A 57671-nucleotide genomic window follows, 5' to 3' on the forward strand; every position below is an offset into this window, starting at 1 on the left:
GCGGGTCGCCAGCGCGTACGCGAGCGCCGCCGCGGTCATGACCCCCGCCGCCAGAGGCACGAGCAGACGACGGCGGACGCCCGGGGAGACGGCGCACAGCACGGCGGCCGGTACCCACAGCGCGGGCAGCGGGAGCGCGATGACGGCCCAGGCGAGCGTGGCGGGCCCGGCACCACCGCCACCGCGCCAGACAGCGGCCTCGACGATCTGGTGGACGCCGAGGAGCAGCGGCAGCGCGGCCAGCGGCAGGTCACGGGGCCGCCGCGCCGCCAGAACCACCGACGCGGCCCCCACGGCGGCGATACCGGCGCCCGCGACGAGGTCGGCCGTCGCACTCCAGCACATGGCGGCAACGCTACGGCCGGGCCGGGAACCCCGCCCCCCGAGCTGAAGATCATCGGATGCAGAATGACCCGTATGCCTATATCGAACACGCCGAAAGCGGCCACGCTCGACGACGCTCCGCTGATCGGCCGCACCCTGGCCCGCGCCTTCGACGACGACCCGATGATGCGCTGGTTCTTCCCCGACGAGGCCTCGCGCGAGGCGTCGTTGGGGCGCTACTTCAGCACGATCTTCACCCGGCAGTACGTCCAGCACGGAGTGTGCGAGCGCACCGAGGCGGCCGCCGCGTTCTGGGTGCCCGTGGACGCGCAGGAGAAGGCCGTTCCCGACGCGGACACCATCCAGGAACTGCGGAACATCCTCGGCGACCGGGCGGAACTGTTCGGGAGCGCCGTCGAGTCGGCCGTCCAGCACACGCCCCAGGAACCGCACTGGTCCCTGGCGCTCATCGGCGCCGACCCGGCCGCCCAGGGGCAGGGACAGGGGGCCGCCCTGCTGCGCTCGGGCCTGGCCCAGGCCGACGCGGCGGGGCAGCCCGTCTATCTGGAGTCCTCCAAGAAGTCCAACATCCCCGTCTACGAGCACTTCGGCTTCACCGTGCGCGAAGAGTTCCGGCTGCCGGGGGAGGGGCCGGTGCTCTGGTCGATGTGGCGCGAACCGCGCCGCCCCGCCGACGACTGACATCTGTCCGGCACCCCCCACCGCCCCGCCTCATCACTTCAGGGCGAACGGTCCGTCCGAGCCGAAGGCCGACGCGGCGAAGCGCTCGGCCATGAGGCGGTGGATGGCGGCGTCGGGATGGAGCTGGTCGGGCAGCGGCAGTTCGGCGGCGTCGGCCTGGCCGTACAGGTCGCGGCCGTCGAGGTAGTGGAGGTTCGCGTCGTCGGCGGCGCGCTGGTGCACGATCCGGGCCAGCTCGTCCCGGATGACGTTGAGCGTCAGCTTTCCGGCGGCGCGCTCCGCGGGATCGCCCATGGCCTTGAACCGGAGCCTGCCCTCACCGATGTTCTCGAGGTCCGGGGCACCGGGCCCGGGTGTGTCCTCGTGGATCGGGCACAGGATGGGCGAGACGACCAGCAGCGGGGCCGTGGGGTGCCCCTCGCGGATCGTGTCGAGGAACCCGTGCACCGCGGGCCCGAAGGCGCGCAGCCGCATCAGGTCCAGGTTGACGATATTGAGGCCGATCTTGACGCTGATCAGATCCGCGGGGGTGTCGCGCAGGGCGCGCGCGGTGAACGGGTCGAGGAGGGCGCTGCCGCCCAGACCGAGGTTGATCAGCTCCACGCCGCCGAGGGAGGCGGCCAGCGCCGGCCAGGTCCCGGTGGGGCTTGCCGCTTCGGAGCCGTGGCTGATCGAACTGCCGTGGTGCAGCCACACCTTGCGGCCGTCCCCCGGGGCCGGCTCGACGGGGGCGTCGGTGCGCAGGGCGACCAACTGGGTGATCTCGTTGTGGGGCAGCCAGATCTCCACGTTCTTGACGCGGTCGGGCAGGGAGGGGAAACGGACGGTGCCGACCGGCCCGGGCACGGTTTCCGCCGAACCGGTGGTCATGTCCACCAGCAGGACGTTGCCGCCGGTCACACTGGCCTGGCCGCTGAGGACGCCGTCGACCAGCAGGTCGTACACGCCGTCCGGGCGGGGCGGGGCGCCCTGGTAGGACATCTTGGTACGGAGCGTGTCCAGCTCGACGGTGGTGGCGCGGGTGCGGAACGCCAGCCGCACGCCGGAGGGCTGGGCCTCCGCCATCGCCAGCTGCCCGTCGGCGCACTGGGCGCGGGCCCGGGCGGGCAGCCGGTGCGGCAGCACCCCGTGCTCGGTGCGCTCCAGGTCGAGCGCGCCGCGCAGGAGATCCTCGGCGAGGGAGAGGGTGATCGGGGTGGTGATCAGGTCCGTTGCCCGGGACCGCTCCGGGGTGACGGGGGTGGAGCGGGGGGCGGGGTCGTGCGGAGAGTTCATGATCTCAGCGTGTCAAGCGGAATCGTGATTTACACATGGTTTTCCGGCCCGGCTCACATCGGCTTCGGCTGTGCCGGCCGGCGTGTGACGACGTACGAAGTCCGGTTGTGGAAGCCCGTGACGCGAGCCCCCTCGGCCAGGAGGCCGCCGAGGACCTGGCGCAGGGCGAGGCGCCACGCCTTGGCCGCGCCCGGGTCGGAGCGCCGCAGCGCCTCGATGTCGGGCGGGACGTCCACCAGCAGCGTGGGGGAGTCGACGGTGCCGAGGACCGGCAGACCGTCGCGTACGGACAGCGCGGTCACGGCATCGGCCGGCACACGGACGGGCGGCGGAGCCGACGGCGCCTCGGCCGGATGGGACAGGTCCCAGGCGACGAGGGCGCGGTCGGTGTCGTCACCGCCGTTGATGGCGTCGTCGAGCGAACCGTAGAAGCCGGTGAGGTACTCCACGGGACGCGCGCCGAGCTTGGCCAGGTTGAAGTGCGCGTTGCGCCGCACCAGCGGATCGAAGGTCCAGGTGATCGTGGAGAGTCCCCGGGACAGGGCCCACGCGCGCTGGTGCCATTTGAGGGCCGGGCCCGCCGCGTGCCCGGACAGCGCCCCGGTGACATGGGAATGCAGCGCCTGCCCGACGGGCGCCGCGAAGAAGGCCACGGAAGCGCCGACGAGGCGTCCGTCCGCGAAGGCGCCCGCGACGTAGTTCCCGGCGTGGGAGAGCGCCCGCATCTGCTCGGTCCCCATCGGGGACGCGCCCGGCGCGGAGCCCCAGATCTCCTCGAACAACGCGCTGGCGGCCGCCAGTTCACGCAGCTTGTGCAGCTCGCGGACGGCGAGTTCGCTCACCGGAGGACGTCCTCGACGAGGGCGGCCAGAAGCCGCGCCCGGGGGACCATCTCGGCGACGACCACATGCTCGTGGTCGGCGTGCGCGCCGCCGCCGACGGCCCCCAGACCGTCCAGTGTCGGGCAGCCGAGCCCGCCGGTGAAGTTCCCGTCGGACGCCCCGCCGACCGCCGCCGAGAGCAGCGTTCCCCAGCCCTGCCGCCGGGCGATCGCGCGGGCCCGCGCGAACAGTTCGGCGGACGAAGTCTCCTCCAGGGGCGGCCTGTGGGGGCCACCGCGCACCTCCAGGCGCGCCCCCGGCACGGTCACCTTCAGCGCCCGCATACAGGCGTCCACCCGCTCCTGGGCCCTGAGGGTCGGGGCCCGTACGTCAATGCTGACCGTGGCCTCGGCGGGCACCGTATTGGTCGCCGAACCCGCGCCCACCACCGTGGGGACCACCGTCGTACGCCAGTCGTGCGGCGCGCCCGCGTTGATCTCGTCGGCCAGTCCCTCCAGAGCGAGGATGAGGTGCGCGGCCTCGACAGCCGCGTTGACCCCCTTCTCCGGCTCCAGGCCGGAGTGCGCCGCGGTGCCGTGCACCACCAACTCGTAGGCAGAAGTGCCCTTACGTGCCGTCTTCAGCGCGCCCCCGTCCGCGGAGGCCTCCAGGACGAAGGTCGCCGCGCACTGCCGCGCCGCCTCCTCGATGAGTGCCAGCGAGGTGTCCGAGCCGACCTCCTCGTCCCCGGTCACCAGGACGCACACACCCTCCAGGGAGGGGAGCAGGGCCAAGGCGTGGAACATCTGCACGAGACCGGCCTTCATGTCGAAGATCCCGGGGCCGCGCGCGATGCCGTCGCTCACCGACCACGGATGAGTCGCCAAAGACCCCGTCGGCCACACCGTGTCGTGGTGCCCGAGGAGAAGCACCCGGGGCGTGCCGAACGTCCACCGCAGATGCGTCACCCCGTCGACGACCAGACGCTCGGGTTCGGCGCCGAGAAGGCGGGTCCCCTGCGCGGCCACGGCGTCCGCGCTGCGTGCCACGGCCGCCAGGTCCGAGGAGAAGGACTCGCACACCACCAGCTCCTCGAGGTCCGCGACCATCGCGGCGAGCAGATCCTCGGTCACCTTCGACTCGTGGGTCCCCTTCGGCTCTTCGGTCACCTTCGACTCCTCCCCGAGAACAATCCCGCGATGCTAGTCGATGCGTGAGAGGGCACGGATCAAGCGCAGCGGCTGACGGCGGTCTCCCGTGCCACACGTGACAGCTTCTCCGGGTTGCGGACGTGGTAGGCCCCGGTGACGCAGCCGTCCTCGACCCGCACGGCCACCACGCCGTCGACCTCTCCGTCGACCCGGACGAGCAGCCCCGGGCCGCCGTTGATCTGCACCGGCTCGACGGACCTCTCGGCGTCGCGCCGCCACCAGCCGCCCGCCAGCAGGCGCGCCACCCGGTCCGCGCCCACGATGGGCCGAAGCAGCGCGTGTTTGACTCCGCCGCCGTCGCTCAAAGCCACGACGTCCGGCGCGAGGATGTCGAGCAGGCTCTGCGACTCGCCTGTCTCGACGGCCCGTTGGAAGGCCCGGAGCGCGGCTCGCGTCTGGTCCGGGGAGACGGTGCCGCGCGGTCGGCGCGCGGCGACGTGTGCCCGTGCCCGGTAGGCGAGCTGGCGCACCGCGGCCGGGCTCTTGCCGACGGCCTCGGCGATCTCGTCGTAGTCGAGAGCGAACACCTCGCGCAGCACGAACACCGCCCGTTCGACCGGCGCGAGCGTCTCCAGAACCAGCAGCATCGCCATCGAGATGCTGTCGGCGAGTTCGACGTCGTCGGCCACGTCCGGCGCGGTCAGCAACGGCTCGGGCAGCCACGGCCCGACGTAGGACTCCTTGCGCCGACCGAGCGCACGCATCCGGTCCAGTGCCTGCCGGGTGACGATCCGTACCAGGTAGGCACGCTTCTCCCGCACGGTCGCCTGATCGACGCCCGCCCATCGCAGCCAGGTCTCCTGGAGGACGTCCTCGGCGTCGGCGGCCGAACCGAGCATCTCGTAGGCGACGGTGAACAGCAGATTGCGGTGGGCGACGAACACCTCGGTGGCCCGGTCCAGCGACTCCACCCGCCCGGCGAGGTCAAGCGGCGCGGCCTTGCCCGCCGTACGTTCGTCGCGCTCGCTCATGCCCGGCTCCCGCCTGTTCGTCCCTGTGCTGATCCAGGCACTGGACGCCGGTTCCCGCTGTTCCGTAACACCCCTGACCAGTGGCCTGCGTCACACAGCCGTGACTGTTACGGGCGGCGTGGCACCGACGTCTCGTGTTCGTCCGGAACCCAGGAAGGGCAGGGAACATGAGTGCTGGCAAGTTCGCAGTAGCAGGAGCGACCGGGCGCCTGGGACGCCACGTCGTGGACGTCCTCGCGGGACGCGGGCACCAGGTCGTGCCGATGTCCCGCGCCACCGGCGTGGACATCATCACCGGTGAGGGCCTGGCCGAGGCGCTGACCGGGGTCGACGTCATCATCGACGTCGCGTCCTGGCACGCCTCCGACCAGAAGGCCGCCACGGAGTTCTTCCGCACCGCCACCCAAAACCTGCACGCCGCCGGCCTGCGCGCGGGAGCCGACCGGATCGTCGCCGTGTCCATCATCGGCGCCGACAAGGCCACCGCCGGATTCGTCGCCGCCCAACAGGTGCACGAGGAGGCCAACCTGTCCGGCCCGCTGCCCGCTCGCATCCTGCGGGCCGCGCAGTTCCATGAATTCGTCGGTCAGCTCCTGGAGTGGCAGCAGGGCGACGTCGCCTACATCCCGGCCCTGCCCACCCAGCTCGTGGCATGCCGCACCGTGGCCGAAACGCTGGTCGACCTGGCCGCCGACCCCGACGCGCCCGCGCAGTCGGATCCGGGGGCGCCGATTCCCGAGATCGCCGGGCCCCGCAGGGAAAGCATGGCCGATGCGGCGCGGCTGCTCGGCGCCCGCCGAGGCATCAAGGTCGTCGACGTCGACGGCTCCGGCATGCCCGACGCCGAGATCGCGGCGGCCGGCGGATTCCTGCCAGGACCGCACGCCACGCTCGCAGGCCCCACCTTCCAGGAATGGCTCAACACCCAACCCTGATACGGGCGGACTCGAACCCCAACCGCGTACACCACGGAGCACGACGGAGCATCCCATGCCCTCATCCACCAAGCCACCCTCCCCGGCGCACGCGGGGCGGGCCGCGCCTCCCCGGTTCTTCGGCCTGCTGAAGGCGACCACGGCGTTCCTGGCCCCCACCCTGCTGGTGCAGGGGATCACCGCCGGGCAACTCCTTGTCCGGCGAGGACGGCAGCCGACTGCACCACTCCACAGGCCCCCTCGTCTCGATCGCGCTGGTCCTCCAGACGGTTGCCGCGGGTGCCGTGCTGATGGCGCAGGTGTGGTCGGCCGGTGCGGTCCGCGGCACCGCCTCTCAGGGGCGCCGGTAGAGCGCGGGGTCGGGGTGGTCGACGAAGCCCAGCGCGCGGTAGAGCGGTTCGCCCTCCGGGGATGCGTACAGGTCCACGCGGGAGGCCTCCCGCTCGCGGAACCAGTCGAGCAGCGCCCGCATGATCGCGCGACTGTGGCCGCGCCGCCGGTACGCCGGGTCGGTGACCACGCCGATCACGTGGCCGACCCGGCCGCTGGGGTTGTGCGGGCCGGGAAAATATTGGTCGACGGTGCCGATGCCGCAGGCGGCCAGGCCGTCGTCGCCGTCCACGACGAGGATCCGCGCGGAGGCCCCGGCCGGCCGGTCCTCGGTCAGCCGTTCCTTCAGTACCAGGGAAAGGCGGTGGCGCCAGTCGTCACCGCCCGAAGCGGGGTTGAAGTACTCGCCCCCCAGGTCCTCGAACAGCAACGCACGCAGCCGTACCAGCTCAGGAATGTCATCCTCGACGGCCTGCCGCACGGCGAGGTCAACACCACTGGTGCGGTGGGGTGTTGCGAGGTGTTCCACGGTGTCTCTCATGAGATCACCTTGATGTAATGGCCTTATGCACCTCAACCCTTACGGCACGGACGCCGTGAACCTGGCGGCGGATCTCGCCAACCGGCGTCCGACCGGCGCGGAGGAACTGACAGACCGCTGCCGGGCGGCCGGGCTGGCCCTGGAACGCCCGGCGACGCCACGGGACATGGCCGTCCTCGAAGGCGCCCTCGACGCCTGGGAGAAGGTCGTCGACGCCGCCGACGAGGAGGAGCGCGCCGAGGCGGTCAACGCCATGCTGGCCGCGTCCGCCGCCCACCCCCGGCTGACCGACCACGCGGGCGACGGCTGGCATCTGCACTACCGAGACGACCAACTGCCCCTGGGCTCCCTGCTGTTCTCCCTGATATCGGTCGGCACCGCCCTGCATCTGGTAGGGCGCGGCATGCACCGGTTGCGGCGGTGCGAGGTCACGGAGTGCACCACGATCTTCGCGGACACCTCCCGTACCGGACGGCAGCGCTACTGCTCCCACCCGTGCGCCAACCGCGACGCGGTGCGCCGGCACCGCGCACGCGCCAAGCGGTGACGGCGGGGATCCGCGCGAGCCGTGATCCGCACGAGCAGTGATCTGCGCGAGCCGAGGCCCGCGCGAGCCGAGGCCTGCGCGAAGGGTTGACCGGGCGTTTGAAGACGCCTACGGTCCCGATCGCAAGTTCTTGCAGTTTCAACCTGCAAGATTCTGCAAGCGATTCGCCGCGCATGGAGAGGTTCGCCGCGCGACGGATCGCCGTCCGGGGGCTCCCGCGCCCCGGCGCCCGCGTCCCCCCACCCCTCTGGAGGCCCCGTGAACGGCCCAACGCACATAGCCCGCAGACCAGTCGCCGTGACGCTCGCCCTGGCGGCCGGCGTCCTCGGGAGTCTCGTCGTGCCGGCGCCTCGGGCAGAGGCGTCACCGCCCGGCGGCAAGGACGTCACCGCCGTCCTCTTCGAGTGGCGCTTCGACTCGGTCGCCAAGGCGTGCAAGAACCAACTCGGCCCCGCCGGTTATGGGTTCGTGCAGGTCTCGCCGCCCCAGGAGCACATCCAGGGCGGCCAGTGGTGGACCTCGTACCAGCCGGTCAGCTACAAGATCGCCGGTCGCCTCGGTGACCGGGCGGCCTTCAAGAACATGGTCGCCACCTGTCACGGCGCGGGCGTCAAGGTGGTCGCGGACGCCGTGATCAACCACATGGCGGCCGGCTCGGGAACCGGCACCGGTGGCTCGTCCTACACGAAGTACGACTACCCCGGCATCTACTCCGGCGCCGACATGGACGACTGCCGCTCGGTGATCACGAACTACGGCGACCGCGGGAACGTACAGAACTGCGAACTCGTCGGTCTCGCCGACCTGGACACGGGGGAGGGCTATGTGCGCGGCCGGATCGCCGCCTACCTCAACGACCTCCTCTCGCTCGGCGTCGACGGATTCCGGATCGACGCGGCCAAGCACATGCCGGCGGAGGACCTCGCCGACATCAAGTCACGGCTGAGCGACCCGGGGGTGTACTGGAAGCAGGAGGCCATCTACGGCGCCGGTGAGGCGGTCTCGCCCAGCGAGTACCTCCGCAACGGAGACGTCCAGGAGTTCCGGTACGCCCGCGACCTCAAGCGCGTCTTCACCAATGAGAAGCTCGCCTATCTGAAGAACTACGGTGAGGGCTGGGGGTACATGACCTCCGGGAAGTCCGCCGTCTTCGTCGACAACCACGACACCGAACGCGGCGGTGACACCCTCAGCTACAAGGACGGCGCCAACTACACCCTGGCCAACGTCTTCATGCTCGCCTGGCCGTACGGGGCGCCCGACGTCCACTCCGGCTACGAGTTCTCCGAACGCGACGCGGGGCCGCCCAACGGCGGCTCGGTGAAGGCGTGTTACTCCGACGGCTGGAAGTGTCAGCACGCGTGGCGCGAGATCTCGGGGATGGTCGCCCTCCGCAACACCGCGCGCGGTGAGGACGTCACCCGCTGGTGGGACAACGGCGGCAACCAGATCGCCTTCGGCCGCGGCGACAAGGCGTACGTCGCCATCAACCACGAGGGCTCCTCGCTGAAGCGCACCTTCCAGACCGCGCTGCCCGCGGGATCCTACTGCGACATCCAGTCCGGCAGGCGCGTCACGGTCGACTCCTCCGGGCAGTTCACGGCCACGCTCGGCGCCAACACGGCGGTCGCGCTGCACGTCGGGGCGAGGACGTGCGGAACCTGAAAACCCGCCGCCGCGCCCCCGGTTGCTCACGCGGAAGGAAGCGGGGCAGGAAAACACCATGACTGCTCTCGGCGTCGTGTTCCGGCCCCAGCTTCCTCCCGAGCGACTGCGCGCCATGGTGCGCGCGGCCGACGACGCGGGCCTCGCGGAGCTGTGGCTCTGGGAGGACTGCTTCCTGGAGAGCGGCATCGCCTCCGCGGCCGCGGCACTGGCCTGGTCGGAGCGGCTGCACGTGGGGGTGGGCCTGCTGCCCGTGCCGCTGCGCAACGCCGCGCTCGCCACGATGGAGGCGGCCACGCTGCACCGGCTGTTCCCCGGCCGCGTCACGCTCGGCGTCGGGCACGGTGTGCAGGACTGGATGGGGCAGGTGGGCGCGCGGGCCGAGTCGCCGCTGACCCTGCTGCGCGAACACCTCGGCGCCATGCGGGCGTTGCTGGCCGGTGAGCGCGTGACCACCGAGGGGCGGTACGTCCGGCTCGACGGCGTCGCGCTCGACTGGCCGCCCGCGTCGGCACCCGCCGTCTACGCCGGTGCGCGCGGCCCCCGGTCGGTGCGGCTGACCGGAGAGGCCGCCGACGGCACGATCCTGGACGCGAGCACCACACCGGAAGGCGTAAGGGAGGCGCGCCGGCTCATCGACGAGGGAAGGCGGGTCGCCGGGCGCACCGACACGGCCCACCCGGTGGTGGTCTACCTCCACGCGGCGACCGGACCGGACGCGCAGGCCCGCCTGCGCGCCGAACTCGCACGCGACGGACGGGAGGGAACGCCGGGCCTCGGAGTGGCGGGCGGCGCCGACGACGTGGCGAAGGGCGTCCGCCGCCTCGCCGAGGCGGGAGCCGACACCGTCGTCCTCCAGCCCACCGCCGACGAGCCGGACCCGGAGGGCTTCATCCGCTTCGTCACGGACGAGGTCGGCCCACTGGTGCCGTAGGCCTGCCCGGCGGGGGCCCAGCGCGGGCCCCCGCCGATGCGGAACCGTAGGCTCATCCGTATGGGAAACAGAGAGGCGGCAGCCCCACACGCCAGCACCAGTACCAGCACCAGCACGGGAACCGGTAGCGGCACCGGTACCGGCTCGCTGGATCTCAATCAGCTGCGCACCTTCCTCGCCGTCTACCGCTCGGGCTCCTTCACCGCGGCCGCCCGCCTCCTCGGCCTCTCGCAGCCCACGGTCACCGCGCAGATCCGCTCCCTGGAGCGTCAGCTCGACCGGGAGCTTTTCGAGCGGCTGCCGCGCGGAGCCGCCCCCGCCCCGTTCGCGGACGAACTGGCGTCCCGCATCGTCGAGCCCCTGGACGCCCTCGCCGAGGTCGCGGGCCACGGCGGTGACGGCTCGGCGGAACCGGTCCATCTGGCGGGGCCGGCGGAGTTCCTCTCCCACTGCGTGCTGCCCGGCCTCGCGCCCCTCGTGGAGAAGGGGGTGCGGCTGCGGATCACGACGGGCCTCACCGAGGACCTCCTGGACGGCCTGCGCGCGGGCCGCCACGACCTGGTGGTCGCCACGGTGCGGCCCCGCGGCCGGGCGCTGGCCTCCGTACCCCTCGCGGACGAGGAGTTCGTGCTGGTCGCGGCGGGCGGCTGGGCGGAGCGCATCGGCGGTCCGGAGCGGATCGCCGCGCAGGGGCCCGCGGCGCTGCGCGGCGTGCCCCTGGTGGCGTACGCCGATGACGTGCCGATCGTCCGTCGCTACTGGCGCCATGTCTTCGGCAAGCGCCTCGCGTGCGAGCCCGCTGTGACCATGCCCGACCTGCGCGCGGTCAAGGCGGCGGTGGTGGGCGGCGCCGGATTCAGCGTGCTGCCCCGCTATCTGTGCCTCGACGAACTGGCCTCGGGTGCCCTGGTCCTGCTGAACGACCCGGAGGACCCGCCGATCAACACGGGCTACCTCGTACAGCGCCCCGGTTCCTCGGACAACCCGCACGTCGCCCTGGTCAGGGACCACATGCTGGAGAACGCGCGCGACTGCTAGCCGGCGCCGGAGCCCGTCTCGGGGCCGGGGTCCGTGAGCTGGAGGGCGTTCTCCCAGATCGTGTTGAGCGTCGTGACGAGCCGCTCGTACGGGATGCGCTGGCCCAGTACGAACACCAGGTAGGCCATGCGGCTCACCATCACGGACAAGGCGTGCGCGGTCACCAGGGGATCGAGGCTCGCGTCGGCCTCGCCGTTCTCCTGGAGCGTGCGGATCAGCTTGGCGTTGCGCCGCGCGAACGCGTTGCCGCGCTCGATGCGCAGGGCCATGAACTTCTCGTCGATCTGGGCGACTTGCTCGAACAGTGCCATCAGGCGCGCGTTCTTCTTGTACGCGCGCAGGTACTCGCGGTTCGACGCGTCGATGAGCCGGCGGGTGTCGGTGATGCCGGTACGCTCGCGCAGATGCGGGTGGAGCATCTCCTCCTGTACCTGCTCGACGAGCGCCTGGAAGATCTCTTCCTTGCTGTTGAAGTACGTGTAGAACGACCCGGAGGCGACCTGCGCGGCTTTGGAGATGTCCGTGATCCGGGCGTCCAGATACCCGTCACGTTCGAAGACCTCGCGGGCGGCGGCGATCAGCGCGTTGCGGGTCCTGACACCGCGCGCGGTGCGTGGCGTGATCGGTTGCTTCTGGCCGCCGTCTGCGGCCGGGGCCTGGGCAGCCACTACGATCCATTCACCGTTGTTCGAACCTGTACGTAACCGTGGCAGCGGATGGTATCAGCAAAGGCTTCCGACCCGGACACCATGATCAGCGTGCCCGGGTCGATGTGCCCTCAGCAGATGTCGAGGTGAGTGAAGTCGTACGTCGCGTAGTCCGGGAAGTTGTAGATCTGGCCGTCCGCGGGCGCATAGCGCGAGTACGTGGGACCCCAGAAACGGACCTGGGCTTCGTCAGTCTGGTTGTTGCGAACAGAGAGCGAGTCGATGAAGTTCGAGAGCGACCGCGTATCGCACTTGTACAGGTGGAAGATGCTGTGCTTACCGTCGCCCTGACCAACTGCCACGCAGGCGATTCCAGATTTCAAGGAGCACCAGATCAGCTCATCGCGCCGCTGGTCAGTCGACACATCCCGCTTTACCCACTCGCCTGAGAACAGCGGGTAGATCTGCGGTGTCCATGCGGTCGGTCCGGCCGCAACGTTCGGTGTTGCCTGTGCTGGCGCCTGCGCCGCCAGCGGAACAAGGACTGCGGCGATCATCGTCACGACCATTGCAGCCGCCCGTGCTCTGATTCTCGATCTCATGTGATCTCCTCTACAGTCGCAACCGATGCGCGGGGCGAGGCCGACCCGAAAAGCTTTGCCTAAGGGCACGTGGCTCTCCTCGTGGTGGTGCTTGCCCTCCTTACTCTGCGCGAGGACGTGAAAGAGCCGCCATCTTTTCGAAGTTCGTCGAAAGGTGCTGGCTACGCCCGCGTCGACCCGCCGGACACGTCCTCGTCCCGTCCCGGCACGATGGGTGCTGCGGCCAGCAGGTGAGTCAGGGCGGTGCCTCGCTCGGTCGGGTGGAGTCGCACCTCCCGGCCGTGGCGTACGCGCTGGAGGAGTCCGGTGGCCTCGAGCTGCTGGCAGTGGTACGTCACTGTGCTGACGCCGATGTGCAGTTGGCGGGCGAGATCGCCGACGGCCGGTCGGTGCGGGACATGGCGCAGGATCCGCGCACGGACGGGACCGAGGACCAGCGACAGCGCATTCGTCCCGGTCTTCTGTTCCGCCCCTCCGTGGCGCCCGGCGATGCGGCCGAGGCCGGGCACGGGGTAGGCGATCCAGAGGGCATCGTCGCGGTCCGCGCTGTACATGCGGGCCGTGTAGCCGGACGCCAGCGGCACCAGGACCAGGGGCCGCCCGCCGAGGTCGGCCAGGTGGGTCGGGCACGGATGAGGAAGCTGCAAGGCGCCGGCCCGGTAGCGCACGTCGGCGTCGAGGCCGGCGAGTAGACCGTCGAGCCCGCCGGTCACCGCGGCCACACCCACCCGCTCGGCTTCCCTGCCCATGAGGAGGTCCGCCTCCCGCCACAACGGGGCAAAGGCGTGCCAGGCCGCGCTGGCCACGGACCGGTAGGCGGCCAGGAACGAGACCGGCTGATCCAGCAACGTCCGCCATTCCGGCGGCGTGGAGCCGACGGAATGGAAGGCCGCCACTTCGGCGGCCACGAGCGCCGGATCTATCCCCGCCAGCTCTTCCAAGAGGGCGTTCATGTCGGAGGCATCCAGGTCGTGGACCAACGCGAGGCGGTCGGGGATCCAGCACGCGCGTGAGCGCAATAACGGACCGACGACGGCCGCCGCGTCCGCCGGCAACACCCGCCGGACGGCGTCGCGCCACAACCGGGGCACTCCGTGGGAGTGACCTCCGAAGATGTCCTTGAGGAGCGAGAAAAGGGTGGCTCCGGGATGGCGGCTCACCCGGACGTTGACCCGATCCACTGCTCCGAGCCGTACCGTGTGCCCCGTCAACGCCCGCCCCCCAAAGTCGGTGATGCACGGAGGGTACGCAAGGACAGGGACCGCGAACAGTGTCACCTCGCCTCGCTTGTCGAACTGTTCGAACCGTGCGTGCGCTCCTCCGGTGCCTCGCTCGCCTATCAGCTGTCCGCCCTGACCGTCAGCGGCGGAACCCCGCTGATCATGACCGTGACGAACCCGGTCTCCGTACGGCAGGATCCGCACGCGGTCCCCGGCGCGCGGGCCGATCCCGACAGGCATTGAACCTGAATCCGGATTCAAATACGGTGGCCGGGCCGGCAGGGGCCACAACCGTGGGAGGACTCGTGTTCGACGTCAGCGACAGGGCCAGGGAGTACCAGGAGAAGCTGCTCGCCTTCATGGACGAGCACATCTATCCCGCCGAGGCGGTGTACGAGGCACAGATGGCGGAGTCCGGCGATCCGCACTTCCATCCGCCCGTCCTCGAAGAACTGAAGGCCGAGGCGAGGAAGCGGGGCCTGTGGAACCTCTTCCACCCGCATCCGCAGTGGGGCCCCGGCCTGACCAACCTGGAGTACGCGACGCTCGCCGAGATCATGGGACGCAGCGCGCACCTCGCCCCCGAGGCCACCAACTGCAACGCGCCGGACACCGGCAACATGGAAGTCCTCACCCTCTTCGGCACCGAGGAGCACAAGGAGAAGTGGCTGAAGCCGCTGCTCGCGGGTGAGATCGCCTCCGCGTTCGCGATGACCGAACCCGCCGTCGCCAGCTCCGACGCCCGCAACATCGAGATGCGGATGGTGCGCGACGGCGACGGCTACGTCCTCAACGGCCGCAAGTGGTGGACGTCCAACGCCCTGCACAGGAACTGCCGGGTGCTCATCGTGATGGGCAAGACCGACCCGGACGGGCCGAGCCACCGGCAGCAGAGCATGATGGTCGTCCCGCTCGACACCCCGGGCGTCACGGTCCTGCGCGGCCTGCCCGTCTTCGGCTACCAGGACCGCGAGGGCCACGCGGAGGTGCTCTTCGAGGACGTACGCGTGCCCGGCACCGCCCTGCTCGCGGGCGAGGGCGACGGCTTCATGATCAGCCAGGCCCGCCTCGGCCCCGGCCGCATCCACCACTGCATGCGCTCGATCGGAATGGCCGAGCGCGCCCTCGACCTGATGATCGACCGCGCCCGGTCCCGTACGACGTTCGGCGCGCCCCTGTCCGACCGGGCCAACATCCAGGACTGGATCGCCGAGGCCCGCATCGAGATCGACATGGCGAGGCTCCTGACCCTCAAGGCCGCCCACCTCATGGACACCGTCGGCAACAAACAGGCCCGCACGGAGATCGCCGCCATCAAGGTCGCCGCGCCCGAGGTGGCGCTGAAGGTCGTCGACCGGGCGATCCAGGTCCACGGCGGCGCCGGGGTGTCCGACGACTTCCCGCTCGCGCGCATGTACGCCCAGCTACGCACCCTGCGCCTCGCGGACGGCCCCGACGAGGTGCACAAGCGCACCATCGCCCAGCGGGAACTGCGCCGCCGCGAGAACGAGCGGAGCGCGCGGTGAGCGGCCCGCTCGCCGGCCGGGTCGCCCTCGTGACGGGCGCCTCGCGGGGCATCGGCCTCGCGGCCGCCGCGGCCCTGCGGGAGCGCGGCGCACGCGTCGTGGTCACCTCGCGCAGCGACGAGCGCGCCAAGGAGGCGGCGGCTCGACTGGGCGACGACGTCATCGGATTCGGCGCCCACGCCACCGACGAGGAGGCGGCGCGCGCCTGCGTCGACCTCACCGTCGACACGTACGGCCGGCTCGACATCCTCGTCAACAACGCCGGTACGAACCCCGCGTTCGGCCCCGTCATCGACCAGGACCACGCCCGGTTCGCCAAGACGATGGACGTCAATCTGTGGGCGCCGATCCTGTGGACGTCGCTCGCGGTCAAGGCGTGGATGGGGGAGCACGGCGGCTCGGTCGTCAACACCGCCTCGATCGGCGGCCTCACGGTCGCCCAGGACGTCGGCATCTACCACGTCTCGAAGGCCGCGCTCATCCATCTCACCAAGCAACTCGCCCTGGAACTCGGCCCGAAGGTCCGCGTCAACGCCATCGCCCCCGGCGTCGTACGGACCAGGCTGGCCGAGGCGCTGTGGCAGGAGAACGAGGCACGGGTCGCCGCGGCCACCCCGCTCGGCCGCATCGGGGAGCCCGAGGACCTGGCGGAGGCCGTGGCGTTCCTCGCCGGGGACGGCGCGCGCTGGATCACCGGCGAGACCCTCGTCGTCGACGGAGGGCAACTCCTCGGCTCCGGGCCCTTGTGAGGGCCGTCGGCCGCGCCGGTCCCCGGGGCCCCGGGGACCGGCGCGGGCTCTCAGGCGGGGAGGGCGTCGACGGTCGGCACGACGGTGCCGAACAGGTCGGTGACGGTCGTCAGGGCGGCCGTCTGGAGAGCGGCGGCGGACAGGACCGTGCCGTCCGGGGCGGTGAGAGCGCGGGTGGCCGTCGCCTCGGCGACGACGGTGGGCCGGTAGCCGAGGTTGAAGGCCCCCTGCGCGGTGTAGTTGACGCACATGTGCGTCATGAAGCCGGCCAGCACCAGATCCCTGCCGCTGCCCGCGGCGACGCCCAGGTCGCCGAGCGTCTTCTCCAGCTCGGTGGCGTGGAAGGAGTTGGGGAACTGCTTCACCACGACCGGCTCGCCCTCCACCGGGGCGACCTCGTCACACACGGAGCCGATGTGGGCGCGGATGTCATAAGGGGTGTTCTCGCCGCCGTCGTTGATGATGTGGACGACCGGGACGCCCGCGGCCCTGGCCCGCTCCAGCAGGCGTGCCCCCGCCGCGAGTGCCGCCTCGGCACCTTCCAGGGCCATGACTCCGGTCCGGTAGGTGTTCTGAAAGTCGATCATGATCAGGGCGGACTCGCTCAACCGGGGCGGCTGGTTGTCCAGGCCGATCACGTCGCGCAGGGTCGTGGACGCGTGGTGGGTGGTCATGGTCATCGGATGCCTTTCGATGGGAACAGTGATGGTCAGCCGGTGCTGACACGGAACCGGCGGCGGTAGGCGGCCGGGGTGATGGCGAGTTGGCGCCGGAAGGCGCGGTGCAGGGTCTCCACCGAACCGAGTCCGGCGGCCGCGGCGACCTGCTCCAGGGAACGGTCGGTGCTCTCCAGGAGCCGGCGGGCCGCCTCCACCCGGGCCGCCTCGACGTAGTCGGCGGCGCTGGTGCCCGTCTCCTGTTTGAACACGCGGGCGAAGTGCCGCTCGCTGAGGCACATCCGGGCCGCCAGCGCCGCCGCGGACAGGTCGTCGCCGAGGTGCCCGGCGATCCACAGCCGCAGCTCGTCGATGTCACGGCGGTCGGACGCGGGGCGGCTGAGCGGCACGGAGAACTGGCTCTGCCCGCCCTGCCGCTTCAGGAACATCACCAGCTGCCGGGCGACCGCCAGGGCGATGTCCTCCCCCTGGTCCTCGGCCACCAGCGCCAGTGCGAGATCCAGGCAGGCGCTGATCCCGGCACCCGTCCACAACCGGCCGCGGTCGGTGCGTACGAAGATCGGGTCCGGGTCGACCGTGACGGCGGGGTGGTCGGCGGCGAGCTGTGCGGCGGTCGACCAGTGGGTCGTCGCCGTCCTGCCGTCGAGGAGTCCGGCCGCGGCCAGCAGATGGGCGCCGACACAAACCGACGCCACTCGCCGGGCGCCCGGGGCGGTCTCCCGCAGCCACTGGACGACCTCGCCGTCGATACGGGCGCGGGGGCCGTCGTCGGTCATGTCGACCGCGCCGGGCACCAGCAGGGTGTCCACCCGCCCGCCGACCTCCTCGAAGGACACGTCGGTGAGCAGCCGCACGCCCGCCGACGTGCGCACCGGGCCGACGACCGGCCCGGCGAGGCGGACCTCGTACCCGGCACGGCCCCCGGTCTCGCGGTTGGCCAGCGAGAAGACCTCGGCAGGGCCGGTCACGTCGAGGAGATCGACATCGGGGAAGACCGCGATGACGACGCGGTGTGAAGGGGGCATGCGGCCATCCTCCCGGCCACCGCCCGATGGCGGCAATGACGATTCCCTGTCACATCCGGACACGCCCCCCCACGGTCGTGCCCGTGACGCCCGGGGCACCCGTGACACACGGAAGCGGGCCCGGCGGAACGAATCCGCCGGGCCCGCTTGCGTAGGGGTGTACGTCAGTCCGTGCCGGACTCCATCGCGGCGCGGTCCAGCATCGACTCCTCGTCCGTCGTCTCGCCGCGCGAGGCGATCGCCTGGGCGCCGCCCGCGTCCATGGCGCCGATCAGACCCGTCGAGGCCGCCTGCGCGGCACCGATCGGCGTCGGGTGGACGGTGCCGACCAGGCCCAGCTCCACGTACTGCTCAAGACGGGAACGCGAGTCCGCGATGTCGAGGTTGCGCATGGTGAGCTGGCCGATCCGGTCCACCGGGCCGAACGCCGAGTCCTCGGTCCGCTCCATGGAGAGCTTGTCCGGGTGGTAGCTGAGCGCCGGGCCCCGAGTGTCGAGGATCGAGTAGTCCTCGCCGCGCCGCAGCCGCAGCGTCACCTCGCCGGTGATCGCCGCGCCCACCCAGCGCTGGAGCGACTCGCGCACCATCAGCGCCTGCGGGTCGAGCCAGCGGCCCTCGTAGAGCAGCCGCCCGAGCCGCCTGCCCTCGTTGTGGTACGCGGCCACGGTGTCCTCGTTGTGGATCGCGTTGACCAGGCGCTCGTAGGCGATGTGCAGCAGCGCCATGCCCGGCGCCTCGTAGATGCCGCGGCTCTTGGCCTCGATGACGCGGTTCTCGATCTGGTCGGACATGCCGAGGCCGTGCCGGCCGCCGATCGCGTTGGCCTCCATGACGAGGTCGACCGGGGAGGGGAACTCCTTGCCGTTGACCGTCACGGGACGGCCCTGGTCGAAGCCGATCGTGACGTCCTCGGTGCCGATCTCCACCGACGGGTCCCAGAACCGCACGCCCATGATCGGGTCGACGGTCTCCAGGCCGGTGTCGAGGTGCTCCAGCGTCTTCGCCTCGTGCGTGGCGCCCCAGATGTTGGCGTCCGTGGAGTACGCCTTCTCCGTGGAGTCACGGTAGGGCAGCCCGTGCGCGACCAGCCACTCCGACATCTCCTTGCGGCCGCCCAGCTCGCTCACGAAGTCCGCGTCCAGCCAGGGCTTGTAGATCCGCAGGTGCGGGTTGGCGAGCAGGCCGTAGCGGTAGAACCGCTCGATGTCGTTGCCCTTGAACGTGGAGCCGTCGCCCCAGATCTGCACGCCGTCCTCGAGCATGGCCCGCACGAGGAGCGTGCCGGTCACGGCCCGCCCCAGCGGCGTGGTGTTGAAGTACGGACGTCCGCCCGACTTGATGTGGAACGCACCGCAGGCGAGCGCCGCAAGGCCTTCCTCGACCAGCGCGGCACGGCAGTCGACGAGTCGGGTGATCTCGGCGCCGTACGCGGAGGCTCGGCCGGGCACGGACGCGATATCGGGCTCGTCGTACTGCCCGATGTCGGCGGTGTAGGTGCACGGGACGGCGCCCTTGTCGCGCATCCAGGCGACGGCGACGGAGGTGTCGAGACCGCCGGAGAAGGCGATGCCGACGCGCTCGCCGGTGGGAAGGGAGGTGAGGACCTTGGACATGGCAAGAGTATGCATCAGAATGCATGGCCATGCAAACAGCTCTCGCCCGGCCGGCTCACATGTTCTTCGCGCCCGCCTTGATCGCCTCCCGGATGCGGGTGTACGTGCCGCAGCGGCAGATGTTGCGGATCTCGTCCAGATCGCGCTCCTCGATCTCACGTCCCTCGGCGGCGGCCCGGCGCACCTTGGCGACGGCGGTCATGATCTGCCCCGGCTGGCAGTAGCCGCACTGGGCGACGTCCAGCTCCAGCCAGGCCTCCTGCATCGGGTGCAGCTCCTTGCCGACGGTGGCGGGCAGCCCCTCGATCGTGGTGATCTCGTCATCAGGGGCGATCTTGGAGACGGGGACCGAGCAGGGGTTGAAGGCCTTGCCGTTGATGTGCGACGTACAGGCCTGGCAGACGCCGATGCCGCAGCCGTACTTGGGTCCGGTCACGCCGAGGAGATCACGCAGGACCCACAGGAGACGTACGTCGTCCTCGGCCTCGACGGTGATCCGCTCGCCGTTCAGTGTGAAGGTGTGGCTCGCCATGGCGGGAATCAGGCTCCTCAGAAGGCGCGGTCGAGACCGTCGGTGGGGGACTGGGGGGTGGAGGGCTCGCGGGGGAGCGGGTCGAAGCCGAGCGTGCCGTGGTTGATGGGGAAGCTCGTCGGCAGCGTCCCGGTCGCGCGCGCGTACGCGCAGGCGATGGCGGCGAACGCGGGAGCGACCCCCAACTCGCCCGCACCAGCGGGCTTCTCGCTGTCGCTCGGCATGATCACCACGCGCAGTTCGAGCGGCGTGTTCCACTGCCTCGTATAGAAGTAGTTGTCCCAGCTGCCCTCCAGCGGCAGGCCGTCCTTGATGTGCAGGCTGGACGTGAGGGCCATCGCGAGCGCGTCGTTGAAACCGCCCATCATCTGGGCCTCCAGGCCGCGCGGGTTGATGGCGAACCCCGCGTCGACGACCATCAGCGCCTTGGTGACGCGCGGTCCCGTCACCGCGTCCCGGATCTTCCGGTTGACGGTCTCGGGGCGGCAGTCGATCTCGACGAGCGCGGCGACCGCGCCCCGGTACTCCGCGTGTACGCCGACGCCCTGCGCCATCCCGGCGGGAAGCGGCCTGCCCCAGCCGCCCTCCTCGGCCGCCCGGTCCAGAACGGCCCGCAGCCGCTTGTCCTTGAGGAACGCGCGGCGGAACTCCACCGGGTCCCTGCCCATCCTCGCGGCGAGCTGATCGACGACCAGCTCCCGCGCGCACGCCACGTTCGGGGAGTAGATGTTGCGCATGCTGCCCGTGTTGAACCTCAGCGGCACCTCGTTCAGCAACTGGGTCGTGGCGCCGAAGTGGTACGGCGTGGACTGTGTCAGCTGGAAGATCGTCTCGGCGAACGTCAAGTTGCCCGCGACGGGCAGCTTTGCCGCGGCCGACGTGATCATCTCGCCGAGACCGTGGCCGAAGTCGGTCTGCGAGCCGGTGTGCCGCTGCTCGTAACTGAGGACGTTGCCGAGGGCGTGCGTCGCCCGTACGCGCGAGACGCACATCGGATGCGTACGGCCCTGGCGGAAGTTGTCCGTGCGGGACCACGACAGCTTGACCGGCTTGCCCATCTTCTGGGAGATCTCCGCCGCCTCGGCCGCCACGTCGTGGAAGAGATGCCGGCCGAAGGACCCGCCGCCCTCCACCACATGCACGGTGACCGCCTTTTGGGGCAGCCCCAGCCGGGCGGCGATGTCCTGCTGGGCCACGATCGGGACCTTGAGGCTCGACCAGATCTCGGCGCGGTCGGCCCGCACGTCGGCTATCGCGTTGTCCGGCTCCAGCGGGCTGTTGCTGGCGAACGCGAAGGTGAACTCGGCGTCGAGCTTCTTGGTGAACAGCGGCGGTACGACCATGGGCAGGGCAGCCGCTTTGATCTTGCGCAGGACGGTGTCGTCCGATTCCGTGTCCACCGTGCCGCGCCCCCAGGTCACCTCCAGGGCGCGCAGCGCGTCGACGCACTGGCCGAAGGTCGCGCCCCGCACGGCCACACCGTGCTCGATCACCGCGACATCGGTGATGCCCGGCATCCGCAGGACCGCGTCGGCGTTGTGCACCGCCTTCACCGTGCCGTTGATCGTCGGCGGCCTGCGCACCATGGTGGGCTTGGCGTCCGGGACGTCGTGGTCCATGCCGAACTTCTTGCGGCCGGTGACGATCTCCAGGGCGTCGATACGGTTGCGGGGCGTGCCGAGCACCGTGAAGTCCTCGCGGGGCTTGAGCCGCGCGGTGGCCGCGCGGACCTTCGCGCTCGCGGCCTTCTCGGCCAGTGAGCCGTACGTGGCGCTGCGGGCCCCGCACCGGATCACGCCGTCCTCGACCGTCAGCCGGGAGGCCGCCACGCCCCACTCCTCGGCCGCCGTCGACACGAGCCGCTGCCGGGCGACGGCGGCGGCGGTGCGGACCGGCAGATACATGCTGCGCATCGAGTTCGAGCCGCCGGTGAACTGGTTCATCAGCAACTCGGGCCGCGCGTCGGCGAGCGCGACCCGCACCTTGTCCAGCGGCAGGTCCATCTCCTCGGCGATCATCATGGCGATCGCGGTGGTCATGCCCTGGCCCACCTCCGCGCGGGGCACGGCGAAGGAGGCGGTGCCGTCCGTGTGCACCTGGACGGAGATCAGGCCGGACGTGGGCGCCGCCACCAGGTTCTGCAAGTCGCCGAGATCGAAGAGGTTCTCGGGCTGCGGCGGGGACGGTACGGCTGCCGCGGCCTCCTGCCCCTGGACCGCGTCGGCGCCGAAGCGGACGCCGACGGCGAGGGTCGGGGCGGCGAGCAGGTAGGCGAGCACTCTGCGGCGCTCGGGAGCGTGGGGGGCGTCGGGAGCCGGAGGCTCCGGCTCCGGCGGGGGAGCGGGTTCTGTCATGGGCGTCCTTCCAGAGGAGGGGGGAACGAGTGGTACGAGTCAACGGCGGGACAAGTGTGGCGTGTTGGAGGCGGTGCGGAGCGGTCCGGGGCGGCCCGGCGGCCGGGAATCATCGGTCCACGTGGTGCGCGCCAGGTGGCAGGTGCGAGGTGGCAGCTGCCATGGTCCGTACGGCAGTGCGACGCCCACTGTTCGCTCGGGCGTCATCTGCCGTCACCCGCGATCGACGAGCATCTGGGATTCATCTGAGATCCGTTCGCGGTATCCCGAACCGCGGTATCCCGAGGGGACAACGTTGCGACGCCCACGTCCAGGACGTACGTACCGAGGCAGCGGCACGGCCGCCGCGGGCTCACTGGCGGCCGTGCTGTCACTGGCCCTGGCGGGGTGTGGGTTCGCCGGCCTCGGGGAGGGGGACGGGGACGACCGCGCGTCCGCCGCTCCCGCCGCCGTCGCGGGGATCGACTGCGCGAAGACGGGAAAGGTGCCCGGGACGGGGTCCAGCGCCCAGCAGAGCGCGATGAAGTTCTGGATCAAGGAGTACCAACGCGCCTGCCCCGGCGTGCGGATCGCCTACAACCCGATCGGCTCCGGGGCCGGTAGCGCCCAATTCCTGCGGGGAGCCACCGCTTTCGGCGGCTCCGACAGCGCGTTGAAGCCGGACGAGGTCGCCCTGTCCAAGGACGTCTGCCGGGGCGGCCGCGCGATCGACCTGCCCATGGTCGGCGGGCCCGTCGCGATCGGATACGACCTGCCGGGCGTCGACAGCCTGGTCCTCGACGCCCCGACGCTCGCGAAGATCTTCGACCGGCGGATCACCAGCTGGGACGACCCGCTCATTCAGCGGCTCAATCCCGGTGCCGAACTGCCCTCCATGCCGATCCGCCCCGTTCACCGCTCCGACGACTCGGGCACCACGCAGAACTTCCAGGCGTATCTCGCGGGCGCGGCCCCCGACGCCTGGCGACACCCAGTGGGCAAGGCCTGGCAGGGCAGGGGCGGCGCGTCCGCGAGCGGGTCGAGCGGAGTCGCGGCGGAGGTCACTTCCGGCTTCGGCGCGATCGGCTACTTCGAACTGTCCTTGGCGCGGGCCCGGCACATCAAGACCGTCAGCATCGACACGGGCGCGCCCGCCCCCGTCAGGCCCACGCCTACGACGGCGTCGGCCGGTATCGCGGCGGCGGCCCGCGTCGCGGGCAAGGGCAAGGACATGACGCTGAAGTTCCGCTACGGTTCCTCGGCGCCGGGCGCGTACCCGATCGTCCAGGTCACCTACGAGATCGTGTGTGACAAGGGGAACCAGCAGGCGACCCTGCCCGCACTGAAGTCGTTCCTGAGCTACACCGCGAGCGAGGCGGGCCAGGAGCCGCTGTCCCGCCTGCACTACGCGCCACTGCCGGAGTCCGTCGCGGGGCGGGTACGCGAGGTGGTCCGCACGCTCGCCTGACCGGCGGGCGGGCCTCGCGGTGGCGCGGGCCTCGCGGTGGCGCGGGCCTTGCTGCGGCGCGGGTTGGCCTCACCAGGGTGTGGGCTCGCCCTGCCCCGGGCGCCGGTTCGTCCCGCCCGGGCACGGGTTCGCCATAGCTTGAGCGTCGGTCCACGCCACCCGACGTCGGTCCGCCCCACCCGGCGTCGCTCCGAGTCCCCCCCCCGCGGGCAGGAAAAGGCCGGGTGCGAGACTGCCCGTATGTTCACGGAGATCATCGCGGCGGCCGGCGTACTCGCTCTGCTCACGGTGGTGCCAGGGCCGGACATGGCTGTGGTCACCAGACGGGCCGTCAGCTCCGGCTGGCGCGACGGGCTGCGCACGGTCGGCGGCATCACCGCAGGACTGCTGATCTGGGGCGTGCTCACGGTGGCCGGACTCGCCGCCGTGCTGGCCGCTTCGGCCGTCGCCTACACGGCCGTCAAGCTGCTCGGCGCCGCCTATCTCGTCTTCCTCGGGATCCAGGCCCTGGTGCGGAGCCGCAAGGGTGCGCCACCGTCCGCCGCCGTCCCCGGCGCGGCGGCGGACGGCGGCAGCCCATGGCGGACCGGCCTCGTCAGCAACGTCCTCAATCCCAAGATCGCCGTCTTCTACACCGGCCTGCTGCCCACCTTGACGCCCCATTCCCTGCCCTCGCACCTGGGCATGGCCCTGCTGGTCCTGCTGCATGCCACCCTCACCCTGGTCTGGCTGGGCGGTTACGTCATGGTCCTGGCCAAGGCCCGTTCCTTCTTCGGCAGGCCCGCGGTGCGCCGCGCCCTCGACCGGGTGACGGGTGTCGTGCTGATCGGCTTCGGGCTCAAGGTGGCGACGGCCGACAGCTGATACGGGCGCTGAGGCGCCGGGCGCCGGCCCTACTCCTTGTCCCAGGTGACCGGCAGTTCGTGCACCCCGAAGATGTTCATGCCGGTCCGCAGCGGCACCTCCTCGGGCGCGACGGCGAGCCGCAGCGTCGGGAAGCGGGTGAGCAGCGCGGGGAGCGCGACCCGCATCTCGATGCGGGCCAGCTGCTGGCCGAGGCACTGGTGGATGCCGTGGCCGAACCCGAGGTGGCCGGTGGCGTTGCGGCGCACGTCGAGGGTGTCGGGGTCGGGGAACCGCTCCGGGTCGCGGTTGGCCGCCTCCATGGCGACGACCACCGTCTCACCCGCCTTGATCAGTCGGCCCGCCACCTCGGCGTCCTCCAGCGCGGTCCGCGCCCCCGTCTGGGCGACGGTCAGATAGCGCATCAGCTCCTCCACGGCCGTCTCGGCGAGGCCCGGATCGCCTCGCAGGGCCGCGAGTTGGTCCGGGTTGCTCAGCAGAGCGAAGGTGCCGTACGCGATCATGTTGGCGGTGGTGTCGAGGCCCGCGCCCAGCAGGAAGGCACCGATCCCCGCGAGCTCCTCGTCGGTGAGGTCGCTGCTGGTGAGATCGCTGAGAAGGTCGTCGGTAGGGGCGGCCCGCTTGGTGAGGACCAGCTTGTGCAGATAGTCCTGGAACGCCGTCAGGGCGGCGATCTTCTCCTCCTCACTGGTGCCCTGCGTGATGAGCACCTCGGTCTGACGCCGGAAGAAGTCCTGGTCGGCGTAGGGCACTCCGAGGAGTTCGCAGATGATCAGCGCGGGGATGGGCTGCGCGTACTCCTGCACCAGGTCGAGCGTCGGCCCCCGGCGCTCCATGGCGTCGAGGTGGTCGGCGGTGACCTGCTCGACGCGTTCGGTGAGCAGCCGCATCCGGCGCACGGTGAACTTGCCCGTGAGCAGCCGCCGGTAGCGGGTGTGCTCGGGGGCGTCGAGCCCGGTGAGGTCACCCACCGGAGCGGGCCCCAACGTCCCCTCGATCCCGGAGTCGTAGGGAAGGTGCATGAGTTCGTAGCGCGAGCTGAAGCGGGAGTCGCTCAGGATCGCGCGCACCACGGAGTGACTGGTGGCGAGCCACCCCACATGCCCGTCGGGGAAGCGCAGCCGGGTCAGCGGCCGCTTCTCGCGCAGTGATGCGTACGCGACGGGTGGGTCGAAGGGGCAGCCCGAGGGGCGCTCGATGGGCAGGCGTACGGGTTCGTCCGACAGTTCGTGCCGCATGGTGTCCTCCGGTGCAGGAAATACCGTGACGCCAGCATGGCACAGGAGTGACGCCAGTGCGAGCCAAGTTGGCTCCCTTTGGCGTCAATGTGGCGCTGGGGTGGCTGGGGAGGGGTGACTCAGGCGCCGAGACGGTGATGCGCGAGGTTCAGCACCTCGTCGATGACGCGTCGCAGATGGCCGTCGCGGAGTGAGTAGACGACGCGGCGCCCTTCCTTGCGCGTGTCCACGAGCCCGGCGAGGCGCAGCCGCGCGAGGTGCTGGCTGACGGCGGGCCGCGCTGCACCGCACGCCTCGGTCAGCGTGGTCACGTCGGCCTCGCCCTCGCTCAGGCGGCGGACCAGGACCAGGCGGGTGCGGTCGGCCAGAAGTGCCAACAGCTCGGCGGCGAGGGCGAATTGCTCCTCGCTCGGGGTGTGCGGGTGCGCATGGTGCGCAGGTGATAGGTGCATGCGTGCGCTCACACGCACATAATGAGGGGCTGGACGGCCGGTGTCCACACCGGCCGGGACCGGCCCCGCCGGTCCGTCGCGGCCGAGCCCGGCCGCGACGCCCTCCGCGCACCGGAAGGGGCACCACGTGAGCGACGGCCATCACCACCACCGTGACCACTCCCACGACCCCCACGCCCACTCCCACGAACCCCACTCCCGCGACCCCCACGCCCACCCTCATCCCCACCCCACCGGGCCGAAGCGCCACGCGCACCGCCTGCGGCACCTGTTCACCCCGCACTCCCACGACTCGGCCGACAAGGTCGACTCCGCGCTGGAGAGTTCGGCGCGCGGCATCCGGGCGCTGTGGGTCTCCCTCGGCGTGCTGGGGCTCACCGCCCTCGCGCAGGCGGTGGTCGTGGTGATGTCCGGCTCCGTCGCCCTGCTCGGCGACACCGTGCACAACGCCGCGGACGCCCTGACGGCGGTGCCGCTCGGCATCGCCTTCGTCCTCGGGCGGCGCGCCGCCACCCGCCGCTTCACGTACGGATACGGCCGTGCGGAGGACCTGGCGGGCCTGGTCATCGTCCTCACGATCGCCGCCTCCGCCGCGTTCGCCGGCTGGACGGCCGTCGAACGGCTCCTGAACCCACGGGACATGAGCCACGTGCCCGTCGTGGCCCTCGCCGCCGTGATCGGTTTCCTCGGCAACGAAGGCGTGGCCCGCTACCGCGTCCGCGTCGGCCGTGAGATCGGCTCGGCCGCGCTCGTCGCCGACGGACTCCACGCGCGTACGGACGGATTCACCTCGCTCGCCGTGCTGGTCGGAGCGGGCGGCTCCGCCGTCGGGCTGCGGCTCGCCGACCCCTTGGTCGGCCTCCTGATCACGGCCGCGATCCTGCTGGTCCTGCGCGACGCGGCCCGCGAGGTCTTCCGCCGCGTCCTGGACGCCGTGGATCCGGCGCTCGTCGACGCGGCGGAGAGGGCACTCCTGGAGGTGGGGGGCGTACGGGGCGTCGGCGAGCTGCGGATGCGCTGGATCGGCCACCGGCTGCGCGCCGAAGTCGCCGTCGTCGTGGACGGTTCGCTGACCCTTCGCGAGGCGCACGAAGTGGCCGTCGAGGCCGAGCACGTACTGCTGCACGCCGTCCCACGCCTGACGGCCGCCCTCGTCCACGCGGACCCGGAAACCGCCGCCGGGGAGCGCGACCCCCACCTGGCCCTGGCCCACCACGCGTCCGCCTGAACACGCCGCTGTGGCGCAGGTCACGTGAAGTGGCGGGAACTGGGGCGCCGCGCGGCCCGACTCCTGGACCGGCCCGGTCGCAGCCGGGCCGCTGTCCGTCGATCCAGGAGAACACCTCATGCCCGCCGAACCCACCGTCCTCGCCGAAGGCGACGGGCAGCAGCCGGCCGAACCACAGGATCCGCCGCGGGCCGCGGAGGCCCGGCCCGCCGGGAAGCGGTCCGGCTGGGCGTCGTTGCGCCCGCTGGTCCTGCGACTGCACTTCTACGCCGGGCTGTTGATCGCCCCGTTCCTCCTGGTCGCCGCCGCGACGGGCCTTCTGTACGCATGCTCGTACCAGGCCGAGAAGATCGTGTACGCCGACGAACTGCGCGTGCCGGTAGCGGCCGGCAAGAGCGAACTGCCCCTGGCGCGCCAGGTGGCCGCGGCCCGCAAGGCGCACCCGGAAGGGGAGATCAGCGCGGTCCGGCCCGCGCCGGAGAGCGGCGCCACGACACGCGTCCTGCTCTCCGGGGTGCCGGGGGTCGACCCTGACCGCACCCTCGCCGTCTTCGTGAACCCGTACACGGGAGAGGTGCGCGGCGCGCTCGAACAGTACGGGGCGACCGGTGCCCTGCCGCTGCGCACCTGGATCGACGAACTCCACCGGGATCTGCACCTCGGCGAGCCCGGGCGGCTCTACAGCGAACTCGCGGCCAGCTGGCTGTGGGTGATCGCGGGCGGCGGCCTCGTCCTGTGGTTCGGCCGCCGCAGGTCGCAGCGGAAGCTGCGCGGCGCGACGGGCCGCCGCCGCACGCTGTCGCTGCACGGCTCGGTGGGCGTGTGGGCCGCGCTCGGACTGTTCTTCCTGTCGGCGACGGGGCTGACGTGGTCGGCGTACGCGGGCCAGAGCATCAGCGATCTGCGGGACGCCATCGGCCAGAGCACGCCGACGGTGACGGCGAGCGTCACGCCGGGAGCGGAGCCCGGCGAGGGCTCCGCGGGGGAGCACTCCGGGCACGGCGCGGGCGGCGGTTCGGGCGCCCCGGCCGACGCGGGTAGCGGGAAGCGCGGGGCCGACGTCGGTCTCGACGCCGTCCTGAAGTCCGCCCGCGGCGAGGGGCTCTCGAATCCGGTGGAGATCGTTCCGCCCGCCGACGCCTCGTCCGCGTACGTCGTCAAGCAGGTCCGGCGCAGCTGGCCCGAGAAGCAGGACTCGGTCGCCGTGAACCCCGCGAACGGCGAGGTCACCGATGTGCTGCGGTTCGACGACTATCCCGTGCTGGCGAAGCTGACGCGCTGGGGCATCGACGCGCACTCCGGTTCGCTCTTCGGTGTCGTCAACCAGATCGCGCTCGCCGCGCTCGCTCTCTGCCTGATCCTGCTGATCGTGTGGGGGTACCGCATGTGGTGGCAGCGCGGCCGCGGGTCCTCCTTCGGGCGGCCCATGGCGCGCGGCGCCTGGCAGGACGTACCGGCGTACGTCCTGGTCCCGCTGATGGCGGCGATCGCGGTGCTCGGCTACTTCGTGCCCCTGCTCGGCATCCCGCTGGCGGCGTTCCTCGCCGTGGACATCGTGCTGGGCGAGATCGCGTACCGGCGGGGGAGGCGTACATACGCCTGAGACGCCCTGCCCCGGGCCCTCGCCGCCCGGCCTCGTGGCAACGAGGTTCGCGCGAATGTGTGTGACCGGCGTCTGAGCGGGCACTCGAAAGGTGGGCCCCGCCGTGTCTCCCCCGTCGCGGCGGGGCTCCTCCGAGGGAGCCCGAGGCCGGCGCGCCGGCCGATTTCCCCGTCACCGCCGCCCGCCCCACCCCCCGGGCCCGGCGCTCTCACCGCTCTCGCCGTCACCGCGCCGGGCGCGCCGCTCCTCGCCGGTTTGGCCCGCCAGGCCATGGCTACCCGTGCGGCAGCGAAGGGAGAGGCCCGTGACAGCCACGACTTCCTCACCGTCCGTGCCGCAGGAACGCAGCCACCAGGACCTCGTCCGCTATCTGGAGGACCGCTTCGCCTGCGCCCAGGCCTGCGACGACTGCGTGCGCGCGTGCACCCGGCGGCAGGGCCCCGCCGAGCCGGGTGACGCCCTCAACACCACCTGCGCCGACGTGTGCGACGCCACCTCCCGGCTCCTGGCCGAACAGCCCGACCAGGACGAGCAGCGGATCCGTATGCAGGTCGAGTGGTGCCGGGACGTCTGTCTCCAGTGCGCCGCCCTCTGCGACCTCCGCCCCGCCTCGGCCGGCTGCGCCCAGGCGTGCCGAGACTGCGCCAAGGCCTGCGACGACTTCCTCACGACACTGGGCTGAGGCGCCCCCAACACCGGGCCGAGCCACCTCGCAACACCGGGCCGAGCCACCGGCATTCCCTATTCCTGAAACACGTTCTACTGTGTGCGCCGTCAAGTCCGAGGCCGAGCGAACCAGTCAGAGCCTGGAGGGGCCGTGCACCTCGAATACACGCCTGAGCAGCAGCAGTTGCGCACCGAGCTGCGTGCGTACTTCGCCGAACTGGTGCCGGACAACGTCTACGCGCGGCACGGTGACCCCGCCGCCCGGAAGCGGTTCTACCGGGAAACCGTCCGGCGGCTGGGCAGGGACGGGTGGCTCGGCGTCGGCTGGCCCAAGGAGTACGGCGGGCGCGGGCTCACGCCCATGGAACAGTTCATCTTCTTCGACGAGGCCGCGCAGGCGGGCGTCCCGCTGCCGCTCATGGCCCTCAACACCGTCGGTCCGACGATCATGCAGTTCGGCACGGAGGAGCAGAAGGGCTACTTCCTGCCGCGGATCCTCTCCGGGGAACTCGACTTCGCCATCGGGTACAGCGAGCCCGACGCGGGCACCGACCTCGCCGCGCTCAAGACGAAGGCGGTCAGGGAGGGCGACGAGGCCACCGGCCACTACACCGTCAACGGGCAGAAGATCTGGACGACCAACGGCGACACCGCCGACTGGGTGTGGCTCGCCGTCCGTACAGCCGCTCCTGAGGAAGGCGTCCCGCTCCACAAGGGCATCACGATGCTCCTCGTCCCGACGAGCGACCCCGGTTACTCCTGCACCCTCATCAACACCCTCGCCTCGCACGACACGACCGCCAGCTACTACGAGAACATCCGCGTGCCGGTCTCCCGCCGCGTGGGAGAGGAGAACAAGGGCTGGCGCCTGATCACCAACCAGCTCAACCACGAGCGCGTCACCCTCGCCGCCCACGGCACCATGGCCATCCGCGCCCTCCACGACGTGCAGCGCTGGGCCATGGACACCAAGCTCGCCGACGGCCGCCGCGTCATCGACCTCGCGTGGGTCCGCCGGTGCCTGGCGAAGACCCACACCAAGCTCGACGCGATGAAGCTGCTCAACTGGCAGATGGTGAACGCCGTCCAGGAAGACACCCTCACTCCGCAGGACGCGTCCGCCGTCAAGGTCTACGTCTCGGAGGCGCGCCGCGACGCGTACGCCTGGCTCATGGAGGTCGTCGGCGCGGCGGGCGCCCTGAAGGAGGGGTCGGCGGGCGCGGTCCTCCACGGCGAACTGGAGCGCGGCTACCGCTCGGCCGTGATCTTCACGTTCGGCGGCGGGAACAACGAGATCCAGCGCGAGATCATCGCGTGGATCGGCCTGGGGATGCCCCGCGTGCGCCGCTAGTACCGGTATGGGCCTAGACTCGTGCGGGCTCATGGAGGGGGAGGCGGGGACAGTGAAGCTTGCTGAGGCACTGGCGGAACGCGCGGAGGCGACGCGCCGTGTGGAACAGCTGCGAGCGCGTGTCGTCAGCAGTGCGCGGTACCAGGAAGGGGAGACGCCCGCCGAGGACGCGGCTCAGCTGCTGGCCGAGGCCGGTGAGGTGCTGGACGCTCTGGAAACGTTGATCCGGCGGATCAATCGGACCAATGCCACCGTGCAGATGGGTCCTGACGGCACGCTCACCGATGCCCTCGCGCGCCGGGACGTCCTGCGGTTGCGGCACTCTGTGATCACCGCGGCGGCGGACGCGGCGGCGGGTCAGGGCGAGCGGGGATACGGTCGGCAGCTCCGGTCCGAGCTGCTGATGCTCTCCGCGCTACCGGTCGCGGAACTGCGCGGTCGGGCGGATGACCTCGCCCGGGAGATCCGCGAGGTCGATGTGCGGATCCAGCGGACGAACTGGGAGGCCGATCTGCTGGAGTGACTACTCCGGCGAGTTGGGACGATGTGGAGCAGGTAGCGGCTTCGGAGGCGTGCACACCCGAGGGCTGGCGGTTCCAGCCCACTCCTGGCGCGTGAAGAGCAACGCGGGGGTTCGACTCCCCGATGAACAGTGCAGCTCAGCACCGCGTACAGGTGAAGGTGCACATCGCACAGCACATCACCACGTGCAGATCCGAGGCGGCGAGGGCGGGTTCGGGGTTTCCACATCGCGGAGGCCGGCCCACGGGACAACCGGGGCGAGCGCTAATCTTCGTACGCATGACCGATTCTCAAACGCGTGACCGGCTCGCGGCTGACCTCGCGAGACCGACGACCCGACGCGTCTTATGGCCCGCAGCGGGTGGCACCGCGTTCATACTCGCCGCCGACCTCGGCACGCGCGCCTACAACCGGTACGACTCCATCCCGGCCGTCCGCAGGTTGGTGAACGTCGACGTCGAGGCCAACCTGGCCACTTGGTGGAACAGCACGCTGCTGCTGGCCGTGGCGGGCATGGCGCTGACCGCCGCGCTGCTCAGCGGGGCCGGCGTGCGCCCCGGGCGCCTGTCCTGGCTGGGGCTCGCCGCCGCGACCGCACTGCTCAGCATCGATGAGACAGTCTCGTTGCACGAACGCCTCGGTGAGGTCGGCCGGTCGTGGAAGGAGTGGGCCGGGGGCTCGCTGCCCACGCACGCCTGGGTGTTGCCGGGCGCGGCCCTCGCGGTGGCGGGCACCGTGTGCGCCGTGCTGTGGGCGCGGAAGCTCCCGCGTGACCTGCGGTACGGGCTTCTCGCCGCACTGGCGGTGTATCTGGGCGGGGCGCTGCTGACCGAGGCGTTCAACGGCTGGGCGCTCGAGAACGGCCACAGCACCGTGCTCATGCTGGGCACGCTCGTGGAAGAGGGCTTGGAGATGAGCGGCTGCCTCGTGGCCCTCGCCGCCCTCGGCCGGTACGTCCTGCTGGAGCGCGACCCGGCCTCCGGGCGCGCGGCGCTCCGGTTGCGGGACGGTTAGAACCTCAGCGGCCGATGAGGCTGTGCAGGCCGATCGTGCAGCCGCCGAAAGCGGCCAGGCCGGCGAGGAGTGCGCCGGCGGTGCCGCCCGTGCTGAGCAGGGTGAGGACGCCGACCACGGTGCTGAAGAACGCCGCCATCAGCAGGATCAGTGCCGTGCGTTGGCTCAGCAGTGCTTCGTTGGCCGGGCCCGGGTCGGACGGGGGAGTCGGCGGGGTGCTCATGCGGGCCCCGTGTCGCGGCCGCTGCGCACGGTGTAGGCGTACCGGGGCATGGCCAGCAGCTGGTCGACGATCCAGGCCCACTGGGCACGGCGCCCCGGCAGGTCGGCCAGGTACCCGCGCTGTTCCTCCACCCACTCGTGCCGCTCGTCCTCGGGCAGCAGCAGGGCCAGTACGCGGGCGATGAGCTGGAGCGCCCGGCCTCCGGAGGCGTTCTCGTAGCGCTCCCGCGCTCGTGCCGGGGACCACGGCGACGGCTCGTCGGAGTCGGTCGGCCGCGGGTCCTCCGGGGGTGGCTTGGCGTCCTCGCCGGCGGTGCTGCGGTCCGTGTCACCGGTGAGTCCGGGAAAGCTGTAGGTCGTGTCGGCCCCGCGCCGGATCTGGCCCCGCAGCGGGCTCTGACCGCGAACGGTCCTGCTGTTGAAGATGAACCCGCCGTGGTGGCGGTTGATGGTCGACTCCACGGTCAGCCAGGCACCGGTGCCGGACTTGAAGCGGCACTCGATACGCGTGGTGGGTTCCTCGACAGGGCTGGCGGCGAGGAAGCGGCGCAACTCGTGGACCACGAGACCCAGATCCATGGGGTGGATGAGCGAGGCGAGTTGGGAGCCGACGAGCTCGTCGGCGTCGCGGCCGTAGACCCCGCTGGCGGCCGGACTCACGTACCGCAGAACGCCGTTCGGCGCGGCGATCATGATGACGTCGCTGGAGCCCTGGACCAGCGACCTGAAGTGGTTCTCCTTCCGGGCCAGTTCCTGGGCGAGCGTGATGCTGTCCAGGAGCATCACGCCTTGGCGTGCCACGAGGGCCATCACCACGGAGCCGGCGGTCAGCAGGACCACGCGGTCGACGCGCTGGCCGCTCAGAGCGTTGTAGAGAATCCCCAACATGCAGACCGCCGCGGCCAGATACGGCGTGAGGGCCGCCAAGGAGCCGGATGCGGGGGTGACGGGGGCGCTCTGCCGATCCGGCCTCACACGGGTGCGGGCCCGGGTGTCGCGGACGGCGCCGCGCCGTGGCATCCAGGGTGCGTACGCCAGCAGCACGGCGGCGGCGAACCGGCAGGCGTCCAGGACCGGGCTGGAGTGGGAGCCCCCACGCGCCAGTGGGGAGCCGAACAGGGTGTCGCACAGTACGGGCAGGGTGAGCGCGGCGATCACCGCGCAGATGGCGGGCCGGTCGGCCGAGGAGCGCCGGAAGCGGAGCACGAGCACCGTTCCGACGAGGACGGTTTCGAGCAGCGGCAGGGCCAGGGAGAGCGCGGTCGGCGCCACGGCCGGTCCGTCGTCGAAGCCTGCGCCACGGTCCACGGCGAAGCTCCAGGAGAGCGTCAGGAGTGAGCCGCCGACGAGCCAGGCATCCAGGGAGAGACAGGCCCAACCCGCCCGGGTGGCCGGGCGCCGGGCGAGCATCAGCAGTCCCACGATGGCCGGGGGAGCGAAGCAGAGCAGGAACAGTCCCGCGAGGAGCGGCGCGGATGCCGCGCGGCCCAGCATCGCCTCGTGACAGCCCCAGACGATGTCCCCGAGCGCCGCCATCGCCGAGGAGAGCGCGAACAGCAGCCAGGCGGCGCGCACCGGGCGCGGCCGGTGCCCGGCGTGCAGGAAGCAGGAGACCGAGGCGGCCGCCGCGGCCGCACCGAGGCCGAAGTGGCCCATGAGGAGGCCGAGTCGGGCCGACCCCCAGCCCAGGACGGAGCCCGTGGCGTAGCCGGCGCAGAGCGCCGCGAGCAGGAACCGCAGCACACGCGACCCGGGCGCGGCACGCTCAGGGCCGGCGATACCCCGCTCACTCAACGCTGCCTCCGGCCAGTCCGGGCCGCGCGACGCGCGCGCGGCCCGTGGTGGGTGCGGCGGCCGTCGCCTCCGCCAGGGCTTGTGGCGCGGCGGCAGCGCCCTTGGAGCTGATGCGGTAGAAGCGGCGGCGCGGGCGGCCCTCGCCCTCGGCGATCTCGTCCCGCTCCCAGTACCGCTCGACCCAGCCCGCCTGCCGCAGGCGTTCGAGGATCGGGAAGAGCGTGCCGTTCGGGAGGCCGGTGCGCTTCGACAGTTCCAGTCCGTACAGCCCATCGGCGAGTACGACCGTGCGGTGTTCGCGGGCGTCGCCGTGGCCGAGGAGGGCGCGCAGCACTGTTTGCGTGTGCGGCGTCATCTTCACATCCGGCATGGGCGCAATCTACTTAGGTCGAAGGGCGCTTGTCTACCTAGGTAGCCAAGCCGGGATCGGGGCGGGATTCCGGCTGGAACGGAGGAGGCGACGAGGTCACACTGGGGACCGACGGGCCGCAAGGCATCACCAGCAGGTGAAGGTGTCACCAGGCAGAAGAAGGCGTCACCCGGCAGGAGATGGCCGTACCATGACCGAGCACATAGCCCCGGCCGAGCCCGACCCCGGCCTCTTCGGACCGGCGTCGGTGACCTGGCAGCTCCACTCGGACCCCATGATGTGGATCGCCGGGATCCGCGCCCTCTACCTCCAGGCCCTGCACCCCCGAGCGGTCCGCGGCGTCATGGAGAACTCGGACTTCCGCAAGGACGCCTGGGGCCGCCTGATGCGCACCGCGCACTTCGTCGGCACCACCACCTACGGCACCACCGAGGCCGCCGAGAAGGCGGGTGCCCGCGTACGCAAGATCCATACGATGCTCACGGCCACCGACCCGGCGACGGGGGAGCGCTACGGCGTCGACGAGCCCGAGCTGCTGCTCTGGGTGCACTGCGCGGAGATCGACTCCTACCTCCATGTCGCGCGAAGGTCGGGGATCCGGATGCCGGACGCGCTCGCCGACCGGTACGTCGACGAACATCGGCGGAGCGCCCGGCTGGTGGGCCTGGATCCCGCGGACGTACCGGCGTCGACGGCAGGGCTCGCCGCGTACTTCGAGAAGGTGCGGCCCGAGCTCGCCGCCGGGCCCGACGCCCGCGCCGTCGACGACTTCCTCCAGCGCCCGCCGACGCACCCCCTGCTCGCCCCGGCGCGCGCCCTGCTGTGGCGGCGCGTCGCCGATCTCGCGTACGCCTCGCTGCCGCCGTACGCCCACGAGCTGTACGGCAGAGCCGCCCCACCGCCCACCACGGTGACCCGGCGGCTGACTCTCACCGGTACCGTCCTGCGCGCCGTCCCCGCGCGTGTGCGCTGGCAACTCCCGCCCAAACACATCCTGCGCGCCATGGCCCGCCTCGGCCCCGGCAGCCGCCCGGCCCCGTACAAACTCGACAGAGGGGACGCCATACTGGACGGGCCGGGGAGGGCGCAGCGAGGCAACGGGGGCGACAGCACGAGATGGCGGACACCAGGCTGATCCAGGGCCGCTACCGGCTGCTGGATCTGATCGGGCGCGGCGGCATGGGCGAGGTGTGGCGGGCACGCGACGAGTCGCTCGGACGTCAGGTCGCCGTCAAATGCCTCAAACCGATGGGGCCCCAGCACGACCACTCGTTCACGCGCGTCCTGCGCGAGCGCTTCCGGCGCGAGGCGCGGGTCGCCGCCGCGCTCCAGCACCGCGGCGTCACCGTCGTCCACGACTTCGGCGAGTACGACGGCGTGCTGTATCTGGTGATGGAACTCCTCGAAGGGCGCAACCTCAGCCAGCTCCTGGAGGACAACAAGCAGCATCCGCTGCCCGTCGCCGACGTCGTGGAGATCGCCGCCCAGGTCGCCGCCGCCCTCGCCTACACCCATGAACAGGGCATCGTCCACCGGGACCTGAAGCCCGCGAACATCATGCTGCTCTCCGACGGCACCGTGAAGATATGCGACTTCGGCATCGCCCGCCTCGGCGCCGACATCGGCTTCACCTCCCGCCTGACCGGCACCGGCATCGCCATGGGCACACCGCACTACATGTCGCCCGAGCAGATCAGCGGCGAACCCGTCGACCAGCGCAGCGATCTGTACTCCTTCGGGTGCGTTCTCTACGAAATCGCCACCGGCGCCCCGCCGTTCGACCTGGAGGACGCCTGGGCCGTCCTCGTCGGACACCGCGACACCGCGCCCGCCCCGCCGCGCCGCCACCGCGGCGAACTGCCCGCCTACTTCGAGCGCATCGTCCTCGACCTGCTCGCCAAGGACCCCGGCGACCGGCCGGCGGACGCGCGAGAGCTGGGCCGGCGCATCGCCGAGGGCAGCGCCACCCCTTCGTACGTCCCGACCGTCGTCACACCCCCGGCGCGCCGAACCGGACAGCCGCTCTCCGGTGAGCCGCGCCTGCCCTCGTGGACCCGCGGCATGACCACCGGACACAAGGCGAGCGGCGCCTCCGTGCTGCGCACCACCCCGCCCGACGCGGCGGCCGGCCTCACCGGCGAGTGGATCCCGCGCACCGACACACGCCGGACCCGGACTCCCCGTCAGCCCGAACGACCCACACCGCCACCGGAGTTGATCGCCACACTCGCAGGTCGCCACAACGCGGGGCTGAGCCTCGGCAGGCTCGGGCGCTGGGCGGAGGCGGGCGAGGTGCACCGAGCCGTCGCCGCCGAACGCGAGCACGCGCTGGGCCCCGACCACCCCGACACGCTCGCCAGCCGCTACGAGGTCGGCTTCACGCTCAGCCGCACCGGCCGCGCCGCCGACGCCCTGCGCGAATACGGCCGGGTCGCCCAGGGGAGGGAGCGCTCCCTCGGGCCCGAGCATCCGGACACGCTCGCGGCCCGCCAGGAAATGGCGTACGTACTGGGTCAGTTGGGGCAGCACTTCGAGGCGCACCAGATGTACACCTCGGTGCTCGCGGCTCGCGAACGGACGGCGGGCCCCGACCATCCGGACACCCTGCGCTGCCGCCACAACCTCGCCTACAACCTCAGCCGCCTCGGCCGACTCGAGGACTCCTACCGACTGGCCGAACAGGTCGCGGCGGCCCGCGCGCGCGTCCTCGGCGCGACCCACCCCGACACACTCGTCACCCGCTACGAAGTCGCTTACGCGCTCGGCCAGTTGGGGCGCTGGCCAGAGGCGCTGTGCACCTATCGCGAAGTCGCCGACGCGCGGGTGCGGGCGCTCGGCGCCGACCACCCCGACACGCTCGCCGCCCGCTACGAGGTCGGCATCAGCCTCGGCAGGCTCGGCCGCAGCGCCGAGGCGCTGGAGCTGTACCGCGACCTGATCGACGACCGTACGCGCGTGAGCGGCCCCGCCGACCCGGAGACGCTGCGGGCGCGGCACGGGCTCGGCGTCAACCTCGGCAGGCAGGGCCGATGGGAGGAGGCGCTCGCGGAGGCCAGGGACGTGTGCGCCATCCGCGAGCGGGTGCTCGGCCCCGACCACCCCGACACGCTGGTGAGCCGCCGCGAGGTCGCGGTGGGCCTCGGCTGGCTCGGCCGCTGGGCCGACGCGCTCACCGAGTACCGCAGGGTGGCCGCGGCCCGCGAACAGGTACTCGGCGCCGACCACCCCGACGCCCTCGCCAGCCGCAACGACGAGGCGCACTGCCTGGAACAACTGGGCCGTGGCACGGAGGCGGTAGAGCTGTACCGCAGAGTGGCGGCGCTCCGCCAGCACCGGGCGGCCGGTCCTCACTGAGCCCCTCCTCCCAGGCCGCGACACTGAACCCCTCCTCGCGGGCCGCCGCGAGACGGCCGTGTCCCCGTCACGGGCGGGGACCCCACCGGGAGCCCCGTGCTAGGAAGAGGCATGTCCGATCCTGCTGCGTACGACGCCGTCATCGTCGGCGGTGGTCACAACGGTCTCGTCGCCGCCGCCTATCTCGCCCGCGCCGGGTGTTCCGTGCTACTCCTTGAGCGGCTGGCCGGCACCGGGGGCGCCGCCGTGTCCAGCCGGCCCTTCCCCGGAGTCGACGCGCGGCTGTCCCGCTACTCGTATCTCGTCAGCCTCCTCCCGAAGAAGATCGTCAGGGATCTCGACCTGGACTTCAGGGTGCGCACGCGCACCATCTCCTCCTACACCCCGACCGAGCGCGCCGGACGTCCCACGGGCCTGCTCGTCGGCGGCGGCGAGGCCCGCACCCGGCGGGCCTTCGCGCGACTCACCGGGGGCGAACGCGAGTACGACGCCTGGCGGGACTTCTACGCCATGACCGGCCAGGTCGCCCGCAGCGTCTTCCCCACGCTCACCGAACCCCTGCCCGGCCGCGCGGAACTCCGCGCCCGCGTCGACGACGCCACCGCCTGGCGGGCCCTCTTCGAGGAACCCCTCGGCACGGCGATCGAGGAACGCTTCGCCGACGACCTGGTGCGCGGAGTCGTCCTCACCGACGCCCTCATCGGCACCTTCGCCGACGCCCACGACCCGTCCCTGCGACAGAACCGCTGCTTCCTCTACCACGTCATCGGCGGCGGCACCGGCGACTGGAACGTGCCCGTCGGCGGCATGGGCGCCCTCACCGGAGCCATCGCCGACTCCGCGCGCGCCGCGGGCGCACGGTTGCGCACGGGGTGCGAGGCGACGCGGATCGACAGCGATGGGCTGCGCGCCGCAGTCACCTACCGGGAGGGCGACCGCGGCGAGCGGACCGTCGACGCCCGGCACGTCCTCGTCAACGCCTCTCCGCAGGCCCTCGCCACCCTGCTCGGCGACGAGCCGCCCGAGCCCGCCGAAGGCGCCCAGCTCAAGGTCAACATGCTGCTCAAGCGGCTTCCGAGGCTGCGCGACACCTCCGTCGACCCGCGCGAGGCGTTCGCCGGGACCTTCCACATCGCGGAGGGATACGAGGAGCTGGCGACGGCGTACGCCCAGGCCGCGGCCGGAGCCCCGCCCGCCGCGCCGCCCTGCGAGATCTACTGCCATTCGCTCACGGACCCGACCATCCTCGCCCCCGACCTCGTCGAGGACGGCTACCAGACCCTCACCCTCTTCGGACTGCACACGCCCGCCCAGCTCTTCGCCGACGACCACGACGCGGTACGCGACGACCTGCTGAAGTCGACCCTCGCCCAGCTCGACAAGCATCTCGCAGAGCCGATCGCCGACTGCCTGGCGCCCGACGCGGAGGGCCGCCCCTGCATCGAGGCCAGAACCCCGCTCGACCTGCAGCGCGACCTGCGCCTGCCCGGCGGCAACATCTTCCACGGTGACCTCGCCTTCCCCTACGCCGAGGACACCGAAGCCGCCGGGGGCGCCGAGGGCGGCGGCGCCCGCTGGGGCGTGGCGACGCGGCACGCGAACGTCCTGCTGTGCGGGGCGGGCGCCGTGCGCGGCGGGGGCGTCAGCGGCATCCCGGGCCACAACGCCGCCATGGCCGCCCTTGGTGAATAGCCCTGGTGTACGGTCGTACGTCGATCACCGGCGCGAGCGAGGAGAGGGGCGCCACGATGGCTTCCCGCCGAGGGGACGGCACCCCGACCTTCACCGAGCAGGCCCGCCGCGGCCAGCTCATCGAGTGCACGATCGATTTGATCGCCTCGAAGGGCTATCCGGCCACCTCCCTGGCGGCGATCGCCGAGCAGGCGGGCCTGTCGAAGGGCGCGGTCCTCTACCACTTCGCGTCCAAGGACAACCTGGCCCAGGCCACCTTCTCGTACGTCATCGAACGGTTCACCGCGTACGTGAACGACAAGGTGGCCGCCGCGCCGGACCCGCGCGCGGCCGTCGTCGCGTACGTCCGGGCGATGATCGACTATCAGCGGGAGAACCGCCGTCATGTGCGAGTGATCACCGAGGTGCTCCTCGACGACGCGGGCGGCACCCGGCTCAAGAACCCCGGCGGCCATGACACGGCGGGCCGCTGGAACGCCCTCGCGGATCTCCTTGCCGCGGGTCAACAGGCCGGACAGTTGCGGGAGTTCGCCCCCGACACGGTCGCCCTCGCGATCGGTGGGGCGATCGACGGCGTGGTCGCGCACTGGCTCACCCACCCGGAGCTGGACCTGGACGCCGCGGCGGACGAACTGGTGACGTTCACGCTGCACGCCATCGAGAAGCGCGGCTGAGACCTCCCGCCTCCCGCTTCCCGCCCGGGGCCGGAGTCCCCGTGGTCAGCGGCGCGCGAACGCCGGTGCGTGTTCCGGGCGCACGCCCACCCCGCCCAGGTACCCCGTCACCGTCCGCAGCGCGGGCACTCTCCGCAGCATGCGCAGGGGCAGCGGCAACCGGTCCCCACTGAGGGTCCCGGCGAGCGCGGGCCTCAACAGCATCTCGTGCTCGCCCAGTTGCTGCTTCTGCGTCACGGCCATCGGCAGCCACCGGCGCTTCTGGACGCGGGCGAGGTCACGCACGTCCACCCGGCCGCGCCGCAGCGGTTCGGCGAGGAGGCGGGCGGCGGCGACGGCGTCCTGGACCGCGAGGTTGACGCCGACGCCACCGACCGGGGACATGGTGTGCGCGGCGTCGCCGATGCACAGCAGGCCCTCGGTGTACCAGCGGGGCAGCCGCCCCATGGTGACCTCCAGGAGTTTCACGTCGTCCCAGGAGCGGATCTCCGCCATCGTGGCGGGGTCCCAGCCGAGCAGCGCGCCGAGACGCTCGCGGAACCGTTCGATGCCGTGGGACCGCAGCTCGCCATCCGTGCCCTTCTTGATGAGGTAGGGGGTCTGGTAGTAGTCGCCGCGGTCCATGGTCGCGGCGACCTGGCCGTCGCGGACGCTCATGAAGACCCGGTCGCTCTTGAGCTCGTCCGGCGGCGCGGGTACCCGGACCTGCCAGACGTCGATGGGCACGTCGTACGAGATCGGTACGAGCCCGGCGGCGGCGCGGACCAGGGAGCCCCGGCCGTCGCAGGCCACCGTCAGATCGGCGGCGATCTCGCCGGACGTGCCGTCGTCGGTGGCGTAACGCACCCCGGTGATCCGGCCGGAACCGTCCCTGCGCAGCCCGGTCGCCGCCGTCCGCATCCGCAGCGTGAACGGCGGCTCGGTGGCGGCCTCGCCCGCGAGCAGATCGAGGAAGTCCCACTGGGGGACAAGCGCGATGTACTTGTGTCTGCCGGGAATGTGCCGCAGGTCTCCCGCGACGACCGTGGTGTCGTCGATGTGCATCCGCATGTCCCGCAGCTTGCGGGCCGGCAGCCGGGCGAAGCGCTCACCGAGGCCCAGTTCATCGAGCAGGCGCAGGGTCGAGGGGTGCACGGTGTCCCCGCGGAAGTCGCGCAGGAAGTCGCCGTGCTTCTCCAGGACCGTCACTTCGATCCCCGCCCTGGCCAGCAGCAGGCCGAGCATCATGCCGGCCGGGCCACCGCCCACCACACAGCACGTCGTGCGTTCCATCTCGGTGTCCTCCCTGAGTAGGTGGGGCCACACTAACCGATCGGTCAGAAATCTGACCACGCGGTCAGGCCGAGCGCTCGCTCAACAATCTGACGCAGCATCAGGAAACCTCTTCCGTCGGCCGGGCCGCTGCGGCATCCTGCGGCCATGCAGACGGAGTTGAGCAGGAGACTGGGAGTCGAGCACGCCATCTTCGGTTTCACGCCCTTCCCCGCGGTGGCCGCCGCCATCAGCAGGGCGGGCGGGCTCGGGGTGCTCGGCGCGGTCCGCTACACGGCGCCCGACGACCTGGCCAGGGATCTCGACTGGATGCAGGAGCACGTCGACGGCATGCCGTACGGCCTCGATGTCGTCATGCCCGCCAAGAAGGTCGAAGGCGTCACGGAGGCCGACGTCGAGGCGATGATCCCGGAAGGGCACCGGCAGTTCGTCAAGGACACCCTCGCCAAGCACGGCGTGCCCGAGCTGGCCGAGGGTGAGGAGTCCGGCTGGCGCATCACCGGCTGGATGGAGCAGGTCGCCCGCGACCAGCTCGACGTCGCCTTCGACTACCCGATCAAACTCCTCGCCAACGCCCTCGGTTCGCCCCCGGCAGACGTCATCGAGCGCGCGCACGCCCACGGCGTTCTCGTCGCCGCCCTCGCGGGCAGTGCCCGGCATGCCCGAAAGCACGCGGACGCCGGCATCGACATCGTCGTCGCCCAGGGATACGAGGCGGGCGGCCACACCGGCGAGATCGCCTCCATGGTGCTCACCCCCGAGGCCGTGGAGGCGGTCGCGCCGCTGCCGGTGCTCGCCGCCGGGGGCATCGGCAGCGGCGAGCAGATAGCGGCCGCTCTCGCGCTCGGCGCCCAGGGCGTCTGGCTCGGCTCCCTGTGGCTCACCACCACCGAGGCAGACCTCCACTCGCCCGCCCTCACCCGAAAGCTCCTGGCGGCCGGTTCCGGTGACACGGTCCGTTCCCGGGCCCTGACCGGCAAACCCGCCCGCCAACTGCGAACGGAGTGGACCGACGCCTGGGACGACCCGCAGGGGCCGGGGCCGCTGCCGATGCCGCTCCAGGGGCTCCTCGTCGCCGAGGCCGTCTCGCGCATCCAGAAGTACGAGGTGCGGAACCTGCTCGGCACTCCGGTCGGGCAGATCGTCGGCCGGATGAACAGTGAACGCGGCGTCCAGGCCGTCTTCGACGATCTGACGCGCGGCTTCGAGCGTGCCGTCGACCGGATCAACCGCATCGCGGGAAGGGGAAGTCAGTCGTGAGCACACCTGCCAACAGCACCCCGCCGAACGGCTTCTGGGCGCAGGCCGCGGCCGACCCCGCCCGCACCGTGCTCGTCGCCCCCGGTGGTGAGGAGTGGACGGCGGGCCGACTGCACGGCGCCGTCAACCAGTTGGTGCACGGGCTGCGGGCCGCCGGTCTGGAGCGCGGCGACGCGTTCGCCGTGGTCCTGCCCAACGGGGTGGAGTTCTTCACCGCGTATCTGGCCGCCGCCCAGGCCGGTTTCTACCTCGTCCCTGTCAATCACCACCTGGTGGGCCCCGAGATCGCCTGGATCGTCGCCGACTCCGGCGCCAAGGTGCTGATCGCGCACGAGAGGTTCGCCGACGCGGCCATGGCGGCGGCCGACGAGGCGATGCTCCCCGCAACCCACCGCTATGCCGTGGGCGACGTGCCGGGATTCCGTCCCTACCGCCAACTCCTGGACGGGCACCCGGAGTCCGTACCCGAAGACCGCACGCTCGGCTGGGTCATGAACTACACCTCGGGCACCACCGGCCGCCCCCGCGGCATCCGCCGACCGCTGTCCGGCAAGCTCCCCGAGGAGGCCTACCTCGGCGGTTTCCTCGGCATCTTCGGCATCAAGCCCTTCGACGGCAACGTCCACCTGGTCTGCTCACCGCTCTACCACACCGCCGTCCTCCAATTCGCGGGCGCCGCCCTGCACATCGGTCATCCGCTGGTCGTCATGGACAGGTGGACGCCCGAGGAGATGCTCCGTCTCATCGACGTGCACAAGTGCACGCACACCCACATGGTGCCGACCCAGTTCCACCGCCTGCTCGCGCTGCCCGACGCGACGAGAGCCGCGTACGACGTGTCCTCGATGCGGCACGCGATCCACGGCGCCGCCCCCTGCCCCGACCATGTGAAGCGGGCGATGATCGAATGGTGGGGCGAGTGCGTCGAGGAGTACTACGCCGCCAGCGAGGGCGGCGGCGCCTTCGCCACCGCGCAGGACTGGCTGAAGAAGCCCGGCACGGTCGGCAAGGCCTGGCCCATCAGCGAGCTGGCCGTCTTCGACGACGAGGGGAACCGCCTGCCGCCCGGTCAACTCGGCACCGTCTACATGAAGATGACCACCGGCGGATTCTCGTACCACAAGGACGAGTCGAAGACGAAGAAGAACCGCATCGGCGACTTCTTCACCGTCGGCGACCTGGGGCTGCTGGACGAGGACGGCTATCTCTTCCTGCGCGACCGCAAGATCGACATGATCATCTCGGGCGGCGTGAACATCTACCCCGCCGAGATCGAGTCGGCGCTGCTCACGCACTCCGCCGTCGCCGACGCCGCCGCCTTCGGGATCCCGCACGACGACTGGGGCGAGCAGGTCAAGGCGGTCGTCGAGGTCGCCGAGGGCAGGACCGCAGACGACGCCCTCGCCGCCGACATCCTCGCCCACTGCGAGCACCGCCTCGCGGGCTACAAGCGGCCCAAGAGCGTCGACTTCATCGAGACGATGCCCCGCGACCCGAACGGCAAGCTGTACAAGAGGCGGCTGCGCGACCCGTACTGGGAGGGACGCGAGCGCGCCATGTGAGGGAGGGGCGACGGGCCGCCGAGTGGCCCGTCCCCCCTGCCTCAACTGCCTTGCGGCGTCAACGGCGTTCGCGCACCCGCACCACCTTCAGCGCGGGATCGCCGAGGATGTCCTTCTCGCAGAAGCGCGACGTCACCCAGCGTTCCTTCGCATACAGCCGCGTCTGATCGCTGTAATGCGGCGAGTCCGGGTTGGCGGACTGGGAGTACGTCAGCAGCGTACGGGCCTTCGGGCAGCGGCCCTCGCTCCAGCCGACCGCCTGGATGTGGCTCGACCCGTGCGTGACCTCGGTGTAGCCCTCCTTCGGGCTCCAGGTGGGGTCGATCTTGTTCCATACGCCGAGGGACTCCGTACCGCCGTGTATCGGCAGGCGCTCGCCGCCGCGTACGACGTACTGGTTCTCACCCAGCGGCGCGTCGAGCGCGATCCCCGCCGCGTTCAGCTCGGCCACCGCGTCGGCCAGCGCCTTCGGGAACTCCGGTGCCGTCGTGTCGAGGGTGTTCGGCGTGCGCACCGGGTCGGCCGCGGAGAACGGCACCTTCCACAGCCGCGCGTTCGGCACCGTCGCCGTCAGCTTGCGCCAGAAGCGGTCGAAGAGCAGCGCGCCCCGGCTGTCGGTGTTCATGGTGCGGTCCCAACGCGCCAGCACCGTACAGGCCTTGGACACGTCGACGGGCTTGCCGTCGCTGCCCGTCGCGGTGCCACCGGGCAGGGCCGCGCAGGCCTTCGCGGTGTCCTCCCCGGCGAGATCCGCCGCGGGCACGCGGTTCGCGAACTGCTGGCGTTGCAGGTCCCCGACCGTCAGGCCGCCCCTCTTCGCCATCGCGGAGACGTCCTCGATGGCGCCGCGCGTGCGCACCGAGCGCTGGGTGCCGAGGGAGCCGAAGACCCGCTCATAGCCGGTGATCGGCCGGTCGGCGTTGGTCAGCCACGCGCTGTCGTTGGAGTTCTCCACGTACGGGGTGTCCTTGAGCGTCGGCATCCGCGAAGGACCGAAGATCCCGGGCTGCACCGCGTCCCTGTCGGAGCCGAGCGCGCACGCGCCCCGCGAGCCGTCGAGCACCGCGACGCCCGACACCGGGTAGGTGACCTTGCCGAGGTCCGTGCTGCAACGCCGCACCAGCTCGTCGGTGATGCGGGGAAGCACCTGCGACTGCGTGAACAACGACCGGCCGCGCCGGTCCGCCGCGACGGTGTTCACCCAGGGCAGTCCCTGCGTGTCGCGAAGGGCCTTGAGGATGCCGGCGGTGGACCGGGCCTTGCCGAAGCCGATACCGGTGTCGTTGCCGCGCAGGTTCACGGCGTTCGGGTCGTTGAGCGCGTACGCCGTGGTCGAGGACCAGGGCAGCGGCAGCTGCGGGCCAAGGCCGGTGATGACGGGGCCGTAGCGGGTCCACCACTGGGTGCGGGTCACCGGGGCGCCGCCCTTCACGGGCACCGTGACGGTCCGCTTCGTCATCCTGTGCGGCTTGCCGTCCACCAGGTAGGTGGTCGGATCGGCCGGGTCCAGGGTGAGCTGGTGGAAGTTGAGGGGGACGCCGGTGGCGACGGTGTGGCTCCACGCCACGTCACCGTTGAAGCCGATGTTGACCACGCCGGTGCCGATCAACGAAGCGCCGGACACGTTCAGTTCGCCCGGGATGGTCTGTTGCGACTGCCAGAAGCGGCGCCCGCCCTGCCAGGGGTAGTGGGGGTTGCCGAGCAGCAGGCCCCTGCCGTTCGCCGTGGTCCCACCGTTGAACGCGACGGCGTTGGAGCCCATGTCGGAGTCCCGCGCCGAGAACAGTTCCCGGGCGGCCTGTGCCGAGCGGCGCGGGTCGGCCGCGCGGTCCCTGGCCGCCTCGCCCGGCGGCCGTGCGCCCGTGATGCCGTCGACGCCGCGCCCCTGCCCGCCGAGCACCTGCACCGCGAAGCCGTGCCGGGCCACGTCGAGCGCGGTGATCGGGCGGACCCAGTCGGCCTTCGCGCAGGCCGCGTCGGTGACGCGGTTCTGGGCCAGCCAGGCGTTGTAGCCCGCGGCGAAGCCGCGCATCAGCTCCTTCGTCTCCCGGCTGGGGCCCGCGGGGGCGGGCCGCTTCAGGAGCTTCTCCACGGTCCCGGCCTTCCGTACACCGCGGAAGTACAGATCGCTGCTGAGGTTCGTGGAGGCCGACGACAGGGCGGCGCCGGGGGAGGCCTCGGCCCCGAAGTGGCGCGAGCGCTCGCCGCGTACGGTCACATAACCGTCGGCGAGCGTGCACACCTGGTCGGCGGCCTGCGCCCAGCCCGTGCCGAAGCCGAGGTTGGCGTAGTCCTTGGCGAGGATGTGCGGAATGCCGTACTGCGTGTAGCGGATGGTGGCGTGCAGGCCGCCGCCCGATGGGTGTGCGTCGCGCGGAGCGGCCACCGCACCGGCCGGCAGCAGGGCCACCGCGGTGAGCAAGGTGATCCCGGCGGCGGCCAGACGTCTCGTACGGGTACGCAAGGGTGCCTCCCAACAGCGTTGACGGAAGGGGCGGTTGAGCGTACCAAGCGGTATGTCATCTGGGGGCCCCTTGACCGGGGCCTGTGGCGTCCCTTGAGGCGGCGTGCCGTGTGGTCCCTTGACCCGGGTGGTGTGGGAGACACAGGATCACGCCATGACGGGTGTACGGGAGAGCACGGTCGACGCAGTCCTCAGCCGCAGCGCGCGCCGCACACCGCGCCGGACGGCACTCCACTACGGCGAGCGGTCCTGGACCTACGAGGAACTGGACGACGCCGTCTCGCGCGCCGCCCGCGTACTGCGCGACCACGCCCTGGCGCCGGGCGAGCGGGTCGGCGCCTACGCCCACAACTCCGACGCCTATCTGATCGGCTTCCTCGCCTGCGCGCGGGCGGGCCTGGTGCACGTGCCGGTCAACCAGAACCTCACCGGCGACGACCTGACGTACATCCTGCGCCAGTCCGGCAGCTCGCTCGTCCTCACCGACCCGGACCTCGCGGAGCGTCTCCCCGCCGACCTGCCGGCCCTGCCCCTGCGCGACACGGACGGTTCGCTGCTCGCGCGGCTCGCCGCGTCACCCGCGTACGAGGGACAAGGCCCCCGCGGCGACGATCTGGCGCAGCTGCTCTACACCTCGGGCACCACTGCCCGGCCGAAGGGCGCCATGATGTCCCACCGCGCACTCGTCCACGAGTACGCGAGCGCGATCACCGCCCTGGACCTCAAGGAGGGCGACAAGCCCGTCCACTCGCTGCCGCTCTACCACTCGGCGCAGATGCACGTCTTCCTCATGCCCTACCTCGCGGTCGGCGCCGAGAACACCGTGCTCGACGCGCCGGACGCCGAGCGGATCCTCGACCTCGTCGAGACCGGGCGCGCCGACAGCCTGTTCGCGCCGCCCACCGTGTGGATCGGCCTCGCGAACCACCCAGGCTTCGCCACCCGCGACCTAGGCGCGCTGCGCAAGGCGTACTACGGTGCGTCGGCCATGCCGGTGCCGGTCCTGGAACGACTGCGTTCCACGCTGCCCGGTCTCGGCTTCTACAACTGCTTCGGGCAGAGTGAGATCGGCCCGCTCGCCACCGTCCTCGGACCCGATGAGCACGAGGGCCGGATGGACTCCTGCGGGCGGCCCGTCCTGTTCGTCGAGGCGCGCCTCGTCGACGAGCACGGCCGTGAGGTGCGGGACGGCAGCCGGGGCGAAGTCGTCTACCGCTCACCGCAGTTGTGCGACGGCTACTGGGACAAGCCGGAGGAAACCGCCGAGGCGTTCCGCGACGGCTGGTTCCACTCGGGGGACCTCGCCGTGCGGGACGCGGAGGGCTATTTCACCGTCGTGGACCGCGTCAAGGACGTCATCAACTCCGGTGGCGTGCTCGTCGCCTCCCGCCAGGTCGAGGACGCGCTGTACGCCCACGCGGGCGTCGCGGAGGCCGCCGTGATCGGGCTGCCGGACGAACGCTGGATCGAGGCGGTCACCGCCGTCGTCGTACGCAAGGACGCAGAGCTGTCGGAGGCCGAACTCATCGCCCACGCCCGCGAGAGGCTCGCCCACTTCAAGGCGCCCAAGCGGGTCCTGTTCGTGCACGAGCTGCCGCGCAACGCCAGCGGGAAGATCCTCAAGCGGGAGCTGCGGGACCGCTTCGGTGACGGCATCATGTGAGGCAGGGGGTGGGGCAGTTGGCGGAGCGGCAGCCGTCGCGGCAGAACCTGAACAGGCGCCGTCGCCGGACCGGCTTCGTCGGCCGGCAGGGCGAGCTGGGAGTGTTCCGGGACAACCTCTCCCGGGACCCCGCGGACGACGCCTTTCAGTATCTCTTCCACGTCCACGGCCAGGCAGGGGTCGGCAAGACGTCGATGGTGCGGCAGTGGGAGGCCCTGGCGCGCGAGGCGGGGGCGCTCACCGCCTATCTCGATGACGACGTGCACAGTGTGATCGAGGCGATGGAAGCGATCAGCGCCCAGTTCGAGCGCCAGGGCGTGGCACTGAAGGGGTTCAAGAAGCTGCTCGCGGCCTACCGGCAGCGGCGCCATGAAGCCGAATCGCCCCTGACCGTGGCGGGGGTGGGGTGTGCGCAGGACGCGGGAGGCGGGGCGTCGCCCACGGCGTCGCCGTCCAGCACCATCGCGGCGCAGGCAGGTCTCGCCGGACTCGGGATGGTGCCGGGCATGGGTGCGGTCGCCGGTGCCATGGACCCGCAGCAGCTCGCCCAGGGCGCCGATCGGATACGTGCCTCGCTCAGTGGCCGGTTCCGCAACCACGCCGATGTCCAACTGGTGCTGTCTCCCGTGCGGATGCTGACGCCGGTGTTCATGGACGACCTGGCGGAGGCGGCCGCACGGAGTCCACGGGTCGTGCTGTTCTTCGACGTCTTCGAGCGGACCAGCCCCGTTCTGAACGAGTGGCTGCGGGACATCCTGGTCGGTGAGGAGTACCCAGGCCTGCCCGTCAACGTCCTGGCCGTCCTGTCAGGGCAGGGGCGGCTCGACGCCCGGTGCTGGGGAGACCATCTGGATCTGGTGGCCGACATCCCGCTCGCGGTCTTCACCGAGGAGGAGGCCCGGCAACTGCTGGCGGCCCGGGGCGTCACGCATGAGGAGACCATCCAGGTCATCCTGCATCTGACGGGGCGGCTGCCGGTTCTGGTCGACACGCTCGCACTGAACCGCCCCCAGGAGCCGGGGGAGGTCGCCGACCCTTCCGAGACGGCGGTCGAACGGTTCCTGAAGTGGGTGTCGACCCCCGAGCAACGGGCCGCGGCCCAGGCCTGCGCGCTGCCTCTGCAAATGGACGAGGACATCTACCGGGAGACGGTCCCCGAGGCGCTGGCCGATCAGTACGGCTGGCTGCGCGGTCTCCCCTTCGTCACCGGCCAGGCAGGCCGGTGCCGCTACCACGACGTCGTCCGCGCCGCCATGCTCCGGCTGCAACGCACCCAGTCACCCACGCGCTGGCAACAGCAGCACACGCGGCTCGCCGACATCCATCGTCGGCGAGGCCAGGCTCTCCAGGCGACGCTCGCACCCAACGACGGCTGGCCGCACAGCGCTTGGCGGGAGCACCGGCTCAACGAGACCTACCACCGCCTGTGCGCGCGCCCCGACCTCGCCCTGCCGGATGCCCTGCACGACCTCGTACGGGCCTGTGACGCGGGCACCGCCGTTCTGCGGCGCTGGGTACACATGGTCGTCCAGGCCGGGAAGGACTCCGCGGACGAGCGGCTCGCCTCGTGGGGGGACCGGCTCGCCGCCGCGTTCGCAGAGCCCGCCGACGACCTGGTCTCCGCTCTGTCACTGGTACTCGCCGCCCCGGAACTCCCCGCCGAGGACCGCACCTTGGCCCACATGCTCCGAGGCCGCCAACACCGCAGGTCCGGCGAGTACGAAGCGGCCTTGACGGACTACGCCCGCGCTCTGGCGCTGACTCCGGACTTCGCCCGCGCGCTGTACGGCCGGGGCGAGACCCTCCGGCTGATGGGACGTTACGACCGGGCACTGCACAGCCTTTCCAGGGCGCTGGACGTGGAGCCCGACGACCCCTGGAGCATCCTGGCCCGCGGACAGACCTATGAGGCGATGGGCCGCTACGACGACGCCCTCGCTGATTTCAGCCGTCTGAAGGAGAGCGACGACGACGTGGGTTGGTGTGCCCTTTTCCACCGGGGGGACACCTACCGGTCCATGGGCCGCTACACCGAGGCTCTGGCCGACTGCGACGAAGCCATCGGACGCAAACCGGACGATGCCTGGGCCGTGGTCCGGCGTGGCATGGTCTACCAGGCCATGGGCCGTGTCGAGGAAGCTCTCGCCGACTACGACCACGCCGCTGAGCAGCAGGCCACTCGGGCCTGGGCGTGCACCGTGCGCGCCCAGATCCATCGTTCCGCCCGCCGGTTCGAGGCGGCGCTGGCCGACCACGACCGCGCCGGCGAAGCCGAGCCGCACGACGCGTGGGTCATCGGCAACCGCGCGGAGACGTACCAGGCCATGGGCCGCTATGACGATGCGCTCGCCGACCACGACCGTGCGATCGAGCTGGACCCGGAAGGCGCGTGGGTCATCGCCAATCGGGGGGACACCTATCGGGCCATGGGCCGCTATGAAGAGGCTGGGGCCGACTACGACAGTGCCGTCCGATTCCAGCCGGAAGAACCCTGGCACTTGGTCCGGCGAGGTTGGGCCCATGAGGGGATGGGGCGCTGCGACGACGCTCTGGCCGACTACGACCGTGCCATCGAGATGGCTCCCGCGCAGGCCTGGATGTGGGCTGTGCGCGCCCAGTTCCTTCAGCGCGTCGGGCGGTACGAAGACGCGCTGGCCGACGACGACCGTGCCATCGAGCTGGATCCGGGCAACGCCTCGGTCCTCTCCAGCCGGGCCTACGTTTTCCGCTTGCTGAGGCGGTACGAGGACGCGCTCGCCGATTACGACCGTGTGATCGCGCTCGATCCGACGGACGAATGGGCCTTCGTCGGCAGGGGAGAGGCATACCGGGCCCTGGGCCGCTACGAAGAGGCCGTGGCCGACTACGACCATGCCATCGAGGTGGATCCGGAAGAACCCTGGAGGTTGTCCAAGCGCGCGCTGGCATACCGGGCGCTGGGGCGGTACGAGGACGCGCTCGCCGACTGCTACCACGTCCTGCGGATCCGGCCCGACAACGCCTGGTACCACTTGGAATGCGCGGTGGTCCTCAGGCTGCTGCGGCGGCGGCCGGAGGCCGGTGACCACATCCGGCGGGCCGTGGAGATCTACTCCGACGAGGCAGACGGTGAAGGCCCCGCGGCCGCCCATGCGCGAGGCAATCTGCTGGTGGTCCACTGCGCGGCCGACGCGTGGGGCGAGGCGGCCGCGGAACTGGAACGCTTCCTGGCGTGCGGCCCCCGCAGGCGACGTATCCGTGAAGCGCTGGACGACCTGAAGGACCTCCAGGGGGTCCTGCCCATGGACCATCAACAGATGGAACCCATCCGCCGGCGGCTGGAGGGTGCCGTGACTCTGCCATGACGAGGACACCGCCGTGACGAGGCTCTACGCCCTTTCCCGCAGATCCACGATCCGCTTGAACTTGCCCACCGAACGCTCGATCGTCTCCGGGTCCACGATGTCCACGCCGACCGAGACACCGATGCCGTCCTTCACGGCCGCGGCGATCTCCCGGGCCGCCGCCTCGCGCCGCTCGGCCGGCGTGTCGGCGCGCGCCTCGGCCCGCACCGTCAGGGCGTCCATGCGCCCCTCGCGGGTCAGGCGCAGCTGGAAGTGCGGCGCGATACCGGCCGTGCGCAGCACGATCTCCTCGATCTGCGTGGGGAAGAGATTGACCCCGCGCAGGATCACCATGTCGTCACTGCGGCCCGTCACCTTCTCCATCCGCCGGAAGACCCGCGCCGTCCCCGGAAGCAGCCGCGTCAGATCGCGCGTGCGGTAGCGGACCACGGGCATGGCCTCCTTGGTGAGGGAGGTGAACACCAGCTCGCCGCGCTCCCCGTCCGGCATCACCTCGCCCGTGATCGGGTCGACGACCTCGGGATAGAAGTGGTCCTCCCAGATGTGCAGCCCGTCCTTGGTCTCCACGCACTCCTGGGCGACGCCCGGGCCGATGACCTCCGACAGCCCGTATATGTCGACCGCGTCGATCGCGAAACGCTCCTCGATCTCGTGCCGCATCTCCTCGGTCCACGGCTCCGCGCCGAAGATGCCGACCCGCAGGGACGTCGTACGGGGATCGATGCCCTGCCGCTCGAACTCCTCCAGGAGCGTGAGCATGTACGACGGGGTCACCATGATGATCTCGGGGCGGAAGTCCAGGATCAGCCGGACCTGACGTGCCGTCATGCCGCCGGACGCGGGAATGACCGTGCAGCCGAGCCGCTCGGCGCCGTAGTGCGCGCCCAGGCCGCCGGTGAACAGGCCGTACCCGTAGGCCACATGGACCTTGTCGCCGGGCCTGCCGCCCGCGGCGCGGATCGAGCGCGCCACCACGTCCGCCCACATGGACAGATCGCGCTCGGTGTACCCGACGACCGTCGGGAGGCCCGTCGTGCCGCTGGAGGCGTGCAGCCGACGTACCTCGGACTGCTCCACCGCGAACATCCCGAACGGATAATTCGCCCGCAGGTCGTCCTTGGTGGTGAACGGGAATCGCGCCAGGTCGGCGAGCGAACGGCAGTCGTCGGGGCGCAGGCCCGCCTTGTCGAACGCCGCCCGGTAGAACGGGACGTTCTCGTACGCGTGCAGCAAGGTGTCCTGGAGGCGTTCCAACTGCAACGCCCCGAGTTCGCGGGGGCCGAGCCGTTCCGCCGCGTCCAGCTGTGGCGGCATACGCGTCATCAAGGGTTCTCCCGTCCTGAACGGGCGACCGATCATTCGGTCGTCGATCTTCCGTCGAGGTCAGTAATCCAGTCCCCGAGGTGGCCGTCAAGAGATCTCGCACGGCCGTCGGCGGTGGACCGACGCGCACCGGCGTTGCCCGGACCGCGCCGGGATGTGATGATCCCCGGCATGCCGGTATTCAGCGCGTACGACGGGACCCAGCTGGCCTACCACGAGAAGGGGGAGGGCGAGCCACTGCTCTGTGTGCCGGGTGGCCCCATGCGCGCCTCCGTCTACCTGGGCGACCTCGGCGGCCTCACGGCGCACCGCCGCCTCATCCTGCTCGATCTGCGGGGCACGGGCGACTCGGCGGTGCCGGACGACACGGCGACGTACCGCTGCGACCTTCTCGTCGACGACGTCGAGGCGCTGCGCGAGCACCTCGGGCTCGACCGGGTCGACGTGCTCGGGCACTCCGCGGGCGGTGACCTCGCCACGCTGTACGCGGCCCGCCACCCCAAGCGGATCCGCACCCTGATCCTGGTCGCCCCGGCCACGCTGGCCGTCGGGGGCGTCGTGACCGACGAGGACCGCCGCGAGGCTGCCGCGCTGCGCAAGGACGAGCCCTGGTACCCGGCGGCCGAGGCCGCGCTGCGGGAGATCGCGCAGGGCCGTGCCCCCAGCGCCGGCTGGGAGGCCATCGCACCGCTCACCTACGGGCGTTGGGACGCGGCGGCCCAGGCGCACCGCGCGCAGAGCCCGGCCCAGAAGAACGCGGCGGCCTCCGAGGCGTACTACGGCGAGGCCTCCTTCGACCCGCCCGCCACCCGCGCCGCCCTCGCCTCCCTGGCCGCGCCGGTACTCGTGCTGGCAGGCGCCTACGACGGTGGGCCGAGCCCCGCCCGGGCCGAGGAGCTGGCCGCGCTCTTCCCGGCCGGCGTGTGCCAAGTACAGCCGGGCGGCGGGCACTTCCCGTGGCTGGACGATCCGGAGTGGTTCAGGCGGCGGGTGGCGGGGTTCCTGGCGCAGGACTGAGCGGTGCCCGGGTGGGCGGTGCCTGGCCGGGCGGCGCCTGGCCGGTCAGACCTGCTCGGGGTGACAGGCGGGGTGCATCTCACCTCGACCGTGGGCCGTGCCCTGTCCGCCTGCGCCGCGACGGCCGCCCTGTTCGCGGGAAATCCCGTGGCGGTCGCCGCACCCGCACCAGCCCCCGCGCCGCCGGAGGTGACCGGGCCCACGGCCCCGTACGGCCGACTGCGCCTGCTCGCCGATCTGTCGGCCCAGCGCCTCGCCACCGCCGACCTCGTCGCCGCCGCCAAGTACGGCACGGACAGCCCCATCGACGATCCGGCTCGCGAGAAGCAGGTCCTGGACGCGGTGGCCCGCCAGGCGCGGGAGACGGGCGGCGACCCCGAGGCGACGGTGCGGATCTTCCGCGACCAGATCGACGCCAACAAGGTGGTCCAGCGAGGGCTGTTCCGCCGCTGGGACGCCGACCCCTCCCAGGTACCGAAGGAGCGTCCGGACCTCACCGAGGTCCGCGAGGAGATCAACCGGATCAACGGCGGCCTGGTGCGGGGCATCGCCCGTCAGCCGACGCGCGCACCGCCCCGTACTGCGGGGGAGTCCTGACCGCGGCCGCCGCACACACCCGGCATGCCGACCGGCTCGACGCCCTGCACGGCGTCGCGCTGGGGCGGGCGCTGCGATCCGTCTGCGCGGGATGAGTTCCGACCGGCCCGGACGGGCAGCCCGAGGTACGCCTCCGTACGCAGCCGGGCACGCCGCATCGCCTCCAGGGCGTTCGGGTACAAGGGGTTCTCGTCGGTGCGCAGGAGTCCGCCCGCCCTGGCTGAGCGCCGGGCCTTGTGGCACGCCCGATGGGCATGCTCCGCCGGCCGGACGCTAACCCCTCGCCGCCACCGCCTTCGCCCACCGGTAGTCAGCCTTGCCGCTCGGCGAGCGCTCGATGTGGTCCGTGAAGACCACCGCGCGCGGGATCTTGTACCCGGCGAGCAGCGCGCGGCAGTGGGCCTGGACGGCTTCCAGATCCAACGAGGGCGCGCCGCCGCGCAGTTGGATGACGGCGGCGACCCTTGAGCCCCAGCGCTCGTCGGGCACTCCGGCGACCAGCGCGTCGTACACGTCCGGATGGGATTTGAGGGCCTGCTCGACCTCCTCCGGGTACACCTTCTCGCCGCCGGTGTTGATGCACTGCGAGCCGCGTCCGAGGACGGTGACGACGCCGTTCTCGTCGACCGTCGCCATGTCACCGAGCAGCACCCAGCGTTCCCCGCCCTTCTGGAAGAACGTCTCGGCGGTCTTCGCCGGGTCGTTGTAGTAGCCGAGCGGCACGTGGCCGCGCTGGGCGAGGCGGCCCGGCACCCCGACAGGGACCGGCTCGTGCGTGGCCGGATCCACCACGCGCGTACGGTCGTTGACCTCCAGGCGAAAGCCCCTCCGGGGGCCCGAGTCGTCCGTGGCCCTGCCGTTGGAACCGGACTCGGAGGAGCCGAAGTTGTTGAGGAGGAGCACGTGGGGCACCAGTTCCTGGAACTGGGCCCGCACCGTCTCCGACATGATCGCCCCGGACGAGGAGACGCTGAACAGCGACGACAGATCGGTGCCCCTGAGCGGGCCGCGCAGGGCGTCGATGAGCGGCCTGAGCATCGCGTCGCCCACCAGGGACACGCTCGACACCTTCTCCCGCTCGATGGTGCGCAGCACCTCTTCGGGCACGTACTTGCGGTGCAGGGCCACCCGCTGGCCGTAGTTGAAGGCGATGAACGACGTCAGCGTCGACGTGCCGTGCATCAGCGGGGGAGTGGGGAAGAAGGTGAGGCCGGACCCGCCCGCGGCGACCCGCTCGGCCAGCTCCTCGGGCCGCTTCACCGGCTCACCGGCCGGTTCGCCCCCGAAGAGCCCCGCGAAGAACAGGTCCTCCTGGCGCCACATGACGCCCTTGGGCATACCGGTCGTGCCGCCCGTGTAGATGATGAACAGGTCGTCCGCCGAGCGCGGTCCGAAGCCGCGCTCCGGTGAGCCCGACGCCTCCGCGTCGGCGAACGCCACCACGTCGATGGCGTCGGTGGCGTCGAGTGAGGGCGCGTCCGTGGGCGGCTCGCCCACCCGTACCAGGTGCCGCAGTCTCTCCGTGCGCGGCAGCGCCGCCGCGACCCGCTCGGTGAACTCGGCGTCGAAGACAAGCGCCGCGAGATCCGCGTCGCGGTAGAGATAGGCCAACTCCTCCTCGACATAGCGGTAGTTGACGTTGACCGGCACCAGCCGTGCCTTGAGGCAGCCCAGGACCGTCTGGAGGTACTCGACGCCGTTGTACAGATGCAGCCCCAGGTGCTCGCCGGGCGTCAGGCCGCTGTCGATCAGGTGGTGCGCGACGCGGTTGGCCACCGCGTCCAGCTCGGCGTAGGTCAGCCGGCGCTCCGCGCCCGTGCCGGGGTGGTCGATGTAGACGAGCGCCTCGCGGCCGGGAACCACGTCGACGACCGACTCGAACAGGTCGGCAAGGTTGTACTCCACCGCGCTCCTCCTGACCCCGGCGTGCACTGCGAGCCCCCGCTTGGCGGTCATCAGAGCAGAGGCGTCCACAAGTGGGAAGGGCCCCCGCGGAACAAAACTGACTGGGTGTCAGAAAACTATTGAACTGGCTCCCCGGCTACTGCAACCTGTTCCAGGTCCGGGGGCGACAGGATGCCCGGCGACGGAGGGAGCACGGCACATGGGTGGGACGGAACACCTCTCCGTGCGGCGCGAAGGCGCCACACTGATCCTCACGCTTAACAGGCCCGAGGCGAAGAACGCGCTGTCGCTGCCGATGCTCGTCGGCCTCTACGACGGATGGGTGGCGGCCGACGAGGACGACGCGGTCCGCTCGATCGTGCTGACCGGCGCGGGCGGCTCGTTCTGTGCGGGCATGGACCTCAAGGCCCTCGCGGGCAACGGCATGGAGGGCGAGCGGTACCGGGACCGGATGCGGGCCGACCCCGATCTGCACTGGAAGGCGATGCTGCGCCACCACCGCCCCCGCAAGCCGGTCATCGCCGCCGTCGAGGG

General features: G+C 71.5%; 50 protein-coding genes and 2 pseudogenes (2 of these 52 cut by a window edge). 29 read left to right on the top strand and 23 right to left on the bottom strand.

Annotated features, from left to right (window positions below):
• On the bottom strand, positions 1-345 hold the 5' portion of the coding sequence (locus CP975_RS32445; protein ID WP_055536006.1) for a DUF6629 family protein. The gene continues 306 nt to the left of window position 1, outside the view; the window shows 345 of its 651 coding nt (coding positions 1-345); it begins with the start codon at positions 343-345; its stop codon lies beyond the left edge, outside the window.
• A gap of 72 nt (positions 346-417) precedes the next feature.
• Here CP975_RS32445 and CP975_RS32450 point away from each other — a divergent pair, with 72 nt between their 5' ends.
• Positions 418-1026: a GNAT family N-acetyltransferase gene (locus tag CP975_RS32450; RefSeq protein ID WP_055536012.1), complete on the top strand. Its 609-nt coding sequence runs from the start codon at positions 418-420 to the stop codon at positions 1024-1026.
• A 33-nt stretch (positions 1027-1059) separates the two neighbouring features.
• Here CP975_RS32450 and CP975_RS32455 read toward each other — a convergent pair whose 3' ends face one another.
• From CP975_RS32455 to CP975_RS32470, 4 genes are all read right to left on the bottom strand, one after another.
• Positions 1060-2301 (bottom strand): GDSL-type esterase/lipase family protein, encoded by a 1242-nt coding sequence (locus CP975_RS32455; RefSeq protein WP_055536005.1) that lies wholly within the window; start codon positions 2299-2301, stop codon positions 1060-1062.
• 53 nt (positions 2302-2354) lie between these two features.
• Positions 2355-3143 carry a GNAT family N-acetyltransferase gene (locus CP975_RS32460; RefSeq protein ID WP_150477639.1) on the bottom strand — a complete coding sequence of 263 codons (789 nt, stop codon included), beginning with the start codon at positions 3141-3143 and terminating at the stop codon, positions 2355-2357.
• Positions 3140-4231 carry a M20 family metallopeptidase gene (locus tag CP975_RS32465; protein ID WP_055535232.1) on the bottom strand — a complete coding sequence of 364 codons (1092 nt, stop codon included), beginning with the start codon at positions 4229-4231 and terminating at the stop codon, positions 3140-3142. Before CP975_RS32465 ends, CP975_RS32460 begins: the two co-directional genes overlap by 4 nt.
• Before the next feature lie 119 nt (positions 4232-4350).
• Positions 4351-5304, bottom strand: a complete 954-nt coding sequence (locus CP975_RS32470) for an RNA polymerase sigma-70 factor (RefSeq protein WP_055535212.1) — start codon at positions 5302-5304, stop codon at positions 4351-4353.
• A 167-nt stretch (positions 5305-5471) separates the two neighbouring features.
• On the opposite strand from CP975_RS32470, the gene CP975_RS32475 reads away from it, so the two are divergent.
• Both CP975_RS32475 and CP975_RS35230 read left to right on the top strand, forming a co-directional pair.
• The gene (locus CP975_RS32475) at positions 5472-6239 is read left to right on the top strand and encodes an SDR family oxidoreductase (protein ID WP_055535213.1); all 768 of its coding nucleotides are present in this window, start codon (positions 5472-5474) and stop codon (positions 6237-6239) included.
• Positions 6240-6433: 194 nt separating this feature from the next.
• Positions 6434-6589 (top strand): hypothetical protein, encoded by a 156-nt coding sequence (locus tag CP975_RS35230; protein WP_167532768.1) that lies wholly within the window; start codon positions 6434-6436, stop codon positions 6587-6589.
• On the opposite strand, the gene CP975_RS32480 is transcribed toward CP975_RS35230, so the two are convergent.
• Positions 6574-7110, bottom strand: a complete 537-nt coding sequence (locus CP975_RS32480) for a GNAT family N-acetyltransferase (protein WP_070321295.1) — start codon at positions 7108-7110, stop codon at positions 6574-6576. The two genes, CP975_RS35230 and CP975_RS32480, sit on opposite strands and share 16 nt — an antisense overlap.
• 25 nt (positions 7111-7135) lie before the next feature.
• On the opposite strand from CP975_RS32480, the gene CP975_RS32485 reads away from it, so the two are divergent.
• From CP975_RS32485 to CP975_RS32500, 4 genes and pseudogenes are all read left to right on the top strand, one after another.
• Positions 7136-7657, top strand: coding sequence for a CGNR zinc finger domain-containing protein (locus CP975_RS32485; RefSeq protein WP_055535215.1), 522 nt, complete (start codon positions 7136-7138; stop codon positions 7655-7657).
• Between the two features lie 276 nt (positions 7658-7933).
• Positions 7934-9313: pseudogene (locus CP975_RS32490) on the top strand (alpha-amylase); the annotation flags it as partial.
• Positions 9314-9380: 67 nt separating this feature from the next.
• Positions 9381-10256 (top strand): LLM class flavin-dependent oxidoreductase, encoded by an 876-nt coding sequence (locus tag CP975_RS32495; RefSeq protein ID WP_055535218.1) that lies wholly within the window; start codon positions 9381-9383, stop codon positions 10254-10256.
• A gap of 60 nt (positions 10257-10316) precedes the next feature.
• On the top strand, positions 10317-11294 hold the full coding sequence (locus CP975_RS32500; protein ID WP_150477640.1) for a LysR family transcriptional regulator: 978 nt from the start codon (positions 10317-10319) through the stop codon (positions 11292-11294).
• Here CP975_RS32500 and CP975_RS32505 read toward each other — a convergent pair.
• The 3 genes from CP975_RS32505 to CP975_RS32515 all read right to left on the bottom strand — a co-directional run bounded on the left by CP975_RS32505 (position 11291) and on the right by CP975_RS32515 (position 13724).
• Positions 11291-11962 (bottom strand): TetR/AcrR family transcriptional regulator, encoded by a 672-nt coding sequence (locus CP975_RS32505; RefSeq protein WP_246201706.1) that lies wholly within the window; start codon positions 11960-11962, stop codon positions 11291-11293. The genes CP975_RS32500 and CP975_RS32505 overlap by 4 nt on opposite strands.
• Positions 11963-12072: 110 nt before the next feature.
• A complete protein-coding gene (locus tag CP975_RS32510) occupies positions 12073-12543 on the bottom strand; it encodes a hypothetical protein (protein WP_167532769.1) in 471 nt (156 codons plus the stop codon).
• A gap of 161 nt (positions 12544-12704) precedes the next feature.
• Positions 12705-13724 carry a helix-turn-helix domain-containing protein gene (locus CP975_RS32515; protein WP_150477642.1) on the bottom strand — a complete coding sequence of 340 codons (1020 nt, stop codon included), beginning with the start codon at positions 13722-13724 and terminating at the stop codon, positions 12705-12707.
• Between the two features lie 129 nt (positions 13725-13853).
• On the opposite strand from CP975_RS32515, the gene CP975_RS32520 reads away from it, so the two are divergent.
• The 3 genes from CP975_RS32520 (at position 13854) to CP975_RS32530 (ending at position 16038) form a co-directional block, all read left to right on the top strand.
• The gene (locus CP975_RS32520; protein WP_199783181.1) at positions 13854-14006 is read left to right on the top strand and encodes a hypothetical protein; all 153 of its coding nucleotides are present in this window, start codon (positions 13854-13856) and stop codon (positions 14004-14006) included.
• 62 nt (positions 14007-14068) lie between these two features.
• Positions 14069-15289 (top strand): acyl-CoA dehydrogenase family protein, encoded by a 1221-nt coding sequence (locus CP975_RS32525; protein ID WP_150477643.1) that lies wholly within the window; start codon positions 14069-14071, stop codon positions 15287-15289.
• A complete protein-coding gene (locus tag CP975_RS32530; protein ID WP_055535226.1) occupies positions 15286-16038 on the top strand; it encodes an SDR family oxidoreductase in 753 nt (250 codons plus the stop codon). The genes CP975_RS32525 and CP975_RS32530 overlap by 4 nt, the downstream gene beginning before the upstream one ends.
• A 50-nt stretch (positions 16039-16088) precedes the next feature.
• On the opposite strand, the gene CP975_RS32535 is transcribed toward CP975_RS32530, so the two are convergent.
• The 5 genes from CP975_RS32535 to CP975_RS32555 form a co-directional block, all read right to left on the bottom strand.
• Positions 16089-16712: an isochorismatase family protein gene (locus CP975_RS32535; protein WP_055535243.1), complete on the bottom strand. Its 624-nt coding sequence runs from the start codon at positions 16710-16712 to the stop codon at positions 16089-16091.
• 35 nt (positions 16713-16747) lie between these two features.
• Positions 16748-17740, bottom strand: a complete 993-nt coding sequence (locus CP975_RS32540) for a GlxA family transcriptional regulator (RefSeq protein WP_055535228.1) — start codon at positions 17738-17740, stop codon at positions 16748-16750.
• A gap of 164 nt (positions 17741-17904) precedes the next feature.
• Positions 17905-19353: an argininosuccinate synthase gene (argG, locus tag CP975_RS32545; protein WP_030775664.1), complete on the bottom strand. Its 1449-nt coding sequence runs from the start codon at positions 19351-19353 to the stop codon at positions 17905-17907.
• 55 nt (positions 19354-19408) lie between these two features.
• Entirely contained in the window at positions 19409-19885 is a 477-nt protein-coding gene (locus CP975_RS32550) for a (2Fe-2S)-binding protein (protein WP_055535230.1), read from the bottom strand.
• 17 nt (positions 19886-19902) lie between these two features.
• Positions 19903-22239, bottom strand: a complete 2337-nt coding sequence (locus tag CP975_RS32555; protein ID WP_150477644.1) for a molybdopterin cofactor-binding domain-containing protein — start codon at positions 22237-22239, stop codon at positions 19903-19905.
• Between the two features lie 295 nt (positions 22240-22534).
• Between CP975_RS32555 and pstS the strand changes: the two genes are divergently transcribed.
• Together pstS and CP975_RS32565 are read left to right on the top strand one after the other, a co-directional pair.
• The gene (pstS, locus tag CP975_RS32560; protein WP_055536076.1) at positions 22535-23686 is read left to right on the top strand and encodes a phosphate ABC transporter substrate-binding protein PstS; all 1152 of its coding nucleotides are present in this window, start codon (positions 22535-22537) and stop codon (positions 23684-23686) included.
• A gap of 240 nt (positions 23687-23926) precedes the next feature.
• On the top strand, positions 23927-24550 hold the full coding sequence (locus CP975_RS32565) for a LysE family translocator (RefSeq protein WP_055536077.1): 624 nt from the start codon (positions 23927-23929) through the stop codon (positions 24548-24550).
• Between the two features lie 29 nt (positions 24551-24579).
• Here the strand turns inward: CP975_RS32565 and CP975_RS32570 are convergent, their stop codons facing one another.
• Positions 24580-25788, bottom strand: coding sequence for a cytochrome P450 (locus CP975_RS32570; protein WP_055536078.1), 1209 nt, complete (start codon positions 25786-25788; stop codon positions 24580-24582).
• Positions 25789-25907: 119 nt separating this feature from the next.
• On the bottom strand, positions 25908-26240 hold the full coding sequence (locus CP975_RS32575) for an ArsR/SmtB family transcription factor (protein ID WP_055536079.1): 333 nt from the start codon (positions 26238-26240) through the stop codon (positions 25908-25910).
• 127 nt (positions 26241-26367) lie between these two features.
• Here CP975_RS32575 and CP975_RS32580 point away from each other — a divergent pair, with 127 nt between their 5' ends.
• The 6 genes from CP975_RS32580 (at position 26368) to CP975_RS32605 (ending at position 32624) form a co-directional block, all read left to right on the top strand.
• On the top strand, positions 26368-27468 hold the full coding sequence (locus tag CP975_RS32580; RefSeq protein WP_150477646.1) for a cation diffusion facilitator family transporter: 1101 nt from the start codon (positions 26368-26370) through the stop codon (positions 27466-27468).
• 118 nt (positions 27469-27586) lie between these two features.
• The gene (locus CP975_RS32585; protein WP_055535634.1) at positions 27587-29071 is read left to right on the top strand and encodes a PepSY-associated TM helix domain-containing protein; all 1485 of its coding nucleotides are present in this window, start codon (positions 27587-27589) and stop codon (positions 29069-29071) included.
• A 304-nt stretch (positions 29072-29375) separates the two neighbouring features.
• Positions 29376-29753, top strand: coding sequence for a four-helix bundle copper-binding protein (locus tag CP975_RS32590; RefSeq protein WP_070321305.1), 378 nt, complete (start codon positions 29376-29378; stop codon positions 29751-29753).
• 135 nt (positions 29754-29888) lie between these two features.
• Positions 29889-31088 (top strand): acyl-CoA dehydrogenase family protein, encoded by a 1200-nt coding sequence (locus CP975_RS32595; protein ID WP_055535638.1) that lies wholly within the window; start codon positions 29889-29891, stop codon positions 31086-31088.
• 52 nt (positions 31089-31140) lie between these two features.
• Positions 31141-31611: a DIP1984 family protein gene (locus tag CP975_RS32600; RefSeq protein WP_055535644.1), complete on the top strand. Its 471-nt coding sequence runs from the start codon at positions 31141-31143 to the stop codon at positions 31609-31611.
• 278 nt (positions 31612-31889) lie between these two features.
• Positions 31890-32624, top strand: coding sequence for a hypothetical protein (locus tag CP975_RS32605; RefSeq protein WP_055535640.1), 735 nt, complete (start codon positions 31890-31892; stop codon positions 32622-32624).
• A 4-nt stretch (positions 32625-32628) separates the two neighbouring features.
• Here CP975_RS32605 and CP975_RS32610 read toward each other — a convergent pair whose 3' ends face one another.
• The 3 genes and pseudogenes from CP975_RS32610 to CP975_RS36075 form a co-directional block, all read right to left on the bottom strand.
• Positions 32629-32847 carry a hypothetical protein gene (locus CP975_RS32610; RefSeq protein ID WP_030775696.1) on the bottom strand — a complete coding sequence of 73 codons (219 nt, stop codon included), beginning with the start codon at positions 32845-32847 and terminating at the stop codon, positions 32629-32631.
• A gap of 359 nt (positions 32848-33206) precedes the next feature.
• A pseudogene (locus tag CP975_RS32615) lies at positions 33207-34589 on the bottom strand (PAS domain-containing protein); the annotation flags it as partial.
• Positions 34590-34632: 43 nt separating this feature from the next.
• Positions 34633-35010, bottom strand: coding sequence for a PadR family transcriptional regulator (locus CP975_RS36075; RefSeq protein WP_199783038.1), 378 nt, complete (start codon positions 35008-35010; stop codon positions 34633-34635).
• A gap of 190 nt (positions 35011-35200) precedes the next feature.
• On the opposite strand from CP975_RS36075, the gene CP975_RS32620 reads away from it, so the two are divergent.
• From CP975_RS32620 to CP975_RS32635, 4 genes are all read left to right on the top strand, one after another.
• Complete coding sequence (locus CP975_RS32620; protein WP_055531887.1) at positions 35201-36145, top strand: oxygenase MpaB family protein; 945 nt, start codon at positions 35201-35203, stop codon at positions 36143-36145.
• The gene (locus tag CP975_RS32625) at positions 36127-38364 is read left to right on the top strand and encodes a serine/threonine-protein kinase (RefSeq protein ID WP_055531885.1); all 2238 of its coding nucleotides are present in this window, start codon (positions 36127-36129) and stop codon (positions 38362-38364) included. Before CP975_RS32620 ends, CP975_RS32625 begins: the two co-directional genes overlap by 19 nt.
• 111 nt (positions 38365-38475) lie before the next feature.
• Positions 38476-40056: a phytoene desaturase family protein gene (locus tag CP975_RS32630; RefSeq protein WP_055531883.1), complete on the top strand. Its 1581-nt coding sequence runs from the start codon at positions 38476-38478 to the stop codon at positions 40054-40056.
• A 56-nt stretch (positions 40057-40112) separates the two neighbouring features.
• Positions 40113-40730, top strand: a complete 618-nt coding sequence (locus CP975_RS32635; protein ID WP_055531881.1) for a TetR/AcrR family transcriptional regulator — start codon at positions 40113-40115, stop codon at positions 40728-40730.
• 45 nt (positions 40731-40775) lie between these two features.
• Here the strand turns inward: CP975_RS32635 and CP975_RS32640 are convergent, their stop codons facing one another.
• The gene (locus tag CP975_RS32640; protein ID WP_150477648.1) at positions 40776-42002 is read right to left on the bottom strand and encodes an FAD-dependent oxidoreductase; all 1227 of its coding nucleotides are present in this window, start codon (positions 42000-42002) and stop codon (positions 40776-40778) included.
• Positions 42003-42149: 147 nt separating this feature from the next.
• On the opposite strand from CP975_RS32640, the gene CP975_RS32645 reads away from it, so the two are divergent.
• Positions 42150-43262 carry a nitronate monooxygenase gene (locus tag CP975_RS32645; RefSeq protein ID WP_055531879.1) on the top strand — a complete coding sequence of 371 codons (1113 nt, stop codon included), beginning with the start codon at positions 42150-42152 and terminating at the stop codon, positions 43260-43262.
• A complete protein-coding gene (locus tag CP975_RS32650; protein WP_055531877.1) occupies positions 43259-44824 on the top strand; it encodes an acyl-CoA synthetase in 1566 nt (521 codons plus the stop codon). The genes CP975_RS32645 and CP975_RS32650 overlap by 4 nt, the downstream gene beginning before the upstream one ends.
• 58 nt (positions 44825-44882) lie before the next feature.
• Here CP975_RS32650 and CP975_RS32655 read toward each other — a convergent pair whose 3' ends face one another.
• The gene (locus CP975_RS32655) at positions 44883-47288 is read right to left on the bottom strand and encodes a penicillin acylase family protein (protein WP_055531875.1); all 2406 of its coding nucleotides are present in this window, start codon (positions 47286-47288) and stop codon (positions 44883-44885) included.
• A 154-nt stretch (positions 47289-47442) separates the two neighbouring features.
• Between CP975_RS32655 and CP975_RS32660 the strand changes: the two genes are divergently transcribed.
• Complete coding sequence (locus tag CP975_RS32660) at positions 47443-48951, top strand: acyl-CoA synthetase (RefSeq protein WP_055531873.1); 1509 nt, start codon at positions 47443-47445, stop codon at positions 48949-48951.
• 17 nt (positions 48952-48968) lie between these two features.
• Positions 48969-52295 (top strand): tetratricopeptide repeat protein, encoded by a 3327-nt coding sequence (locus CP975_RS32665; RefSeq protein WP_167532770.1) that lies wholly within the window; start codon positions 48969-48971, stop codon positions 52293-52295.
• A gap of 24 nt (positions 52296-52319) precedes the next feature.
• On the opposite strand, the gene paaK is transcribed toward CP975_RS32665, so the two are convergent.
• On the bottom strand, positions 52320-53609 hold the full coding sequence (gene paaK, locus CP975_RS32670) for a phenylacetate--CoA ligase PaaK (RefSeq protein WP_150478036.1): 1290 nt from the start codon (positions 53607-53609) through the stop codon (positions 52320-52322).
• 180 nt (positions 53610-53789) lie between these two features.
• Between paaK and CP975_RS32675 the strand changes: the two genes are divergently transcribed.
• Both CP975_RS32675 and aroQ read left to right on the top strand, forming a co-directional pair.
• Positions 53790-54635: an alpha/beta fold hydrolase gene (locus CP975_RS32675; RefSeq protein ID WP_055531901.1), complete on the top strand. Its 846-nt coding sequence runs from the start codon at positions 53790-53792 to the stop codon at positions 54633-54635.
• Positions 54636-54707: 72 nt separating this feature from the next.
• Positions 54708-55232, top strand: a complete 525-nt coding sequence (aroQ, locus tag CP975_RS32680) for a gamma subclass chorismate mutase AroQ (RefSeq protein ID WP_342788000.1) — start codon at positions 54708-54710, stop codon at positions 55230-55232.
• 273 nt (positions 55233-55505) lie between these two features.
• On the opposite strand, the gene CP975_RS32685 is transcribed toward aroQ, so the two are convergent.
• Positions 55506-57137, bottom strand: coding sequence for an acyl-CoA synthetase (locus CP975_RS32685; protein ID WP_055531868.1), 1632 nt, complete (start codon positions 57135-57137; stop codon positions 55506-55508).
• A gap of 199 nt (positions 57138-57336) precedes the next feature.
• Here CP975_RS32685 and CP975_RS32690 point away from each other — a divergent pair, with 199 nt between their 5' ends.
• A protein-coding gene (locus CP975_RS32690) for a crotonase/enoyl-CoA hydratase family protein (protein ID WP_055531867.1) crosses the window boundary here: on the top strand, positions 57337-57671 show its beginning. The gene runs 466 nt beyond the window's last position; 335 of the gene's 801 nt are visible here — the first part of the coding sequence; it begins with the start codon at positions 57337-57339; the stop codon falls past the right edge of the window.

This window comes from Streptomyces alboniger (assembly GCF_008704395.1).
Lineage (GTDB): Bacteria > Actinomycetota > Actinomycetes > Streptomycetales > Streptomycetaceae > Streptomyces > Streptomyces alboniger.

Coding starts and splice junctions, on each gene's coding strand:
- CP975_RS32450 (WP_055536012.1), top strand. CDS start 418: ATGCCTATATCGAACACGCCGAAAGCGGCCACGCTCGACGACGCTCCG.
- CP975_RS32455 (WP_055536005.1), bottom strand. CDS start 2,301: ATGAACTCTCCGCACGACCCCGCCCCCCGCTCCACCCCCGTCACCCCG.
- CP975_RS32465 (WP_055535232.1), bottom strand. CDS start 4,231: ATGGTCGCGGACCTCGAGGAGCTGGTGGTGTGCGAGTCCTTCTCCTCG.
- CP975_RS32470 (WP_055535212.1), bottom strand. CDS start 5,304: ATGAGCGAGCGCGACGAACGTACGGCGGGCAAGGCCGCGCCGCTTGAC.
- CP975_RS32475 (WP_055535213.1), top strand. CDS start 5,472: ATGAGTGCTGGCAAGTTCGCAGTAGCAGGAGCGACCGGGCGCCTGGGA.
- CP975_RS32480 (WP_070321295.1), bottom strand. CDS start 7,110: ATGAGAGACACCGTGGAACACCTCGCAACACCCCACCGCACCAGTGGT.
- CP975_RS32485 (WP_055535215.1), top strand. CDS start 7,136: ATGCACCTCAACCCTTACGGCACGGACGCCGTGAACCTGGCGGCGGAT.
- CP975_RS32495 (WP_055535218.1), top strand. CDS start 9,381: ATGACTGCTCTCGGCGTCGTGTTCCGGCCCCAGCTTCCTCCCGAGCGA.
- CP975_RS32500 (WP_150477640.1), top strand. CDS start 10,317: ATGGGAAACAGAGAGGCGGCAGCCCCACACGCCAGCACCAGTACCAGC.
- CP975_RS32510 (WP_167532769.1), bottom strand. CDS start 12,543: ATGAGATCGAGAATCAGAGCACGGGCGGCTGCAATGGTCGTGACGATG.
- CP975_RS32535 (WP_055535243.1), bottom strand. CDS start 16,712: ATGACCACCCACCACGCGTCCACGACCCTGCGCGACGTGATCGGCCTG.
- CP975_RS32540 (WP_055535228.1), bottom strand. CDS start 17,740: ATGCCCCCTTCACACCGCGTCGTCATCGCGGTCTTCCCCGATGTCGAT.
- argG (WP_030775664.1), bottom strand. CDS start 19,353: ATGTCCAAGGTCCTCACCTCCCTTCCCACCGGCGAGCGCGTCGGCATC.
- CP975_RS32550 (WP_055535230.1), bottom strand. CDS start 19,885: ATGGCGAGCCACACCTTCACACTGAACGGCGAGCGGATCACCGTCGAG.
- CP975_RS32555 (WP_150477644.1), bottom strand. CDS start 22,239: ATGACAGAACCCGCTCCCCCGCCGGAGCCGGAGCCTCCGGCTCCCGAC.
- CP975_RS32565 (WP_055536077.1), top strand. CDS start 23,927: ATGTTCACGGAGATCATCGCGGCGGCCGGCGTACTCGCTCTGCTCACG.
- CP975_RS32570 (WP_055536078.1), bottom strand. CDS start 25,788: ATGCGGCACGAACTGTCGGACGAACCCGTACGCCTGCCCATCGAGCGC.
- CP975_RS32575 (WP_055536079.1), bottom strand. CDS start 26,240: ATGCACCTATCACCTGCGCACCATGCGCACCCGCACACCCCGAGCGAG.
- CP975_RS32585 (WP_055535634.1), top strand. CDS start 27,587: ATGCCCGCCGAACCCACCGTCCTCGCCGAAGGCGACGGGCAGCAGCCG.
- CP975_RS32605 (WP_055535640.1), top strand. CDS start 31,890: ATGACCGATTCTCAAACGCGTGACCGGCTCGCGGCTGACCTCGCGAGA.
- CP975_RS32610 (WP_030775696.1), bottom strand. CDS start 32,847: ATGAGCACCCCGCCGACTCCCCCGTCCGACCCGGGCCCGGCCAACGAA.
- CP975_RS36075 (WP_199783038.1), bottom strand. CDS start 35,010: ATGCCGGATGTGAAGATGACGCCGCACACGCAAACAGTGCTGCGCGCC.
- CP975_RS32620 (WP_055531887.1), top strand. CDS start 35,201: ATGACCGAGCACATAGCCCCGGCCGAGCCCGACCCCGGCCTCTTCGGA.
- CP975_RS32625 (WP_055531885.1), top strand. CDS start 36,127: ATGGCGGACACCAGGCTGATCCAGGGCCGCTACCGGCTGCTGGATCTG.
- CP975_RS32630 (WP_055531883.1), top strand. CDS start 38,476: ATGTCCGATCCTGCTGCGTACGACGCCGTCATCGTCGGCGGTGGTCAC.
- CP975_RS32635 (WP_055531881.1), top strand. CDS start 40,113: ATGGCTTCCCGCCGAGGGGACGGCACCCCGACCTTCACCGAGCAGGCC.
- CP975_RS32640 (WP_150477648.1), bottom strand. CDS start 42,002: ATGGAACGCACGACGTGCTGTGTGGTGGGCGGTGGCCCGGCCGGCATG.
- CP975_RS32645 (WP_055531879.1), top strand. CDS start 42,150: ATGCAGACGGAGTTGAGCAGGAGACTGGGAGTCGAGCACGCCATCTTC.
- CP975_RS32660 (WP_055531873.1), top strand. CDS start 47,443: ATGACGGGTGTACGGGAGAGCACGGTCGACGCAGTCCTCAGCCGCAGC.
- paaK (WP_150478036.1), bottom strand. CDS start 53,609: ATGCCGCCACAGCTGGACGCGGCGGAACGGCTCGGCCCCCGCGAACTC.
- CP975_RS32675 (WP_055531901.1), top strand. CDS start 53,790: ATGCCGGTATTCAGCGCGTACGACGGGACCCAGCTGGCCTACCACGAG.